Origin of the sequence: Streptomyces sp. NPDC048257 (assembly GCF_043201855.1) — a bacterium.
Classification (GTDB): domain Bacteria; phylum Actinomycetota; class Actinomycetes; order Streptomycetales; family Streptomycetaceae; genus Streptomyces.
The window spans coordinates 387850-442710 of the sequence record NZ_JBICZI010000003.1 but is presented as its reverse complement, the minus strand read 5'-3'; the positions used below and the strand labels follow the sequence as shown (position 1 = coordinate 442710).

59 protein-coding genes and 1 pseudogene (2 of these 60 cut by a window edge) are annotated in these 54861 nt (G+C 72.4%); 44 read left to right on the top strand and 16 right to left on the bottom strand.

Going from position 1 to position 54861, the window contains the following annotated elements; all coding sequences use genetic code 11:
• Positions 1–1465, top strand: partial view of an amidohydrolase gene (locus ACGFZK_RS09700; RefSeq protein ID WP_393848308.1) — the 3' portion only. 104 nt of this gene lie to the left of the window's left edge; 1465 of the gene's 1569 nt are visible here — the last part of the coding sequence; its start codon lies off the left edge, out of view; it ends in the stop codon at positions 1463–1465.
• Here the strand turns inward: ACGFZK_RS09700 and ACGFZK_RS09695 are convergent.
• From ACGFZK_RS09695 to ACGFZK_RS09685, 3 genes are all read right to left on the bottom strand, one after another.
• Entirely contained in the window at positions 1462–1887 is a 426-nt protein-coding gene (locus tag ACGFZK_RS09695; protein ID WP_393848307.1) for a PASTA domain-containing protein, read from the bottom strand. The genes ACGFZK_RS09700 and ACGFZK_RS09695 overlap by 4 nt on opposite strands.
• Before the next feature lie 163 nt (positions 1888–2050).
• A complete protein-coding gene (locus ACGFZK_RS09690; protein ID WP_393848306.1) occupies positions 2051–2641 on the bottom strand; it encodes a hypothetical protein in 591 nt (196 codons plus the stop codon).
• A 31-nt stretch (positions 2642–2672) separates the two neighbouring features.
• Positions 2673–3083, bottom strand: a complete 411-nt coding sequence (locus ACGFZK_RS09685; RefSeq protein WP_393848305.1) for a VOC family protein — start codon at positions 3081–3083, stop codon at positions 2673–2675.
• A 112-nt stretch (positions 3084–3195) separates the two neighbouring features.
• Here ACGFZK_RS09685 and ACGFZK_RS09680 point away from each other — a divergent pair, with 112 nt between their 5' ends.
• Together ACGFZK_RS09680 and ACGFZK_RS09675 are read left to right on the top strand one after the other, a co-directional pair.
• Positions 3196–4245 carry an Lrp/AsnC family transcriptional regulator gene (locus ACGFZK_RS09680; RefSeq protein WP_393848304.1) on the top strand — a complete coding sequence of 350 codons (1050 nt, stop codon included), beginning with the start codon at positions 3196–3198 and terminating at the stop codon, positions 4243–4245.
• A 184-nt stretch (positions 4246–4429) separates the two neighbouring features.
• Positions 4430–5971, top strand: coding sequence for a hypothetical protein (locus tag ACGFZK_RS09675; RefSeq protein ID WP_393848303.1), 1542 nt, complete (start codon positions 4430–4432; stop codon positions 5969–5971).
• Between the two features lie 45 nt (positions 5972–6016).
• Here ACGFZK_RS09675 and ACGFZK_RS09670 read toward each other — a convergent pair whose 3' ends face one another.
• Positions 6017–6817 carry an arylamine N-acetyltransferase gene (locus ACGFZK_RS09670; protein WP_393848302.1) on the bottom strand — a complete coding sequence of 267 codons (801 nt, stop codon included), beginning with the start codon at positions 6815–6817 and terminating at the stop codon, positions 6017–6019.
• A 351-nt stretch (positions 6818–7168) separates the two neighbouring features.
• The gene (locus ACGFZK_RS09665) at positions 7169–8668 is read right to left on the bottom strand and encodes a serine/threonine-protein kinase (RefSeq protein WP_393848301.1); all 1500 of its coding nucleotides are present in this window, start codon (positions 8666–8668) and stop codon (positions 7169–7171) included.
• A gap of 181 nt (positions 8669–8849) precedes the next feature.
• Between ACGFZK_RS09665 and ACGFZK_RS09660 the strand changes: the two genes are divergently transcribed.
• Positions 8850–10814 (top strand): FHA domain-containing protein, encoded by a 1965-nt coding sequence (locus tag ACGFZK_RS09660; RefSeq protein WP_393848300.1) that lies wholly within the window; start codon positions 8850–8852, stop codon positions 10812–10814.
• A gap of 108 nt (positions 10815–10922) precedes the next feature.
• Here ACGFZK_RS09660 and ACGFZK_RS09655 read toward each other — a convergent pair whose 3' ends face one another.
• Positions 10923–12209, bottom strand: coding sequence for an AI-2E family transporter (locus tag ACGFZK_RS09655; protein WP_393848299.1), 1287 nt, complete (start codon positions 12207–12209; stop codon positions 10923–10925).
• 480 nt (positions 12210–12689) lie between these two features.
• On the opposite strand from ACGFZK_RS09655, the gene ACGFZK_RS09650 reads away from it, so the two are divergent.
• From ACGFZK_RS09650 to ACGFZK_RS09640, 3 genes are all read left to right on the top strand, one after another.
• Entirely contained in the window at positions 12690–14780 is a 2091-nt protein-coding gene (locus ACGFZK_RS09650; RefSeq protein WP_393848298.1) for an MMPL family transporter, read from the top strand.
• Positions 14781–14934: 154 nt separating this feature from the next.
• Complete coding sequence (locus ACGFZK_RS09645; protein ID WP_393848297.1) at positions 14935–15897, top strand: nucleoside hydrolase; 963 nt, start codon at positions 14935–14937, stop codon at positions 15895–15897.
• 74 nt (positions 15898–15971) lie between these two features.
• The gene (locus tag ACGFZK_RS09640; protein ID WP_393848296.1) at positions 15972–16154 is read left to right on the top strand and encodes a hypothetical protein; all 183 of its coding nucleotides are present in this window, start codon (positions 15972–15974) and stop codon (positions 16152–16154) included.
• 16 nt (positions 16155–16170) lie between these two features.
• Here the strand turns inward: ACGFZK_RS09640 and ACGFZK_RS09635 are convergent, their stop codons facing one another.
• The gene (locus ACGFZK_RS09635; protein ID WP_393848295.1) at positions 16171–16794 is read right to left on the bottom strand and encodes a TetR family transcriptional regulator; all 624 of its coding nucleotides are present in this window, start codon (positions 16792–16794) and stop codon (positions 16171–16173) included.
• Positions 16795–16893: 99 nt separating this feature from the next.
• On the opposite strand from ACGFZK_RS09635, the gene ACGFZK_RS09630 reads away from it, so the two are divergent.
• Positions 16894–17085, top strand: coding sequence for a hypothetical protein (locus ACGFZK_RS09630; protein WP_393848294.1), 192 nt, complete (start codon positions 16894–16896; stop codon positions 17083–17085).
• Positions 17082–17459, top strand: coding sequence for a DUF4190 domain-containing protein (locus tag ACGFZK_RS09625; RefSeq protein WP_393848293.1), 378 nt, complete (start codon positions 17082–17084; stop codon positions 17457–17459). The genes ACGFZK_RS09630 and ACGFZK_RS09625 overlap by 4 nt, the downstream gene beginning before the upstream one ends.
• Before the next feature lie 23 nt (positions 17460–17482).
• On the opposite strand, the gene ACGFZK_RS09620 is transcribed toward ACGFZK_RS09625, so the two are convergent.
• Positions 17483–17695, bottom strand: coding sequence for a hypothetical protein (locus tag ACGFZK_RS09620; RefSeq protein ID WP_393848292.1), 213 nt, complete (start codon positions 17693–17695; stop codon positions 17483–17485).
• Positions 17696–17924: 229 nt separating this feature from the next.
• Positions 17925–18443, bottom strand: coding sequence for a GNAT family N-acetyltransferase (locus ACGFZK_RS09615; RefSeq protein WP_393848291.1), 519 nt, complete (start codon positions 18441–18443; stop codon positions 17925–17927).
• Between ACGFZK_RS09615 and ACGFZK_RS09610 the strand changes: the two genes are divergently transcribed.
• The 14 genes and pseudogenes from ACGFZK_RS09610 (at position 18442) to ACGFZK_RS09545 (ending at position 31564) form a co-directional block, all read left to right on the top strand.
• Entirely contained in the window at positions 18442–19035 is a 594-nt protein-coding gene (locus ACGFZK_RS09610; RefSeq protein WP_393848290.1) for a helix-turn-helix domain-containing protein, read from the top strand. The two genes, ACGFZK_RS09615 and ACGFZK_RS09610, sit on opposite strands and share 2 nt — an antisense overlap.
• Positions 19032–19256 carry a hypothetical protein gene (locus ACGFZK_RS09605; protein ID WP_393848289.1) on the top strand — a complete coding sequence of 75 codons (225 nt, stop codon included), beginning with the start codon at positions 19032–19034 and terminating at the stop codon, positions 19254–19256. The genes ACGFZK_RS09610 and ACGFZK_RS09605 overlap by 4 nt, the downstream gene beginning before the upstream one ends.
• A pseudogene (locus tag ACGFZK_RS09600) lies at positions 19196–19540 on the top strand (MFS transporter); the annotation flags it as partial. The gene ACGFZK_RS09605 and the pseudogene ACGFZK_RS09600, both read left to right, overlap by 61 nt.
• A 116-nt stretch (positions 19541–19656) precedes the next feature.
• Positions 19657–20412: an MFS transporter gene (locus tag ACGFZK_RS09595; RefSeq protein ID WP_393848288.1), complete on the top strand. Its 756-nt coding sequence runs from the start codon at positions 19657–19659 to the stop codon at positions 20410–20412.
• Positions 20387–20836, top strand: a complete 450-nt coding sequence (locus ACGFZK_RS09590; RefSeq protein WP_393848287.1) for a DUF2199 domain-containing protein — start codon at positions 20387–20389, stop codon at positions 20834–20836. Before ACGFZK_RS09595 ends, ACGFZK_RS09590 begins: the two co-directional genes overlap by 26 nt.
• A 179-nt stretch (positions 20837–21015) precedes the next feature.
• Positions 21016–21582: an HPP family protein gene (locus ACGFZK_RS09585; RefSeq protein ID WP_393848286.1), complete on the top strand. Its 567-nt coding sequence runs from the start codon at positions 21016–21018 to the stop codon at positions 21580–21582.
• A 152-nt stretch (positions 21583–21734) separates the two neighbouring features.
• Positions 21735–22343, top strand: a complete 609-nt coding sequence (locus ACGFZK_RS09580; protein ID WP_393848285.1) for an SMI1/KNR4 family protein — start codon at positions 21735–21737, stop codon at positions 22341–22343.
• Between the two features lie 123 nt (positions 22344–22466).
• Complete coding sequence (locus tag ACGFZK_RS09575) at positions 22467–22925, top strand: hypothetical protein (RefSeq protein ID WP_393848284.1); 459 nt, start codon at positions 22467–22469, stop codon at positions 22923–22925.
• A 164-nt stretch (positions 22926–23089) separates the two neighbouring features.
• The gene (locus ACGFZK_RS09570; RefSeq protein ID WP_393848283.1) at positions 23090–25846 is read left to right on the top strand and encodes an NACHT domain-containing protein; all 2757 of its coding nucleotides are present in this window, start codon (positions 23090–23092) and stop codon (positions 25844–25846) included.
• A gap of 176 nt (positions 25847–26022) precedes the next feature.
• Positions 26023–27003, top strand: a complete 981-nt coding sequence (locus tag ACGFZK_RS09565) for an alpha/beta fold hydrolase (RefSeq protein WP_393848282.1) — start codon at positions 26023–26025, stop codon at positions 27001–27003.
• 263 nt (positions 27004–27266) lie between these two features.
• Positions 27267–28874, top strand: coding sequence for a phospholipase (locus ACGFZK_RS09560; protein WP_393848281.1), 1608 nt, complete (start codon positions 27267–27269; stop codon positions 28872–28874).
• Positions 28875–29024: 150 nt separating this feature from the next.
• Positions 29025–30125: an LLM class flavin-dependent oxidoreductase gene (locus ACGFZK_RS09555; protein ID WP_393848280.1), complete on the top strand. Its 1101-nt coding sequence runs from the start codon at positions 29025–29027 to the stop codon at positions 30123–30125.
• Positions 30122–30775, top strand: coding sequence for a CE1759 family FMN reductase (locus ACGFZK_RS09550; RefSeq protein WP_393848279.1), 654 nt, complete (start codon positions 30122–30124; stop codon positions 30773–30775). The genes ACGFZK_RS09555 and ACGFZK_RS09550 overlap by 4 nt, the downstream gene beginning before the upstream one ends.
• A gap of 141 nt (positions 30776–30916) precedes the next feature.
• Positions 30917–31564, top strand: a complete 648-nt coding sequence (locus ACGFZK_RS09545; protein WP_393848278.1) for a class I SAM-dependent methyltransferase — start codon at positions 30917–30919, stop codon at positions 31562–31564.
• 539 nt (positions 31565–32103) lie between these two features.
• Here the strand turns inward: ACGFZK_RS09545 and ACGFZK_RS09540 are convergent.
• Complete coding sequence (locus tag ACGFZK_RS09540; RefSeq protein WP_393848277.1) at positions 32104–32580, bottom strand: MarR family winged helix-turn-helix transcriptional regulator; 477 nt, start codon at positions 32578–32580, stop codon at positions 32104–32106.
• A 128-nt stretch (positions 32581–32708) separates the two neighbouring features.
• Between ACGFZK_RS09540 and ACGFZK_RS09535 the strand changes: the two genes are divergently transcribed.
• Entirely contained in the window at positions 32709–33308 is a 600-nt protein-coding gene (locus ACGFZK_RS09535) for an SgcJ/EcaC family oxidoreductase (RefSeq protein ID WP_393848276.1), read from the top strand.
• Entirely contained in the window at positions 33305–34075 is a 771-nt protein-coding gene (locus ACGFZK_RS09530) for an SDR family NAD(P)-dependent oxidoreductase (RefSeq protein WP_393848275.1), read from the top strand. Before ACGFZK_RS09535 ends, ACGFZK_RS09530 begins: the two co-directional genes overlap by 4 nt.
• Positions 34076–34097: 22 nt before the next feature.
• On the opposite strand, the gene ACGFZK_RS09525 is transcribed toward ACGFZK_RS09530, so the two are convergent.
• The 3 genes from ACGFZK_RS09525 to ACGFZK_RS09515 form a co-directional block, all read right to left on the bottom strand.
• Positions 34098–34877 (bottom strand): restriction endonuclease, encoded by a 780-nt coding sequence (locus tag ACGFZK_RS09525; protein ID WP_393848274.1) that lies wholly within the window; start codon positions 34875–34877, stop codon positions 34098–34100.
• A 299-nt stretch (positions 34878–35176) separates the two neighbouring features.
• On the bottom strand, positions 35177–35560 hold the full coding sequence (locus ACGFZK_RS09520) for a hypothetical protein (RefSeq protein ID WP_393848273.1): 384 nt from the start codon (positions 35558–35560) through the stop codon (positions 35177–35179).
• Between the two features lie 121 nt (positions 35561–35681).
• Positions 35682–36221 carry a DoxX family membrane protein gene (locus ACGFZK_RS09515; protein WP_393848272.1) on the bottom strand — a complete coding sequence of 180 codons (540 nt, stop codon included), beginning with the start codon at positions 36219–36221 and terminating at the stop codon, positions 35682–35684.
• Between the two features lie 197 nt (positions 36222–36418).
• Between ACGFZK_RS09515 and ACGFZK_RS09510 the strand changes: the two genes are divergently transcribed.
• The 3 genes from ACGFZK_RS09510 to ACGFZK_RS09500 all read left to right on the top strand — a co-directional run bounded on the left by ACGFZK_RS09510 (position 36419) and on the right by ACGFZK_RS09500 (position 40086).
• Positions 36419–38215 carry a diacylglycerol kinase family protein gene (locus ACGFZK_RS09510; RefSeq protein ID WP_393848271.1) on the top strand — a complete coding sequence of 599 codons (1797 nt, stop codon included), beginning with the start codon at positions 36419–36421 and terminating at the stop codon, positions 38213–38215.
• Position 38216: 1 nt separating this feature from the next.
• Entirely contained in the window at positions 38217–39197 is a 981-nt protein-coding gene (locus tag ACGFZK_RS09505) for a YihY/virulence factor BrkB family protein (protein WP_393848270.1), read from the top strand.
• 70 nt (positions 39198–39267) lie between these two features.
• The gene (locus tag ACGFZK_RS09500) at positions 39268–40086 is read left to right on the top strand and encodes a phosphatase PAP2 family protein (protein ID WP_393848269.1); all 819 of its coding nucleotides are present in this window, start codon (positions 39268–39270) and stop codon (positions 40084–40086) included.
• A 7-nt stretch (positions 40087–40093) separates the two neighbouring features.
• On the opposite strand, the gene ACGFZK_RS09495 is transcribed toward ACGFZK_RS09500, so the two are convergent.
• Together ACGFZK_RS09495 and ACGFZK_RS09490 are read right to left on the bottom strand one after the other, a co-directional pair.
• Positions 40094–41299: a PP2C family protein-serine/threonine phosphatase gene (locus ACGFZK_RS09495; RefSeq protein ID WP_393848268.1), complete on the bottom strand. Its 1206-nt coding sequence runs from the start codon at positions 41297–41299 to the stop codon at positions 40094–40096.
• On the bottom strand, positions 41296–42909 hold the full coding sequence (locus ACGFZK_RS09490) for an ATP-binding protein (RefSeq protein ID WP_393848267.1): 1614 nt from the start codon (positions 42907–42909) through the stop codon (positions 41296–41298). Before ACGFZK_RS09490 ends, ACGFZK_RS09495 begins: the two co-directional genes overlap by 4 nt.
• 117 nt (positions 42910–43026) lie before the next feature.
• On the opposite strand from ACGFZK_RS09490, the gene ACGFZK_RS09485 reads away from it, so the two are divergent.
• The 16 genes from ACGFZK_RS09485 (at position 43027) to ACGFZK_RS09410 (ending at position 54594) form a co-directional block, all read left to right on the top strand.
• Positions 43027–43380, top strand: a complete 354-nt coding sequence (locus tag ACGFZK_RS09485; RefSeq protein ID WP_393848266.1) for a hypothetical protein — start codon at positions 43027–43029, stop codon at positions 43378–43380.
• Complete coding sequence (locus ACGFZK_RS09480; protein WP_393848265.1) at positions 43380–43808, top strand: response regulator; 429 nt, start codon at positions 43380–43382, stop codon at positions 43806–43808. Before ACGFZK_RS09485 ends, ACGFZK_RS09480 begins: the two co-directional genes overlap by 1 nt.
• Before the next feature lie 112 nt (positions 43809–43920).
• Entirely contained in the window at positions 43921–45429 is a 1509-nt protein-coding gene (locus ACGFZK_RS09475; protein ID WP_393848264.1) for an FMN-binding glutamate synthase family protein, read from the top strand.
• A 21-nt stretch (positions 45430–45450) separates the two neighbouring features.
• Positions 45451–47190: a thiamine pyrophosphate-dependent enzyme gene (locus ACGFZK_RS09470; RefSeq protein ID WP_393848263.1), complete on the top strand. Its 1740-nt coding sequence runs from the start codon at positions 45451–45453 to the stop codon at positions 47188–47190.
• 220 nt (positions 47191–47410) lie between these two features.
• Positions 47411–47722 carry a gas vesicle protein GvpO gene (gvpO, locus tag ACGFZK_RS09465; protein WP_393848262.1) on the top strand — a complete coding sequence of 104 codons (312 nt, stop codon included), beginning with the start codon at positions 47411–47413 and terminating at the stop codon, positions 47720–47722.
• A 49-nt stretch (positions 47723–47771) separates the two neighbouring features.
• The gene (locus ACGFZK_RS09460) at positions 47772–48218 is read left to right on the top strand and encodes a gas vesicle structural protein GvpA (RefSeq protein WP_393848261.1); all 447 of its coding nucleotides are present in this window, start codon (positions 47772–47774) and stop codon (positions 48216–48218) included.
• Positions 48215–48934 carry a GvpL/GvpF family gas vesicle protein gene (locus tag ACGFZK_RS09455; protein ID WP_393848260.1) on the top strand — a complete coding sequence of 240 codons (720 nt, stop codon included), beginning with the start codon at positions 48215–48217 and terminating at the stop codon, positions 48932–48934. Before ACGFZK_RS09460 ends, ACGFZK_RS09455 begins: the two co-directional genes overlap by 4 nt.
• 5 nt (positions 48935–48939) lie before the next feature.
• The gene (locus ACGFZK_RS09450) at positions 48940–49176 is read left to right on the top strand and encodes a gas vesicle protein GvpG (protein ID WP_393848259.1); all 237 of its coding nucleotides are present in this window, start codon (positions 48940–48942) and stop codon (positions 49174–49176) included.
• An 8-nt stretch (positions 49177–49184) separates the two neighbouring features.
• Complete coding sequence (locus ACGFZK_RS09445; protein ID WP_393848258.1) at positions 49185–49883, top strand: DNA primase; 699 nt, start codon at positions 49185–49187, stop codon at positions 49881–49883.
• The gene (locus ACGFZK_RS09440) at positions 49876–51024 is read left to right on the top strand and encodes an SRPBCC family protein (RefSeq protein ID WP_393848257.1); all 1149 of its coding nucleotides are present in this window, start codon (positions 49876–49878) and stop codon (positions 51022–51024) included. Before ACGFZK_RS09445 ends, ACGFZK_RS09440 begins: the two co-directional genes overlap by 8 nt.
• The gene (locus tag ACGFZK_RS09435; RefSeq protein ID WP_393848256.1) at positions 51021–51341 is read left to right on the top strand and encodes a gas vesicle protein; all 321 of its coding nucleotides are present in this window, start codon (positions 51021–51023) and stop codon (positions 51339–51341) included. Before ACGFZK_RS09440 ends, ACGFZK_RS09435 begins: the two co-directional genes overlap by 4 nt.
• Positions 51341–52195, top strand: coding sequence for a GvpL/GvpF family gas vesicle protein (locus tag ACGFZK_RS09430; protein ID WP_393848255.1), 855 nt, complete (start codon positions 51341–51343; stop codon positions 52193–52195). The genes ACGFZK_RS09435 and ACGFZK_RS09430 overlap by 1 nt, the downstream gene beginning before the upstream one ends.
• The gene (locus ACGFZK_RS09425) at positions 52192–52377 is read left to right on the top strand and encodes a gas vesicle protein (RefSeq protein ID WP_393848254.1); all 186 of its coding nucleotides are present in this window, start codon (positions 52192–52194) and stop codon (positions 52375–52377) included. Before ACGFZK_RS09430 ends, ACGFZK_RS09425 begins: the two co-directional genes overlap by 4 nt.
• Positions 52374–52646 (top strand): gas vesicle protein K, encoded by a 273-nt coding sequence (locus ACGFZK_RS09420; protein WP_393848253.1) that lies wholly within the window; start codon positions 52374–52376, stop codon positions 52644–52646. The genes ACGFZK_RS09425 and ACGFZK_RS09420 overlap by 4 nt, the downstream gene beginning before the upstream one ends.
• Positions 52647–52687: 41 nt before the next feature.
• Positions 52688–53065: a hypothetical protein gene (locus ACGFZK_RS09415; RefSeq protein ID WP_393848252.1), complete on the top strand. Its 378-nt coding sequence runs from the start codon at positions 52688–52690 to the stop codon at positions 53063–53065.
• 545 nt (positions 53066–53610) lie between these two features.
• Positions 53611–54594, top strand: coding sequence for a phosphotransferase family protein (locus tag ACGFZK_RS09410; protein WP_393848251.1), 984 nt, complete (start codon positions 53611–53613; stop codon positions 54592–54594).
• 182 nt (positions 54595–54776) lie between these two features.
• Here ACGFZK_RS09410 and ACGFZK_RS09405 read toward each other — a convergent pair whose 3' ends face one another.
• A protein-coding gene (locus tag ACGFZK_RS09405) for a flavodoxin family protein (protein ID WP_393848250.1) crosses the window boundary here: on the bottom strand, positions 54777–54861 show its 3' portion. It continues 650 nt past the right edge of the window; 85 of the gene's 735 nt are visible here — the last part of the coding sequence; the start codon falls outside the window, past its right edge — the gene reads right to left on this strand; its stop codon occupies positions 54777–54779.

The following is a 54861-nucleotide window of genomic DNA, read 5'->3' as shown; positions in this document are numbered from 1 at the left end:
CGAAGCCGTCACCGCACTGCCCGCCCGCGAGGTGGTCGACCTCCAGGGCGCCACCGTGCTCCCCGGATTCATCGACGCGCACGTGCACCTGGCCTGGACCGGCCTGAAGGCGTCCACCCCCAGCGTGGCCCCCTGCGAGCGCGCCGAGGACGTGCTCGCCGTCGTCGCCGAGGCGGTGGCCCGCAGACCGCGGGGCGCATGGGTGGACATCGCGGGCTACGACCAGCGGGCCCTCGGCCGGCACCTCACCGCCGCCGAACTGGACAAGGTCAGCGACGGCCGCAGGATCTTCATGCTGCACGACTCGGGACACGGCTGCGTGGTCAACAGCGCGGTCCTCGACCTGCTCCCCGGCGAACTCGCCCACGGCGAGGGCTTCCTGGCGGAGAGCGCGATGACCGCCGCGCGGCGGCTGCGCCTGCCCTACTCGCAGGAGGAGATCGCCGACGCCATCGAGCACGCCGGCCGCGCCTGCCTCGCCGAAGGCGTCACCGCCTGCGCCGAGGCGGGCATCGGCGGCGGCCTGCTCGGCCACAGCCCGGTCGAGCTCGGCGCGTACCAACTCCTGCGCGACCAGGGACGGCTGCCGCTGCGGGTCCAGCTCATGGCGGCCGCCGACACCCTGCGACCCGTGGCCGCGCACGCCTCCGACGGGATCCCGCGCGCCCTCGACCTCGGCCTGCGCACCGGCTTCGGCGACGACTGGCTCTCCCTCGGCGCGCTCAAGGTCTACACCGACGGCGGCATGATGGCCCGTACGGCCGCACTCACCCGCCCCTACGAAGGTGCGGACCACGCAGGCGAGTTCCAGGACTCCCCCGAGCGGATCACCGACACCATCGTCGACGGCCACCTCGCCGGCTGGCAGCTCGCCGTGCACGCCATCGGGGACCGCGCCGCCGACCTGGCCCTGGACGCCCTGGAACGGGCCCAGCGGCTACGACCCCGGCCGACCGCCCGGCACCGGATCGAACACGCCGGCCTGATCCGGCCCGACCAACTGGCGCGCTTCGCCCGCCTCGGCGTCAGCGCGGTGGTCCAGCCGAACTTCCTGCGCTCCTTCGGCGACGACTACGCAGCCGTCATGGGCCCGGACCGAGCCCCCTGGCTGTACCGGGGCCGTGGATTCCTCGACCACGGCGTCACCCTGGTCGGCAGCTCCGACCGCCCCGTCACCGACGGATCCCCCTTGAGGGCCATCCAGTTCATGGTGGAACGGGCTTCGGCATCCGGCCACCTCATCGGCCCGGACGAGAACATCACCGTGGAACAGGCCCTGCACGCCTACACGGTGGCGGGCGCCTTCGCCTGCCACTGGGACACCGACGCGGGCACCCTCACCCCGGGCCACCGCGCGGATCTGGCGGTACTGGCCGACGACCCCCGCACGGTCGACCCCTCACGGATCGGAGCGATCGAGGTCGTGACCACGTACGTGGACGGCAAGCCGACCCAGGCTCCTTAGGGGCATGACTCCTCGTTCTTCACGGTACCGAAGTCGATCTTCGTGTCGGTGCTGGTGGCCGCGCCGGGGGCCGGGGTCTGCGTGCAGACCTTCCAGTTCCGGTCGAGGACCTGATTGCGGTTCTTGCCGAGCGAGTCGTGCGAGGAGAGCACGTAGAACCCTGCCGCCTGCGCACCGTCCTGGGCGTCCTGGAGGACCCGACCGACGAAGTCGGGGACGGTGGCGACGGCGGCCGCCGGCTTTCCCGCCTTCGGCGGCAGGGGGGCGCCAGTGGCCGGGGCGAGCGTGGCAGCCGTGGTCGCGGAGGGGGAGCCGGGCACCGGGCTGGTGCTGGTGCCGCTGCCGGCGGCCTGGGGGTCGCACCCGGTGAGGCCGAGGCATCCGGCGGCGGCGAGCAGGGCGATGGCGTGGTGTGTGCGCATCCCGCCACTCTGGCGGGGCGCGGGCGGGTGTGTGGGGCTTTGACCAGTCTGTGACGCGCCGAACCGCAGCCGGTGCAGTCCCCGGCCCCGTACCGTTCGGCGGGACCTCGACCGGAACCCGGCACGCGCATGTACGCCGTGCGGCGTGCACGCGACGACTGCCTTACGGGCGGCCGGACGGAGGGTCGGAGTCACTGCGTTCCCTGGTTCTCGTTGGTGGAAGGGACGGTGCGTGTGCTCCAGAAAGGTCAGGAGCGTGACAAGTCGGTGCAAGGGGGCCCGTGTGCACCGGCCGGGCCCGCCCCGGGGCCGTCCCGCGGTCGCGGTGGCGGACTACGACGGTGACGGTGGCGGCGAGGAAGACGCATTGCACGGCCGTGCGGGGGCCGAGCCGGTCCCACCAGGACGCGGCGCCGTCGGCCGCGTACACGTTGGCGGGGAACATCACCACCAGCATCGCGCTGAGCGCGGCGGCCGAGCGCAGGGCGGTCCTCGACCACAGCAGCCCGACTGCGCAGGCGAGTTCGGCGATACCGGTCAGGGTGACGAGCAGCCCCGGCGCCGGCAGGGCCGACGGCACCATGGCGATGATCTCCTCGCGCATCCCGACGAAGTGCGCGGTCCCGGTGAGCGTGAACATGGCCGCCAGGCCGCCTCTCAGCGCAGCGGCCGGCCGGCGGGGCCGTGCTGCCCCGAGCGCCCTGGCGAGCAGCAGCAAGCCGGTGACGGCGATGAGGACGACGAACGGTTCCATGTGTGTCTCCCTTTTCCGGGCCTGCTGCCGATCAGGAGTCGCCGGCCGGGTCGCCGGCCTGGTCGCCGACCACGGCAGCGGCCGACCTGCGGATGACGTCCGGATCGATCTGCTGGATCTGTACGACGACCCCGTCCGGGTCGGTGACGCGGACACTGCGGCCGAAGTTCTCCTCGACGAGCTCGCACGGATAGCCGCTGCGTTCGAGCCGCTGCGCGACGTCCTCCAGCGGCTCGTCCGTGGTGAAACCGAGTTCGGTGGTGGCGGGCGGCCGGCCCTGCGAGACGGCGGCGGCGTGGACGCCGACGGCCCCGGCGGCAGCGGTCAGCCGGACCCAGACCGCCGCGCCCGGCTCCTGCTGGACGGCGAGTCCCAGCCCGGCGTAGAAGTCCCGGGACGCCTCGACGTCGGCCACGTACCTGATCGGAAGAACGGTCAACATGGTGTGTCTTTCTGGTCGTTGTCTCTGCTGCCCACCAGCGTCCGCGTCGGCGCCCTCCTGAGCGCTGTAGAGTCGCCGCAATCGTCGCGATCGGACGTTCGAAGGGGGTGCGGTGGCGCAATCGGCCACACTCGACACGCTGGATCGCCGTCTGATCCACGCCCTTCAGATCGACGGGCGCGCCTCGTTCAGCCGGATCGCCGGCGTCCTCGGGGCCCCGGAGCGCACCGTCACCCGTCGCTACCACCGCCTGCGTTCGGCCCTGGTGGTCCGCGTGGTCGGGCTCGTGGACAGCAGCCGGATCGGCAAACTCGACTGGCTCGTCCGCATCGACTGCACCCCTGACGCCGCCGACGCGGTGACGGCCGTGCTCGTGCGACGGGGAGACACCTCGTGGATCGCCCCGCTCGCCGGCGGTACGCGTCTGACCTGCATGGTCCGCACCCCGACAGCGGGATCGGACGGCGGACGCCCGCTGTTCGACCACTTGCTGCGAACGCCGGGGGTCCGGGACGTGGAAGCGAGCTGCCTGCTGCGCCCGGTCGCCGGGGTCGGCGGCTGGGCAGGCCGGACGAGAGCGCTGGAGGCGCCCGAGCAGACGGCCCTCCTCGACCCCGTACCCGAGCCACGGACGGACGACCCGGAGGCGGCCCGCGCCGAGGCCGACTGGGGTGAGGCGGAGGAACGGCTGGCCGGGGCGCTGGCTCTGGACGGCAGGGCGGACATCGCGCAACTCGCCACCGTCACCGGGTGGTCGGCCTCGACCGTGCGCCGCCGCATCGCCGCCCTCAGGGCCGCCGGAGTACTGCATTTCGAGGTGGACGTGGACCCGTCCCACTTCGGCTTCCCCCTGGAGGCGCTGCTGTGGCTGGAGGTGGCGCCGGCCGGGCTGGCCGAGGTGACGCAGGCGCTGTCCCGCCACACCGCGGTTGCCTTCGCCGCCGTCACCACGGGCCGGGCGTCGGTCTTCGCGATGGTCCAGTGCCGCGACACCGCCGCCCTGTACGACTACCTGGCCGGCGACCTGGCCGCGCTGCCCGGCATCGGGCGGGTGGAGAGCGCCCTCATCCACCGCCGCGCCAAACGTGCGGGCCCGCTCCTCCTCCCGGCGACGTCACCGCGGCCGGCCGAACGGGGCCCGGGCCGGCCCCTGAGGCGCTGACCCGGCGGATCGGCGGCCCTCCGCCACGGCCGACCCGCTCGAGGCTTTTCGTCACGGCCTCCTTGCCTCCGACGACGCTCGCGGTCGGGCCCGGCTCGGTCCGTCCGCGCAACCCCGGTGACACGGTCTGCTGCGGGGTGGAGAATCGGACGGGCCGGGGTGGGGCCGAGGGGCGGGGGCGCTGATGGGTCGGGCACTGCGCGTGGGGTTCGTGGTTCTGCTGGTGGGGTTCGCGCTCTGGTACGCCTCGTACTACACCACCATCGCGGTCTGGGAGTTGCGCAAGCTCTTCGCCTGGTTCGCCCTGCCCCTGCTGGCCGCGGCGGGTACGGCGGTGGCGTGGCTGGTGGTGGGACGGCTGCGGCGGCGTGCCGGGCGCGGCGCGGGTGCCGGGAACGCGGCCGTCGCCCTCGGGTGCCTGGGCGCCGTCGTCGGGCTGGGCCTCACCGTCGGCTGGCTGGTGTACGGCTCGTACCTCCAGGACCGGGCGTACATGGCGACCGCGCGGGTCGTGACCGAGCCCGTACCGGGTCTGGCGGCCCGGGTGCCGTACGTGGCCGGCCAGGCGCAGGCCGCTCCGCACCTCGGCGATGTCACCGGCGAGATCTCCGACATCACCTACCTGCCCGACTCGGACCGCTTCGCCACCTTGGTCGAGCGGCGCGGGTGGCTGTCCGGGTACGAGGTCGGCCTCGTGCAGGACGTCCCCCTCGGCGGCGAGAGCCGCAGCCAGGAACGCTGCCCGTTCGACGTGTCCGTGGCGGACGCGAGGATCAGCGGCTGGTTCACCCACAACCTCGGCAGGAAGATCTCGGCCGAGAAGCGGTGGGTCCGCTTCGAGGCCGGCGACGTCTACGTGACCTGCTCGGGCGGTACACCGGTGGTGGTCGTCCCGCTCAAGCGGCAGACCGGGCTCCTGGTGGTGACCGAGCGCCCCGCCGGTGTCGCGCTCTACGACGGGCGGACCGGAAAGCTCACCGTCACCAGCGACACCTCCGCCGTTCCCGGTCCGTCCTATCCGATCAGCCTCGCCGCCCGTCAGCGGGAGGGAACGGCGGCGGTGGGCGGCTTCAGCGACTGGTGGTTCGAGCGCAGCGGCTGGGACGCCTCCGAGGACGGCGCCAACGAGGGCAACGAGTCCGAGTTCACCTTGCGGTACCGCGACGAGGGCGGGCGCAGCGCGTACGTCACCCCGCTCACGCCGCAGGGCGAGGCGAGTTCGGTCGTGGCCGTTTCGACGGTGCCCACCCGCCACGAGGGCGGCGGGCTCGCGCCCATGACCGTCCACCGCCTCGCTCCGGCGTGGTCCTCGCCGAAGGCGCTCGTGGCCCTGATCAAGGCCGAGTACCGGGACGTCTGCTGCTACAACGACGACCAGGTCTTCGAGGTCGTACCCACCGGGGGCGGCACCTGGACGGCCACCGTGGGCAGCGAGCAGAACGTCCGCTACCGGGTGGAGGGGAAGGGCCAGGTGGGCGGCCGTGAGGCGACCTGCCTGAAGGCCGCCGACGGAGCGCTCATCCGGTGCGCGTACGCGGTGCCCGGCTCGCCCGAGGAACAGGAGCTCAAGCGCCGGGAGCAGCAGAAACAGCAACAGCAGGAGGGCGCGAAGAGTCCGGGGGATCCCGGCGACCTGAAGGGCTACACGAACGAGCAACTGGCCGAACTCCAGCGCCGTATGACCGAGGAGATCGGCCGCCGCCTGAAGGCGGGGCCGAACCCCTGACGTTCGCATGCGGCCGCCGATGCCGTCGGCCGGTGGAGCCGGTCGTTACGGGCGGGGGTGGAGGGGGATCGGGACGCGGGGCAGGTCGATGCCGAAGTGGGTCCGGTAGGCCGCGAGGACCTCGGCGTCGTCGGTCAGGGTCCGTCGGGTCCGTTCCCCGCCGTCCGTGACGGTTAGTTCGCGGTCGCTGAGGGTGATCCGGCCGGTCTCCGTCAGCAGGGAGCACACCGGCTTGCGGGTGAACCCCGACGCGGGGGAGGTGCTGTGCCACCACGCGCCGGCCACGAAGTCGGACAGGACCCGGGGGCGCGTCTCCAGCCGGTACTGGGGCACGCCGTTCTGCAGGACGTCGAGGTCCCCTTCCGGGCCGTCGGCCGGCACGAGCCGGAACACCCCGCCCGGGTCGTGCTGCTCGCCGCGTTCGCCGAAGGCCAGCGGGTAGTGGCTGTGGTCGCCGAAGCCCACGTCCACCAGCCACGGGCGGCCGTCCTCGCTCTCCACGCGCAGCGCCAGGTGGTCGTAGGGGACGCCCTGCGCGCCGCCGGCCGCGTACACCCGGGCCTGGAGCAGCTCCACCCGGTAGCCCAGGGACCGCAGCAGCAGCGCGAACGCACCGTTCAGCTCGTAACAGAACCCGCCGCGGCCGCCGAGCAGCAGCTTGTCGAGCAGTTCGTCCCCCTCGAGCACGATCTCCTGGCCCAGGTGGATGGACAGGCTCTCGAAGGGGACGGCCCGCAGGTGCCCCAGGTGCAGGTCACGCAGGGCTGCCGGGCTCGCCGACCCAGGACGCCCCGCCCCGATCCGCCGCAGGTACGCGTCAACCCGTGACGCGGGGAGATCTTCCATGCCGGTACTCTCGCAACCCGCCCCCGCCCCCGCCATACCCGGTTGGACCTAGGTCGTTCGGCCGACCGCCCGCGGTGCGCGTGACGCGGGTCACGGGACAGGAGTGACAACGGAGATGGGCACCCGGGCGCGGTCCGGGGATCCGGACGCCTAGGCGGAGCTGTTCGACAGCTACGCCCGCATCCTCCACAACCATGCCTTCCGGATCCCGGGGACTGGGCCACCGCGGAGGACGTCATGTCGGCGGCCTGCACGGAGGCCTGGCGGCTGCGCGGCACGGTCGACCCCGAGGGCGGCTCCCTCCGGCCCTGGCGCCTCACGATCCCTGCCGGACGGCCGGGATCAGCTGGTTCAGCCGGTGCAGGTGATCGAGAAGGGTACCGGGTTGGAGGTGGCGCGGGTGGGGCTCTGGAGTTCCACGGCCATCCCGGTGGTCAGGGTGCCGCCCTTCGCGTAGGCCGTCAGGCGCACGGTGTCCTGTCCCGTCGGGTTGCTCTTGTCCCCGATCGACAGGGTGCGCCAGTGCGGATCCACCACCGAGCCGTCGCCGGACACCCAGCGGTAGGAGATCAGAGTCGGCTCGGACGCGCTGAACGTCGCGGTGAACGCCGGGGCCCGGCCTTCGGGGATCGGGCATCTCCCGGTGTAGGTCGTGTTCGCCCCCGCCACCGAGATCCGTACGCCCGTACCGGGTGCCGAGTCCTCGTCGTTGCCGGTGAGTGCGTAGGCGAGCCCGCCGGCGATCAGTACGCAGACGGTCGTGCCGGCCGTGACGAAGGCCGCCCTACGGCGCTTGCGGGGCGGGGCGGCGTGTGCCGCGTGCGCGGGCTCCGCCGTGCGGGGTGACGCTCCCGCGGCCGTGCCGGGTCCCTCGGGAGCCGGCAGGAGGGTGGCGGCGGACGTCGTGGTGGCGCCCGGTTCGTGGGCGATGTCCCGCAGCGCTTCGGCGACTTCGGCGGCGGGCGTCCGCTCGGCGGGCTCCTTGCGGAGCAGCCCGGCGATGACCGGGGCGAGCGGACCGGCCCGGGTCGGCACCGGCGGTTCCTCGTCCACGACGGCGCGCAGGGTGCTCAGCGCGGTGTCCTGCCGGAACGGCGAGATCCCCTCCACAGCCGCGTACAGCAGCACGCCGAGGGACCACAGATCGGACTCGGGGCCCGAGGGGCGGCCCAGCGCCCGCTCCGGCGGCAGGTACTCGGGGGAGCCGACCAGCTCGCCCGGCATGGTCAGGGCGGTGCTGCCCTCGACCACCGCGATACCGAAGTCGCTGAGCACCACCCGCCCGTCGTCGGCGAGCAGCACGTTCGCCGGCTTCACGTCCCGGTGCTCCACCCCGACGCCGTGCGCGGCACGCAGCGCGCCGAGCACCTCCGCGCCGATGTGCGCGGCGTGCCGCGGGGTGAGCGGCCCCTCGGCCCGCAGCAGATCGGCCAGCGACTGCCCGCGGACCAGTTCCATCACGATCCACGGCCGGTCGTCCTCCATGACCACGTCGTGGACCGTCACCACATTGCGGTCGGGTATCCGGGCCGCCGCCCACGCCTCCCGCTCCAGCCGGCTGTACATCCGCGCGATGTCGCCGGCCCGCAGACCGGCCGGGGCCCGCACCTCCTTGACGGCGACCTCCCGGTACAGGGTCTCGTCGCGGGCCCGCCACACGGTGCCCATGCCGCCCTCGCCGAGCCGGGACAGCAACCGGTAGCGGCCCGCGATCAGCCGTTCCCCGCCCGCTGCACCCGGCGCGGCCGCGGCGGTGACCGCGTCCCCGGTGATGGCTGAGCCGGTGGCCGCGAGCGCGGTCTGCGCCATGGTCTCCGCCACGGTCTCGGTCTCGGTTTCCTCGTTGTGCATGGGGGCGGTTCTCCCTCGAATTGCCAGCCGACGCAAACATCACGTGGCGACCGGGGCCCCGGTTCAGCGGGGAGCGGGGAATTTCCCGGAAATAGTTGAACCGAACATGAACCGAACGCGTTCCCGATGGCGTGTTGCTGTCGTACGAGCAGTCGGCAGCGTCGTTTCCAAGGAGTGTTGAGTGGCATCGGTCATCGTGGGGCGCACGGGTCCCTTCACCGGGCAGAGCGCGGTTCTGGGCAGCGAGCCCCTCAGCTTCGGGCGCAAGAGCGACAACGGCGTCGTGATCGTCAGCGCCAGTGCCTCCCGGCTGCACGCCGAGATCCTCGCGGAGGACGCCGGGTTCGTCCTCTACGACCGGGAGAGCCGCAACGGCACGTTCGTCAACGACCAGCGCGTCACCCGCCATGTGCTGCGCCCGAACGACTGCATCCGGATCGGTGATGAAACGTTCCTCCACGAGGCGCAGGACGCCATGGAGACGGTCATGGACCTCTCCCTCCTGGACGTCCCCCGGGCGAGCGCCACGGACCCCGGCATGCTGCGGGTCACCATCACCGGGGGCGGCCCGGTGGGCCTCGCCTTCGCCCTGGCGCTCGACGAGATGCTGCCCGGCCGGACCGCCATCACCCTCTACGACGGGCGCTGGACCAGGAAGGGCTCCGCGATCGTCTGGAAGGACGAGACCCAGGGCAACTTCCGCCGCCAGCAGGTCGTGACCGTCCAGAGCCGGCAGTACCTCGCCCTGTCCGAGGAGGTGCTCTGCGCACTGTTCGACGACGCCGGCGCCTACTCCGAGATGTGGCCCGTCGGCCCGGATTCGGTCGACGGCCGACCGCCCCGCAACATCCGGATCGCCCACATCGAGGACCGGCTGCTGGACCTTGCGAACCAGCGGCCGGCGATCCGCCTCGTCCCCCGGCGCTTCGACGTGACGGAGCAGCAGAACCGGCTCACCCAGGAACACGTCCTCGTCGTCTGCGAGGGCGGCCGCTCCCGCACCCGCGAGCACTACGCCGACCGCTTCGGCGCGGCCGACGCCTCGATCTACTCGCTCGACGGCGAGCACCTCCAGGACATCGTGCTGGGGCTGCGCGTCAAGTCGAAGCTGCCGGACCCGATGAGCGTGCTGCTCACCGTGTCGCAGAACCGCTTCCTCCTCAACTCGCTGCGCGGCGAGGGCTTCCTGAACATGCGGCTCACCCGGGAGGAGGCCAGGAACGTCATCGGCATCGACCCGGTCCGCCACGTCTTCGAGGAGTGCATCGCCACCCGGCCGTGCCTGATGAGCCGGCAGGACGAGGACAGCGAGTTCCGCTGCCCCACCCACGGCACCCTCTTCCTGCCCGCCCTGCTGCGCAGCTCACCGCTGTGGAAGGAGATCCGGCAGGGCCTCAGCCTTTTCGGCGTGGACGAGGAGGACCTGTCCGCGATCACCTCGTTCCGCCTCGACATGGTGCAGCGCCCGCGGTTCACCGCACAGCTGCACCCTCCGACCGCGACCAGCCCCGGCACCTTCGGCTTCCTGCTGGGCGACGCGGCCAACGCCATCCATTTCTGGCCCGGCCGCGGCCTCAACAGCGGTCTGGCCTCCGCCACTTCACTGGCCCGCTCGCTCAGCCGTGCCTGGCAGGGCAAGCCGCTGCGGGATGCCGACTTCATCCGGCACGAGGCGGCGATGTCCATGCTCCAGTACCGGCACAAGAGCCGGGCCTGGAACGCCATGGTGACCACCGACGAACAGGGCGTCACGCGCGCCATCAAGGACATCATCGCGCGCAGCGCGGAGGCCGGCGACAGGGCGGCCGGCGCCGACACCGCGGCCGGGAGCGACCTGGACGCACTGATGGACCGGATGGCCGGCATCCGCGATCGGCTGGGGTTCCGGCTCCCCGGTCTGCCCACGGACGCCGAACTGCGCTCCCACCTCGCCCCGATCGCCCCCGCCACCCTTCGCACGCTGCTTGAGAGCGGCGCCTGGGACACCCTGATCGTCGGCGGTGAGGAGGCCGACATCGACCTCTTCTACCAGTCGGACTCCCCGGTCTACGTGCCCCGCCCGGCCGACCCCCGCAGCCTCCCGCAGCCCCCGGGCCTCCCGCAGCCCCCGGTCCGGCTGGGTACGGAGCTCGTCTCCGGCCGATGAGGCCGTGCTCGTGTCCCCGGCCGCGCCCCTGCCGCCGTACCTGGTGCGGCGGGTCGGGTCGGGGCGGGCCGGTGACGCGGGGCCGGCGGCGGTGAGCACACCGGGGTGTCAGGCAGGATGCCGGCCCGGCGCCGCCGGCGGCTCGACCCGATCCGCCTCGACCTCCGCGGGGGCCTGATCCGCCTCCGCCTCGTCGTCTCCGGCATGGGCGCGCAGGTGCCCGATCACGGTGTTGGCCACGGCGACCAGCGGGACGGCGACGACCGCCCCGCCGATGCCGGCGACCACCCCGCCGGTGGCGACGGCCAGGACCACGGCGAGGGGGTGGACCCGGACGGCCCTCCCGAGAATGAACGGCTGCAGCACGTGGCCCTCGATCTGCTGGACGACGAGCACCACCAGCAGGGTCATCAGGGCGGTGAACACCCCCTGGGTGACCAGGGCGACGACCACGGCGACCGCCCCGGACGCGACGGCGCCGACGAGGGGTACGAACGAGGCCAGGAAGATCACCACGGCGATGGGGACGGCGAGCGGCACGCCCAGGAAGTAGATGCCGAGGCCGATGAACAGGGCGTCGATGAAGGCGACGATCACGGTCCCGCGGACGTAGGCGGTCAGTGTCCGCCAGGCTGCCGGACCCGCGTCGGCCACGTCCGGCCGGGCGGCGGCGGGCACCAGCTTGAGCGTCCACTGCCAGATCTGCTTGCCGTCGTACAGCAGGAAGAGCGTCGAGAACATCGCCAGCAGCATTCCGGTGAGGATCTCCACCAGGACGGTCACGCCCTGGAGCCCGGTCGAGGTGATCTCGCTGGTACTCGTGCCGATGGCATCGCTCAGGCTGCCGGCCACGTCGTTGATCTGCTGCTCGGTCACGTGGAAGGGGCTGTCGAGGAGCCACCGTTTCAGTTCCTCGATGCCTTCCTGGAGCCGCCCGGACAGATTGCCGAGGTTGTCGAGCACCTGCCAGACGACGAACCAGCCGACCAGTCCCAGGACGACGAACCCGAAGAGCGCGGTGACGGCGGTGGCGAGCCCCCGGGCGAGCCCTGCGCGGTGCAGCCGGGCGACCGTCGGCTCCAGCAGGGCCGTGATCAGCAGCGCGGCGGCGAAGGCGAGTACGACGAGGCGGACGGATCCGATGACCCGCATGACGACCCACAGGGCGGCGGCGAGCACCAGGAACCGCCAGCCGGCCTCGGCCGCGACCCGTACGCCCCAGGGCACCGCCCGGGCGGGGTCCGGGTTGCGCGGACGCATCCGGCGCGCTTGCGCCACACGCTCCCGCTCGGCCAGCAGCTCGGCCTCGTTGCGCGCCTGCGCCTGCGCACGACGCTCACCGAGCGCGGCGGCGCCGCCCTTCACGCGACCGAGCCAGGTGCGGATTCCGGGCATCCGGTCCTCCTTCTTCGCCTCACCTCGCCGTCTGCCCCGTTTTCCGGCGATCAGGCAGGTGCGGCCCGATGCGTTCGGACTCCGTTCGAATGAAATCCGGGCGGGCGAGTCACGGCTCCGTCGCCTCCCCCCCCGAGGCGGCAGAGCGCGTGCGCGGCCCCCTGATGGCGGCACGACGGGTGATCTCCACGGACCGCCGCGACCTGACGTACGGGCGGAGCGCCGCACGCGCCGGCGCAGCGGAATGGCTCCGTTCGAGCGGTGAGAGCGCCCGGACCGCCCCGACCGGCCGGTGTGTGTCGCGCCCGGCCGAGGGGCGGAAGTGATGCAGAAACGCTGCAAGTTGCCCCCGGGGTGCCCTCGCGGGGGAGGGTGGGTCCCCTCACCCGGGGCGTGTCCGACTGCCTCCGGTCCCGTCCGTGGCCCACTCTTGACCATGGAGTCCGTGGGCCGTCCACCCGTATCTGTTCCAGGAGCGTCATGCGCACCTCGCCCCGACCGGCCCGGTGGCTGGTGCCCGTCCTCCTCCTCATGGTCTGGCTGGGCGTCGGAGGGAGCCTCGGTTCCTACTCGGGAAAGCTCGGCGAGGTCGCCACCAACGACCAGGCGGCCTTCCTGCCCCGCAGCGCCGAATCGACCCGGGTCGCCCAGGCCCAGGGTGCCTTCCGGCAGGAGGAGTCGCTGCCGGCCGTGGTGGTCTGGACGGCGGACGGCGCCGCGGGGGTGACCCCGGCCGAAACCGCCTCCGCGCAAGCCGCCCTGGCCGCACTGGAGGGCCGGCCCTGGATCGCGGGCTCGCCGTCCCCCGTCGTCGGGTCGCGCGACGGCAGGGCCATGCAGGCGGTGGTGCCCCTGGACCCCGCGCTGGGGGACGCACTGCCCGCCGCGGTCGCCGAGATCCGGGAGGCCGGCTCCCGGGTCGCGGCCACCACGTTCCACGTGACGGGGCCGGCGGCCACCCGGGCCGACCTGTCGGAGGCATTCGCCGGAATCGACGGGCTGCTGCTCGGGGTGGCACTCGCGGCCGTGCTCGTCATCCTGCTGCTCGTCTACCGCAGCGTCCTCCTGCCACTGTTGATCATCATCGGGGCGGTGTTCGCCCTCTCCCTGGCCTGCGCGATCGTCTACGCCCTGGCGAGTGCAGGGCTCGTCAGGGTCGACGGGCAGGTCCAGGGGATCCTCTCGATCCTCGTCATCGGTGCGGCCACCGACTACGCCCTGCTGCTGACGGCCCGCTTCCGTGAGGAACTGGGGCACACCGAGCAGCGGACCGAGGGGTGCGACCGGAACGAACGGTGCGACCGGTACGACCGGTACGCGGCCATGCGCGCGGCCCTGCGGCAGTCCTGCGGTCCGATCGTGGCCAGCGCCGGCACCGTGGCGCTGGGCCTGCTCGCCCTGTTCCTCAGCGATCTGACCAACAACCGGGCGCTGGGGCCCGTCGGCGCGATCGGGATCGTCTGTGCGGTGGCGAGCGCCCTCACCTTCCTGCCGGCGGCGCTGGTGCTGCTGGGACGCAAGGCCTACTGGCCGGCGCACGTGACCGCCGGGACGGGCGCGGCAGGGATCTGGAGCCGGATCGCCGGCCTGGTCAGCGGGGCTCCCCGCCGGGTGTGGGCCGTGGCTCTGGCGGGCCTGCTCGCCTGCGCCGCCTTCGCGCCCGCGCTGCACTCGGGCGGTGTTCCGCTGGACGAGATCTTCGTGAACGAGGCACCTTCGGTGACCGGGCAGAAGGAACTCGGCCGGCACTTCCCGGGAGGCGCCGGCAACCCGGCCGTCGTGATCGCCGCCGCCGACCGGCAGGCACAGGTACGCGATCGCGCCGCAGACACGCAGGGCGTGGACTCGGCCGCCGTGCGGGGCGAGAAGGACGGCCGGGTACGGATCGACGTGGTCCTGAAGGACCCCGCGGACAGTGCGGCGGCCAAGGAGACGGTGGTCAGGCTTCGGGAGGCGGTCCATCCGGTACCGGGCGCGGAGGCCCTCGTGGGCGGCTACACCGCACAGGCCCACGACACGCAGAAGACGGCCGAGCGGGACCGCGAGGTCATCGTCCCGGTGGTGCTGGCCATCATCCTGGTCATCCTGGTGGCCCTGCTGCGCTCGCTGGTGATGCCGCTGCTGCTCGTGGCGACCGTGGCCCTGAACTTCTTCGCCACCCTGGGCGTGTCCGCCCTCGTGTTCCGCCACGTGTTCGGGTTCAGCGGCACGGATTCGTCCGTTCCCTTGTACGGGTTCGTCTTCCTGGTGGCCCTGGGCGTGGACTACAACATCTTCCTCATGTCGCGGGTGCGTGAGGAGTCCCTGCGGCACGGCGTCCGCGAGGGGGTGATCCGGGGTCTGACGGCCACCGGCGGAGTGATCACGTCCGCCGGGGTGGTCCTCGCCGCCACCTTTGCCGCGCTGGCCGTCATCCCGCTGGCGTTCCTCGTGCAGATCGCCTTCATCGTGGCCTTCGGCGTCCTCATGGACACCCTGGTCGTGCGCTCGCTCCTGGTCCCCGCTCTGGTCCTCGACATCGGCCCCGCGGCCTGGTGGCCGGGCCGGCTGAGCCGCCGCCGCCCGAGCTGAGCGCTGCGGCGCGCCCGGCCGCGTGCGGGCCGGCAGGCGGAGCCGGCGTCCGCCGGCGCGGCGGCCTGCTCGACCTCCGGGGCGAGGCGTTGTGCTCAGGGCGCCGGCGTGGCGGCACACTGGAGCTCCACGCCCCGCAGCGTCAGGAGCGACGGTGCCCGTCCCGATCATCATCGACTGCGATCCCGGACACGACGACGCCCTCGCGATCATGCTGGCCGCCGGGGATCCGGCGGTGGACCTGCTGGCCGTCACCACGGTCGCGGGCAACCAGACCCTCGACAAGACCACGCTCAACGCCCGCCGGGTCTGCACGGTCGCCGGGATCACGGACGTACCCGTCGCGGCCGGTTGCGACCGTCCGCTCGTCGAGCCGCTCGGCGTGGCGGCCGATGTGCACGGGGTCTCCGGACTGGACGGACCGAGCTTCACGGCTCCCACCGTGGACGTGGTCCCGGAGCACGCCGTGGACCTCATCCACCGGCTGCTCGCCGAGCATCCCGAGCCCGTCACCCTCGTTCCGACCGCGCCGCTGACCAACATCGCCCTGCTGCTGACGCGTTACCCGCAGGACGCCTCCCGCATCCGCGAGATCGTCCTGATGGGCGGTTCGACGGAGCGGGGGAACCGGACCCCGGCCGCCGAGTTCAACGTGCTCACCGATCCGGAGGCCGCTGACATCGTCTTCCGCTCGGGGGTGCCGGTCACCATGTGCGGGCTCAACGTCACGCACCAGGCACTGGCCACACCCGAGGTGGTGGCCCGCTTCGTGGCGCTGGGCACGCCCCTCGGGCGGACCTGCGCGGACCTGCTGACCTTTTTCGGCTCCACGTACCGGGCGCTGTGGGGGTTCTCCAGCCCGCCGTTGCACGACCCCGTCGCCGTGGCCCGGGTCATCGATCCCGGGCTGGTGCACTGCGTGGACGCCCATGTCGCCGTGGAGCTGCACGGCCGGTACACGCGCGGCGCCACCGTGGTGGACCTGCACCGCTCCACGGGCCGGCCGGTCAACGCGCGCGTGGCCGTAACCCTGGAGGCCGGCCCGTTCTGGGACCGGATGGTCGCCGCCGTCGCGGCCCTCGGCGCCCGTGCCCCGGGCCGGCCGGCGGCTTCCTGACCGGCAGGCGCATGCGACCCGAAGCCCGGGGCACAGGGTGGTAAAGACGGTTCTTCGCTCAGGAGGTGGTGGCGGTGCGCGGTACGAAGGTGCTGGACTCCTTTCCCGCCGGTGACCCGTACGGGAGTTGGCCCGCAGAGGAGTACGCGGCCCGGTGCCGGGAGAGGGGCCAGCGGGCGACCGTCGTGATGGACCTGGACCGGGACGCCTTCCTCGTCGTGGCACCCGACGCGGACGCGGCGCGACAGGCCGCGTAGCGGCGCTCCGTCCCCGTCACCCGGGCCAGTTCACGCGCCCGAGATGGATCAGGCGGAGCTGGGCCCGGGCCGTGCCGGTGGCGGCCGACCAGTCCTCCCCCCGGAGCGAGGCGGCCAGGAACGCCGAGGCCGTCATGAACATGTGATCCACCTGCAGCCGGGAAAGCATCGTCACGTCGTCGGCGTCCCAGCCCGCGCTGACGGGGTCGGCCGCGAGCGCAACGCCTATCTCCTCGGCGAGGAGGTCGAGTTGACCGGCGATGGCCTCGCGCACCGCCGGTACCCCGCCGTGGCGCTCGCGAACCAGGAACCGGACGTGCGCGGGCCGGCTGCGCACCAGTTCGGCGACGAGCTCCACCGCCGCGTCACCGCGCCGGGCGGCATCTCCGGTGGCCGCGAGGATGCCCCGCACCGTCCCCTGCAGACTGGCCAGCGCCTCCTCGACCAGCGCGGTCCCCAACTCGTCCATGCTCCGGAAGTGCCGGTAGAAGGCGGTGGGGGCGACTCCGGCGGCCCGGGTCACCTCCCTGAGGCCCAGGCTGCCGAGGCTGCGCTCCTCCAACTCCGCCAAGGCCGCGTCGAGGAGGGCGCGTCGGGTACGGCGGCGCTGGGTCTCACGAAAGCCGGTGTGCGAAGTCATGGCGCAAAGTCAACCGCGTCACACTTGTACGCCGCCAGCATGAGGCAAACTGTACTGGGTAGTCAGTGAACAACTGTTACCTGAATGGAAGGACGTCTCATGCTCTTCCTCGTAGGTGCGTTGCTGGTGCTCGGCGTCGTCCTCGGCGCCGTGGCCCACGTCCCCGTACCCGTCAGCGTGGTCGCCGGTCTCGCCATCGCCCTCTGGCTCGCCCTCTTCGCCGCACGCGAGCGCTTCTCGGGCCACCGCCGGGCCGGACAACTCGACCACGACCGGGGAGGTCTGCGATGACCCAGCGGACCGATTCCCGTAACCCGGCCAACGCCCAAGCCAACGCCCAAGCCAACGCCCAAGCCAACACCCCAGCCCGTACCGGAGCCAGTGCCCGTACCGGAGCCAGTGCCAGTGCCGGGGCCCGGCCCCCGGCCCGTACCCGGGACGCCGACGCGATGGCCGTCACCGCGTTCGTCCTCGGCCTGGTGGGGCTGCTCGTGATGAACCTCTTCCTCGGTCCGATCGCCGTCGTCCTCGGCGCCCTCGCCCTGCGACGGCACACGACGAGGCCCGGCCGGGCCCGCTTGGGCATCGCCCTGGGCCTTGCCGACCTGGTGGTCCTCGCCTGCCTCGTCACCGCGGACGGGACATGGTCGTGGAGCCTGACCTGATGTGCCGACGCCCAGGGCCTGTTTCAGCGGTGCCGGCGGCTGTTGCGCTCTGCGGCGGCATGCCACCAGCCGGGCGGAGACGCACCGACCACCTTGGCGCTGGGCTGGTCGGGGTGAAGCCCGAGCGGCCGTAGCGCGTCGGCGTGGACGCGTATGGCGAACCAGCCGTGCCAGTGGCCGTCAGGCCCGATGCCGCAGGCCAGATCGATGTGGATCTCGTCCAGGTCGAAGGGCATCCAGTCGACGCCGCGGTCGCGCAGTCAAGCGCGGACGGCCGCCATCGGGGGGAGGCGGCCCGGCAGGTTCTCGTAGGCCGCGATGTCGATCCAGTCGGCGTGGGGTGTGTCCATGGCCTCCATGATGCCCGGCACGCGTGAGCAGCCAGTGCCTCGGACCTGCCCGCCCGGCCGGCGCGCCTGCGGGGTGCGGCCGGGCGGGCCGCGGACCTCGCAGCTTCCCCGCGGTTCAGGTCAGGGGCAGCTGCATGAGGGTCAGGTCGAGCCATCGGCCGAACTTGGTGCCGGCCTCCGGAACCGTGCCGACGTGGCGGAAGCCGAACCGTTCGTGCAGCCGGATGGACGCGGTGTTCTCGGCTTCGATGCCGGCGACCACGACGTGGTGGCCGGTGTCGCGCGCCGAGGCGATGAGGTCGGCCAGCAGTGCGGAGCCGATGCCGAGTCCGTGCATGCCCTCGCGGACGTAGACCGAGTCCTCCACCGTGTGGCGGTACCCGTCCTTCTCCCGCCATGGACCGTAGACCCCGAACCCGGCCGTGGCGCCCTCCACTTCCGCCACGAACGCCGAGCCCCGCTCCAGGTGGGCGGCGAGCCAGGCAGCCGCTTCGGCCGGGGCCTGCAGGGTCTGTGTCCACAGGGCCGTCGAGTGTTCGATCGCATGGTTGCGAATCGCCCGGACGGCCTCCGCGTCACCGGGGAGCGCCCGGCGTACGGTCACATGCCGATCTCTCTCATATATTGGATTCATGTCCAACATAGTAGATCCCCTGGTGGCCCGGATCGCGGCCCGCGTCCGCACCGAACGGGAACGCCGTCGGTGGACCCTGGCCCAGCTCGCGGAAGCCTCCGGCGTGTCCCAGGCCATGATCAGCCGGATCGAGCGCGGCGAGAGCAGCCCCACCGCCGTCGTCCTCGGCAAACTGTCCGCCGCCTTCCAGCTCGGCATCGCCTCCTTGCTCACCCTCGCCGAGGGAACTCAGGACGACGACACGACAGGAATCGCAGGAGTACTTCGCCGGGCCGACGCGGCCGAGTGGCGGGACCCGGCGACCGGTTACCGGCGTCGCCAGATCACCGGCCCGCAGTTTCCCGCGGAGATCGCCGAGATCCACCTGCCCCCAGGAGCCCGCGTGCCCTATCCGGCCGCAGCCTTCGCCTTCGTACGACAGGTCGTCTGGGTCCTCGGCGGCCACCTGACCTTCCACGACGGGGACACGGTCCACGAGCTCCACGAGGGCGACACCATCGAGCTCGGCGAGCCCACCGAGCGCGCCTTCGCCAACACCAGCGACACCGACTGCCGCTACGCCGTCATCCTCGCCCGCGGCACCCGGCCGTGACCCGCCCCCTTCCACGGGGCACCACGTTCCTCCTCGCCGCCATGGCCGGAACGGCGATCGCGAACAACTACGCCGTCCAACCCGCGCTCACCGCGGTCGCCGCAGACCTGGACGTCCCGCTCTCCGTGATCGGCCTCGTGCCGACCGCCGCGCTCACCGGCTGCGTCACCGGCTTCGCCTTCCTGCTCCCGCTCACCGACCGCCTCGCCCCCACCGCCTGATCGCCGGTCAACTCGCCGCCCTCGCCGCCGCCCTCACCCTCGCCGCCACCGCGCCCGGCCCGGCCGTGCTGCTGGCTGCCTACCTGCCCATCGGCGCTGCCGCCGGCGTCGCGGCCCAGGCCGGCAACATCGCGGGCCGTCACGCCCCACCCGGGCGACGGGGAACCGGCGTCGCCATCGTGGCCGCGGGCATGTCGGCCGGCATCCTGCTCAGCCGCCTGGTGGGAGGAGCACTCGCCGACCTCCTCGGCCGGCGGCGGATGCTGCTCGTCTTCGCCGCCCTCGCCCTGCTCGGCGCGATCGCCGCCGCCACGCTCCTGCCCCGGCAGCGGTTGTCCTCCCGCCCCAGCCACCTTCCACCCTCGCCTCGCTTCCGCCGCTCCTGCGCCACCACCCGCAGTTGCGCCGAGCCGTGGCCACCGGGGGGCTGTGGTACTTCGCCTTCAACCTCACCTGGGTCGCGCTCACCCTCACCCTGGCCGAGCCGCCACACTCCCTCGGCCCGACCACCATCGGCCCGTACGGCCTCGCCGGACTCCTCGGCTTCGCCGTACTCCCCGTCACCGGACGCCTCGCCGACCGGTACGGCCCGCGCACCTTGATCACCGGCGCTCTGCTGGCCGCCGCGGCCGGAGCCGCCCTGCTGGCCACCGGCCTGAACACCCCACCGGTCGTGGCGTTCGGGCTCGCCCTCTTCGACGCCGGCTGCTTCGCCGCCCAGGCCGCCAACCAGGGCCGCATCATCGCCCTCGACCCCGAGCGCTCGGGCAGCCTCAGCAGCGTCTACCTCGTGCTCTACTTCGCGACCGGCGCCATCGGCACCAGCCTCGCCCGCACCCCTGCTCGACAACCTCGGCTGGCAGGGCACCACCCTGACGGCCCTCGCTGCGCTCCTCCTCGCTGCCGCCCTCGGACACACCGGCGCCCGACGGACACGCCGAGCAGCGGAGTGCTGCGCTCTGCCGACGGCGCCGCGGACGGCCTCGTCCCCGTCGGAGTAGCGGCGGCGTACCGGCGGAGTGCGAGGATGCCTGAACTGCCGGCGGCCGAACAGCCCTTAGGCTCGCGCCATGTCTATCGATTCCGGTTTCACGTGCTCCTGCTGTGGCGAGCACCATGCAGAACTCCCCATGAGCTACTCGACCATGGCTCCTGATGTCTGGGAGCCCGCCTTCGAAACGGATCCGGACTGCATGCTGTCGTCCGACCAGTGCGTGATCAAGGGCCAGCACCTCTTCGTCAAGGGGCTGATCGAGATACCGGTGATCGGCAGCGAGGACGTCTTCTCCTGGGGTGTCTGGGTCTCTCTGAGCAGAGACAACTTCACGCGTGCCCTCGAGGTGTGGGACACGGAGGGCCGTGAGGCCGAGAAGCCCTACTTCGGCTGGCTCAGCACCGAGCTCGCGCTCTACTCCGAGAGCACCACCAACCTGAAGACCAACGCCCACACACGACCTGTCGGCAGGCGGCCCTTCATCGAGCTGGAGCCCACCGACCACCCGCTCGCCGTCGAACAGCGCACCGGGATCACCCTGGAACGCGTACGTGAGATCGCTGCGGCCGTGCTGCACCCGGCCTGAGTCGCCGCAGGTGAGGCCGCGGTCAGCGCGCGCGGCGGCGCCGGGCGTCGAAGCAGCCGCCCACGGCGGCGAGCCACTCGATGTAGGCCGGTGACAGACCAGCGGTGCAGGGTGGCGGACGGTGCGACCCCACCCGTCGTCCCGCCGCCCCGTATGCCGCCGTGCCAGGAGCCGCCATCGTGAACGCTGACTCCGCGCTGTCCCGCCGGCGCGTGCCCGGCCCCGAGGCGCTGCGCGACGACGCCCCTCTCCCGACGGGGCGAGGGCGTCGGCGCTCCGTCTGGCACGCCGCGGCCGCGGCCCTGCACGGCGTCAGCGCAGTCACCGCCGGCCTGCTCGTACTCGCGGCCATCGGGGCGATGATCAGCGAACCGGTTCTCATACCGTCCCTTGCCGCAAGTGCCGGAGTCCTCCACAGCACTCCCACCCTGCCCGTGGCCCAGCCCCGGAGCGTCGTCGTCGCGCACCTCCTGGGCGCCGGAGCCGGTTACGTGGTCCTCGTGCTGTCGCAGAGCAGCCCCTGGAGTGCGGCCCTGGCCGGGGGGCTGACGTTCGCCGCCACCACCCTCGCCCGGACCCCGCACTCACCCGCGTGCGCCACCGCCGTCGTCGTCGTGCTGCAGACCCCGGCACCTGCGCGGTTCGTCCCCCTGCTGCTCGGCTCCACCGTGGTCCTGGTCCTCGCAGGTTTTGCCGCGTCCCGCGTACGCCGGGGGGCAGCTCGGTATCCGGTCCGCTGGTGGTAGCGGCGGCGCTCCCGGACAGGCTCTCGCCGATTGCCGGTGTGGCGGCGAGACCGGCGCGGACGCCGGGAGCGGGGTCCGAGGCGGGCATATTTCTCCGATGTCAGCGCTGCCTGGCAGGGTTCGCCCCGTACGTCGTCGTGTGAGGTGGAGGTGTGGCTGTGACGGGTCTGGGCCGGCTCAAGGAGCTACTGGGCGAGCCGGAGGCCTGGGGGTGGGCGAGGCCGGGGTTGTGGGAGGCGTCAAAGACGCATCTGGGGCTGGTGCTGCCGTCGGACTACAAGGCGTTTCTCGACCTCTACGGGCCGGGAGCCATCGACGGGTACCTGTGGCTGGACCGGCCGACGGAGGGCACCGCAGAGGAAGCGGAGCGGCTCTGGCCGCCACAGGGGCCGGCGGAGAGGGATCCCGGACAGTTCCCCTGGCCCTTCCACCCCGAGGAGGGCGGTCTTGTCTGGTGGGGGTCCGACGAGCAGGGCAATGCCTACTACTTTCTGCCGCTGGAACCGGATCCCGACGACTGGCGCATCGTCGTCCAGGACGAATGCGGCGGCTGGTTCGAAACCGCCGGCCCCTTCACCGACTTCGTCCTGCGCTGCTTCGACCGCGTCGACCGCCCACCGTTCATCGACCGTCACTGGCCGGGGCCCCGCCCGAGGTACCACCTGGCGGAGCCGGGGCCAACGCCAACCGGACCTCGGCACGTTGCGGCTCCTGCAGCCGAGGGCCGGTGGGCGCTGGATGATCGGGGGACACCCGGGTGAGGAAAGGGCCCCTTGCCGCACGGACTCTTGGCGAAAGCGCTGCGGAGCGTAGCGTCGAGTACTACGGTTTCGTGCATCGGACACGAAAGGGACGGGGGCGGTCGGGTGTTGGCGGAGGGGTTGGTGGCACTCGCCGCGGCCGGAGGCGCCGCAGTGGTTCAGGCGGCCGGGACCAGTGCGTGGCACGGGCTCCAGGAAGCCGTCGCCGGGTGGTTCGGGCGGGGCGACGAGGCGCGGGAGCGCGTCGAGCTGGAGCGGCTGGACCGCTGCGCGGCAGCACTCGAGGGCGCCCGGGACGAGGACGAGGCCGAGCGGCTGGCCATCGGTCAGCAAGGTGCCTGGCAGGCCCGCTTCGAGCAGGCCCTGGAGGATCTCGGCGATGCCGATCGCGAGGAGGCGGCACGTACCCTGCGCGCCCTGCTCGACGCACACGCACCGGCGCACGGGGTGTCCGCGACGGGCGACGGCCAGGCGGTCGGGGGGAGCGTGGACATCCGGGCCGACCACGGTTCCGCGGCGGCGCTGCGGATGCGGGACGTCACCGTCGGAACCCCTCCGAAGCCGGCTCCGCAGCAGGGCTGAGCGGATCCGGCGGCACTCAGGCCCCCCACATCACGGCAGGAACCGCCATCACCGCCTCCGGCGGCGGCATCGCTGTCGGGCACGCCGGCAGCTTCACGTACTACGCCTCAGGACCTGGGCCGCAGGACGCGGCCCGCGGTGAACGGGGCGCCGTTTCGGCCGCCTTGTTCGACGCGTATCTGCGGGCCGTCCGGAACTCGGCGGACCAGCACGCGTATCCCGGGCTCGCGGGCGAACTCGCCGCGCCGCCGATCGCCGACGTGTACATCCACCGGCAGGTCAAGCCGGCTTCGGGTCGCTCCCCGGAACCCGCCGAGCGTGTCTTCGCCGGAGAGAGCCGCGTCCGCGTCCTCCTGGCCGGGCCGGGGGACGGCAAGTCGACTCTGCTCCGCCGTCACCTGGTCGAGGGGTCCGAACACCTGGAACGTCACGGGAGCGACGGGACCCCCACCTTCGCCCCGGTCCTGGTCCGCGCCACCGAACTGGTCGCCTCGCCCCTCCTCGCCCAGGCACTGGCCACGGCGGTGACCCGTGCGCTCGGCCCCTTCGGGCTGCGCGAGGCGCTGCCCGAGGAGTTCTTCCGCCGCCGTCCGGTTCCGGACGCACCCTGGCTGGTGATGGTCGACGGCCTCGACGAGGTCCCGGACCGCACCGCCAGGCTGTCGCTGCTGGACAGGCTGTCCCGGGAAGCCGGGCAGAAGGACTCGCCGTACCGGTTCCTCGTCGCGACCCGCCCCTTGCCCGGTGGCGAACTCGACCGACTGGGCCGGGACGCCGACCGCTTCACGCTGCAACCGTTCACCGACGACGACGTGCGCGCCTACGTACAGAAACGCTTCAGCGCACTGTCCGACCCCGCACACCACGTCAGGGCGTTCACGAACGGCATCATCCGAACCCGGCTGGAAGGCCTGGCCCGCACGCCCCTGATGGCCGCCATGCTCTGCCGGCTCTACATGGCCGACCCCGACCAGCCGCTCCCCGACGGCCGTACCGGCGTCTTCCGCTCCTTCACCGAACTGCTCTACGAACAGAACGCCCACAAAGGCGTCGCCGCCCTCCAGGACCAGGCCATCCGCGCACTGGCCGGCCGGTACCAGATCCCCGGTGACCGCCGGGCGGTCGAGCTGGCCGCGGAACACGCCCGCGAACACCTGCCCCGGCTCATCGACCACCTCGCCCACGAACGACTCGGCGGAAGCACCGCCCCCGCCGCCGAGATCCTCGCCGCGCACCCCCTCGCCCGGCGCCCCGAGAAGGTCAGGCCACCGCTCTGGCATGCGCTCCTGAACGATCTGCTGCGGGCCACCGGGCTGCTGGAAGACCAGGCGGACGACGTCGACTTCGTCCACCGCACCCTCCTTGAGTACCTCGCCGCGCGCCACGCCACCCGCGACGAGCAGGCTCGCGACCGTCTGCTCCGCAGGCTCGCCCCCGCCCGACGGCTCCGCGACCGGCTTCCCTGGCCGGCCCGTCGCGCCCCCGACGACGACCGGCTGAACCCCCTCGACCTGGACCCTTCCCACCTCGGCTTCCTCCTCGACGGACTGCTGCTCCCCGGCGACCGGATCGCGGCCGCCACCGTACGAGCCCTGGAGGATCTCGTCGCCCCCGCCGGAATCGCCGGCTACTACCTGGTCAAGGCACAGGTGCAGCTCGGCAGCGCTCTCCCGTCGAGGACCACCGCGCGCTGGCTGACGGCCTTCGCCGGAAGTCCCCTCCTGATCCATCGCAATCGGGTGGAAGCCGCCTGGGACCTGGCCGAGCTGGACGGGCACCGGGAGGAGGGCGCCGAGCTGTTGGCCCGCCTCGCCCGCGGTCGTGATCTGGAGCCGTTCGAGCGCAGTTGGGCCGCCACCGCACTGTCCGGCCTCGACGGGCACCGGGACGAGGGGGCCGCTCTCCTGGTGTCGTTCGCCATGGACCCCGCTCTGGACGACCTGACCCGTGTCACGTCCGCCCGGGATCTGGCGCGGCTGGAGGGGTACGAGGACCAGGCCGCCCGGCTGCTCGAAGCGTTCTTCCTGAGTCCCGAAGCGGATGACATCCTCCGGGTGGACGCCGCGGAGTCCCTGGCCGAGCTGGAAGGCTACCGGGACCTCGGCGCGCGGCTGTTGCTCGAGCTCGCCCGGTACGGCGACGCGTGGGCGGCCCGGTCGCTCACCCGGTTGGGGGGACGCCACGCGGAGGATGGCGCGGGTCTGCTCGCCGCCTTCGCGGCCGACCCCGGCACGAGCCCGTACGATCGCGTGAGTGCCGCCCGGTACCTGGCCGAGGTGGACGGCTGCCGGCAGCAGGCCGTCAGCCTCTTGACGGCCTTCGCCCTGGAGAGCGTACCGAGCTCCGAGACCCGCCTGAACGCGGCAGAGGCCCTGGCCGTCTTCGACGAGGACAAGGCAGTCGAGGTGGTCGCGCACGACCTCGCCTTCTACGGCATGCACAGCTCCAACCGCGTGCGTGCGCTGACGGTCATGGCACGCTCCACCGAGCTCCAGGGCCTGGCCGCCGAGCGGCTCGCCGCGTTCGCCTCGGACGCCACCCAGGACGCGACCCATCGCGTGAACGCCGCTCAGGCGCTGGCCTCGCTGGACGAGTACCGTGACGAAGGCGTCGCCCTTCTCGCCGGCATCGCCGAGGAGGCGGGCGTGGAGGACTGGGACCGGATGCTGGCGGCCGCGGCCCTGGCCGAGCTCGGAGAGGAACGCTCCGCGCCCCTCCTCAGCGCCTTCATGGCGGACGCCGCACTCCAGTCGGACGCGCGGGTCTGGGCGGCCCGTGCGCTGGCGGAGCTGGACGGACACCGGGCGCAAGGCATCGCGTTCCTCGCCGCGTTCGCCGACGACACGACCCGCGACAGGGATCTCCGGGCGAACGCCTCGGCCTCGCTGACCACCCTCGGCCGCAACCGGATCCGGCGCTGACCGCGGCCCGACCCCCGACCGACAGCGGACCGGTGCGGCCGCCCGGTCGGTTCACCGGCCCGTCCGCCCGGAACCGGTTTGCCAAACCGGCAACAAGGTTCGCCACGCCTGCGCCGTCACTCGCACGATGGGGTACCGATCTTGGCGCATGGCCGGTCGGGAATCCTGGAGGACGCATGTCGCAGCAGGCCACGGAAGTCACCCATCGGCTCGTCTCCTCGCCCGCGGGCCGGATCCACGTGGTGGAGCAGGGCACCGGGCCCTTGGTGTTGCTCGTGCACGGCTTTCCGGAATCCTGGTACTCCTGGCGCCACCAGCTGCCGGCCCTGGCCGCAGCCGGGTACCGCGCGGCCGCGATCGACGTCCGCGGTTACGGCCGCTCCTCCAAGCCCGGTGCCCGCGACGCGTACCGGATGCTGGAGCTGGTGGAGGACAACGTCGCCGTGGTGCACGCCCTGGGCGAGGAGTCCGCGGTGGTCATCGGCCACGACTGGGGGTCGGCCATCGCCGCCGACTCCGCTCTGGTCGAGCCGGACGTCTTCCGTGCGGTGGGGATGCTCAGTGTTCCCTACGCCCCGCACGGCGGGCCGCAGCCCGGCAAGGTCTTCGCGCAGTTGGGTGGGGACGAGGAGTTCTACGTCTCCTACTTCCAGCAGCCCGGCCGGGCCGAGGCCGAGATCGAGCCCGACGTGCGCGGCTGGCTCGCAGGCTTCTACGCCGCCCTGTCCGCCGACACCATGCCCGCCCCCGACGCCCCCGGCCCGCACTTCGTCAGCCGGGGCGGGAGCCTGCGCGACCGCTTCCCCACCGGCCGGCTGCCCGGCTGGCTCAGCGAGAAGGACCTGGACGTCTACACCGGGGAGTTCGAGCGGACCGGCATGAGCGGGGCCCTCAACCGTTACCGGAACATGGACCGGGACTGGGAAGATCTCGCCGACTTCGACGGCGCGCCCCTCACCCAGCCCTCCCTGTTCATCGGTGGCGGCCTGGACGCCTCCACCACGTGGATGGCCGATGCGATCAGGGCATTCCCGGCCACCCTGCCCGGCCTGGTCTCCTCCCGGATCCTCGACGGCTGCGGCCACTGGATTCAGCAAGAGCGCCCCGCCGAGGTCAACCGGCTCCTGACCGACTGGCTCGCCTCCCTGCCCGCCTGAAGCCTCTCCCGAGTCCCCGCTGATGTGTACCGGGCCCGTCACCCGCGAGGCGGGTGACGGGGGAGTGGTGCCACGGCTCGTGGTTCCGTACGGAATCGGCAGTTCTGACCCGCGCTGTGGGCGGTCCGCCTCCGGGTGGCCAAAACTGACCCGAGACGGGTGAACAGAAAGCTACGTGCTGGTAACTTGCGCGGGTTGATCAAGGTCGGAGGTGTGGCCGACCACGCCCCCGGCCGGAGCCACCCCCCAGTCAAGGAACCACATTGGCACGCACCGTCCGTACGACGGCCCTCGTCTCCACCACGGCCCTCGCCCTCGGCCTCGCCCTCCTCGGCGCCGCCGCCCCCGCGTCCGCCGCGGACGCACCCACACCACACCTGGACTCGGTCGAGCAGACCCTGCGTCAGGTCTCGCCGGGCCTGGAGGGCTCGGTCTGGGAACGTACCGCCGGCAACCGGCTCGGCTCCTCCACCCCCGGAGGCGCCGACTGGCTGCTCCAGACACCCGGTTGCTGGGGCGACGCCACCTGCGCCGACCGGCCCGGATCGCGCCGTCTCCTGGACAAGATGCGCCAGGACATCGCCGATGCCCGGGAAACGGTGGACATATCGACGCTGGCGCCCTTCCCCAACGGCGGCTACCAGGAGGCGATCGTCGCGGGCCTGCGGGAGTCCGCCGGGAAGGGCAACCGGCTGAAGGTGCGCATCATGGTGGGCGCCGCGCCCATCTACCACTCCACGGTGATCCCGTCGTCCTACCGGGACGAGCTGCTCGCGAAGCTGGGCCCGGCGGCCGCCGGCAACATCACCCTCAACGTGGCCTCGATGACCACCTCGAAGACCGCGTTCTCCTGGAACCACTCCAAGCTGATCGTCGTGGACGGCAGTTCGGTCATCACCGGCGGCATCAACAGCTGGAAGGACGACTACCTGGAGACCTCGCACCCGGTGAGCGACGTCGACCTCGCGCTGACCGGGCCCGCCGCGGGCTCCGCGGGCCGTTACCTGGACTCGCTGTGGGACTGGACCTGCCGCAACAGGAGCAGCTGGAGCTCGGTCTGGTTCGCCTCCTCGCCCGGCGCGGACTGCATGCCCTCCCTGCCCCGGCCGGCCGCCCCGGCGGGCGGCGGGGACGTGCCCGCGCTCGCCGTCGGCGGCCTCGGCGTGGGCATCCGCAAGAACGACCCCACCTCCTCCTTCCGGCCGGTCCTGCCCACCGCAGGCGACACCAAGTGCGGGATCGGGGTGCACGACTACACCAACGCCGACCGGGACTACGACACCGTCAACCCGGAGGAGAGCGCCCTGCGCGCCCTGGTATCCAGCGCGACCTCGCACATCGAGATCTCCCAGCAGGACGTGCACGCCACCTGCCCGCCGCTGCCCCGCTACGACGTGCGCCTCTACGACGCCCTCGCCGCGAAGCTCGTGTCCGGTGTGAAGGTGCGCATCGTGGTGAGCGACCCGGCGAACCGCGGCACGATCGGCAGTGGCGGCTACTCGCAGATCAAGTCGCTCTCCGAGGTCAGCGACGCCCTGCGCGGCCGGGTGGCGGCCCTGACCGGTGACGGCGGCCGGGCGCGCACGGCCCTGTGCGAGAACCTCCAGCTGGCCACCTTCCGCGCGTCCGACCGGCCGGCCTGGGCGGACGGGAAGCCGTACGCCCAGCACCACAAGCTGGTCTCGGTCGACGGGTCGGCCTTCTACATCGGCTCCAAGAACCTGTACCCGTCCTGGCTCCAGGACTTCGGCTACGTCGTCGAGAGCCCGGCCGCGGCCGGACAGCTGAAGAGCGACCTGCTGGACCCGCAGTGGCGGTACTCCCAGGCCACCGCGACGTACGACTACGCCCGCGGCCTCTGCCAGGGCTGACACCCCCGTACCCGGCCCCGCACCTGCCCCCCGCTCCGCCCGGCCCGTACGGCCGGGCGGGGCGGGCGGCCCCGCACCCCCTCCGGAATATCCCGGGCGCACCCCGCGTTCAGCTATCGTTGAACATTAAACAATCTTGGAAGGGGAGCCATGCAGTTCGGGATCTTCACCGTCGGTGACGTCACGGCCGATCCGACGACCGGACGCGTACCCGGCGAGCACGAGCGCATCAAGGCGATGCTGGCCATCGGGCAGAAGGCCGAGGAGGTCGGCCTCGACGTCTTCGCTGTCGGCGAGCACCACAACCCGCCGTTCGTCCCTTCCTCGCCGACGACGATGCTCGGCTACATCGCCGCACGGACCGAGAACCTGATCCTGTCCACCTCGACGACGCTGATCACCACCAACGACCCGGTGAAGATCGCCGAGGACTTCGCGATGCTCCAGCACGTCGCGGACGGCCGTGTCGACGTGATGATGGGCCGTGGCAACACCGGACCGGTCTACCCCTGGTTCGGCAAGGACATCCGCGACGGCATCGACCTCGCCATCGAGAACTACGCGCTGCTGCGCCGCCTGTGGGACGAGGACGCCGTCACCTGGAAGGGCAAGTTCCGCACACCGCTGCAGTCTTTCGTCTCCACCCCGCGCCCACTGGACGGCGTCGCGCCCTTCGTGTGGCACGGATCCATCCGCTCGCCGGAGATCGCCGAGCAGGCCGCGTACTACGGCGACGGCTTCTTCCACAACAACATCTTCTGGCCGGCCTCCCACACCAGGCAGATGGTGAACCTGTACCGGGAGCGCTACGCGCACTACGGGCACGGCACCCCGGAGCAGGCCATCGTCGGACTCGGCGGCCAGGTGTTCATGCGCAAGAACTCCCAGGCCGCGGTGCGCGAGTTCCGCCCCTACTTCGACAACGCGCCGGTGTACGGCCACGGCCCGTCCCTGGAGGAGTTCACCTCCCAGACGCCGCTGACCGTCGGCTCGCCACAGGAGGTCATCGAGCGAACCCTGTCGTTCCGGGACTACGCCGGCGACTACCAGCGCCAGCTGTTCCTGGTGGACCACGCGGGCCTGCCCCTGAAGACCGTCCTGGAGCAGCTCGACCTGCTCGGCGAGGAAGTCGTGCCGGTGCTGCGCAAGGAGTTCGCGAACCTGCGCCCGGCCGGCGTGCCGGACGCGCCGACCCACCCGGACCGCGTGGCAGCGGCCCGGCAGGCCTCGAAGGAGGGGACGCAGGCATGAAGCTCGTCGTCGTATCGGCAGGGCTGAGTACGCCCTCCTCCACGCGGCTGCTCGCCGACCGGCTGGCGGCCGCGACGCTGGACCGCGTGGACGCCGAACCCGAAGTGATAGAGCTGAGGGAACTGGCTACGGAGATCGCCCAGCACTTCGTCACCGGGTTCCCGCCCGCCCGACTGGCCGCCGCGCTCGACGCGGTGGCGGCCGCGGACGGCCTGATCGCCGTGACGCCGGTGTTCGCGGCCTCGTACAGCGGCCTGTTCAAGTCGTTCTTCGACCTCATCGACAAGGACGCCCTCACCGGCAAGCCGGTCCTTCTCGGCGCGACCGGCGGCACGGCCCGGCACAGCCTGGTCACCGAGCACGCCCTGCGCCCGTTGTTCACCTACCTGCGCGCACTGGTCCTGCCGACCGCCGTGTACGCGGCCGCGGAGGACTGGGGCGAGCAGGGGCTGGCGCAGCGGATCGCCCGAGCGGGCGCCGAACTGGCCCGGTTCATGAGCCCCGGCACCCGGGACGCCGCCCCCGGCGTCGACACCGCCGCCGCGATCGCACCCCGTTCGCTGACCGGGGCGATCACGTCGACCGATCCGGCGAACGGCTTCAAGGTGGTGCCGTTCGCGCAACGGCTGGCCGCGCTGCAGGCCGAGTAGCCGCAGCGCGCCTCGCGCTGCGAAGCAGCCGGCGGCCCGGACTCCCGGGCCTCGGGCTGTCCTCGTCCTCCCCGGGGTGGCTGCCGGACGGGCGGGAGGGGCTCTCGACTCGCCCCGTGCGGGCAAGTACTGTCGGCGATCGTGGTCGAACGCGATGCCCTCAGCGCCACCCGTGAGGCCTACGACGCTGCTGCCTCCACCTATGCGCAGCTGTTCCGTGACACGCTGCGTGACAGCCCTCTGGACCGCGCGATCCTGGGTGTCTTCGCCGAGGTCGTCCGTGCGAGTGGGAACGGTCAGGTCGCGGACCTGGGGTGTGGGCCTGGCCATATCACCGCTCATCTGGATGAGCTGGGGCTGGCGGCGTTCGGTGTGGACGCCTCTCCGGCGATGATCGACTTGGCTCGACGGGCTTATCCGGGTCTGCGGTTCGACATGGGCTCGATGGCCGCGTTGGACATCCCTGACGGCGTGCTGGGCGGCGTACTCTCGCGCTGGTCCGTCATCCACACGCCGCCGCGGGAACTTCCCGTCATCCTGGCGGAGTTCCAGCGCGTGCTGGCCTCCGGAGGCCACCTTCTGGTCGGCTTCTCGGCGAGCGATGGTCCGTCGCACCCGACGCAGGTCTTCGATCATGCCGTCGCGCCCGCCTATCGGTGGTCGCCTGATCACCTCGCCGCGTTGCTGCGCACGTCCGGGTTGGCGGAGGTGGCCCGGATGGTGCGCGAGCCCCAGCCCACCGACCGACGGCAGTTCCAGGAGATTCACCTGCTCGCACGCAAAACCTAGGGCCCGTCTTGCCGATCAGGCCGGGCCCGGCTTGCCCGGCACGGCACCTCGCCGCGTTGTCGAACGCGCGAGTGCGGCCAAGTACGAGCTGCGTCTCTCCGCCTTGCGATGCACCGCCCCGGACAACCCGGGCCCACCGGCCTGATCGACAAGACGGGCCCCAGGGTGTCGTGCCGATCAGGCCGGGCTCGCGTCGCCTGGCACGCACGCTCGCCCCGGGCGAGGCCCCTGCGGGCCGCGCCGCCTGCGAGCGGTGGCACCACCTGGCTGCGCGGGCGCCGGGGCTCCTGGTCTCATCGCCCTGGCGCGGGCGCCGTAGTGGACGACGCGGACCCCACCGCACGGGTGGAGAACACCGCCGCCCCGTCACCCGTAACTCGCCGCAGGCCCCCGGCCCCCGGCCGACCACCCCGTGACCGTCCACATCGAGCTGCCGACGGAGCCGCCCCTGGCCCGCGTCCGTGCGCGTGGCCACCGGTCCGGTGCCCGCGCGCACCTTCGCGAGCCCGCCGGCGGCTCGCAGCCCGCGGGCCCCGCCCCTACCGGCCCCCCTTGCGCTCCTGCGTCGACGCGCGGATCTCCTCCGTCGCCTCGCGGAACGCGGGGGCCGCGCGGGAGAAGTAGTCGAAGAGCAGGTCCAGTTGGTCCGGCGTGTAGCCGGCCAGCACTTCGCCGATCCGCTTGCGGGCCGGGCCCACGGCCGCCTCGACGCCCGCCAGCGCGTCCGGCACCGCCTCGACCACGACCTTGCGCCGGTCGGCCGGGTCCGCGGTGCGGCGTACGTACCCCGCGCGCTCCAGCCGGTCGATCAGCCGTGTCGTCGCCCCGGTGGTGAGTCCCGTCCCGGCCGCGAGTTCGCCGGAGGTGAGCCCGCCCGCCAGGGTGATGCGGCTGAGCGCGTACCACTCGGACGCCTGGAGGCCCGCGGCCTCCGCACCCGCCATGCCGTGCAGCCCCACGGCATCGACGTACTCCCGGAAGACCGCCCGCCGGTCGGCCTGCTCCTGCTCCGTCATCGCGACACCCTTCCCCTTGCCATTTATCTGCACTCATGCAGATAATGCATGTGTGCAGTTGTTGCGCCAGTGTAGTCAACGCGGCGGCTGCCGTCATCCGACCGTTCCGTAGACCGAGAGGCATTCCCGTGAACAAGAAGACCGTCAAGCGCGCCGCCCTCGCCACCGCCGCCGTCCTCGTATGCGGCGCCGCCGCCGCGTACCTCTACCTCGACACCACCTCCGGCATACGGCGCACCGGCAAGGAGAACTGCGCCGACGTCATTCCGGCGGGTGCGAACACCGCCGACGGCGAGGCCATCTGCGTTACCCTCGACGCCCTCGTCGACGCCTGGGCCCGTGGCGACGCGGAGGCGTACGGCCGCCAGTTCACCGAGGACGGCACCTACACCACCTATGTCGGCAGCCACTACGAGGGCCGCGCCGACATCACCGAAGGGCACCGCGCCCTCTTCCAGGACTTCGTCAAGGGCAGCAAGCTCGCCGCGAGCTACCTCGACCTGCGCTTCCTCGGGAAGGACGCGGCCGTCCTGACCGGCCGCGGCGACGACTACACGGGTGGCAAGCCCGGCCTCGCCGAGCTGTCCAAGGTCCAGACGTACACCCTGGTCCGCGACACCGACGGCGCCTGGCGCATCGCCGCCTTCCACAACACGCAGCGCCAGAACGTGATGGAGCGCTTCTCCTTCCTCTACTCGCCCGCCACGGCGCCCAAGGCGGAGAAGTGACCGCCCTGATCACCGGCGCCACCGAAGGCATCGGCCGCGCCTTCGCCCTCGCACTGGCCGCCGAGGGCCACACCGTGACCGCCGTTGCCCGCACCGAGCGGCACCTGCGGGCCCTCATGACCGAACTCGGCCCCGGTGGGTCCGACGGCGAACACGACTACCTCGTGGCCGATCTGGCCGCCCCCGAAGGGGTGCGCGCCGTGGCGGACGCGTTGACGACCACCCCGTACGACCTGCTGATCAACAACGCCGGCCTCGCCCGGCCCGGCCGCTTCGCCGATACGCCCCTCGAACAGGCCCTGCCCGCACTCCGCCTGAACTGCGAGGCGGTCGTCGCCCTCGCGCACGCCTTCCTCGCCACCGCCCGCCACGGCGCCGCCCTGGTCAACGTCGCCTCCACCCTGGCCTTCGCCCCGCAGCCCGGCCAAGCCGTCTACAGTGCGACCAAGGCCTTCGTCGGCTCCTTCTCCGAAGCGCTCTGGTACGAGCAAAGGCCGCGCGGGGTCTACGTGATGGCGCTCTGCCCCGGACCGACCGCGACCCGCCCCGGCCTGCACGCCGACGTCCCGGCCGCCCTGGTCCAGTCTCCCGAGGCGGTCGTCGCCGCCGCTCTCACGGCCCTGCGCCGGCGCCGCCGCCCCACCGTCGTCCCCGGCCGGGCCAACGCCCTCCTCGCCACAGCGATCCGGTACCTCCCGCGCACCACCGCCCTCTCCCTCCTCGCCGACGGGCCCGGGACCCCTGATGCGCCAAAACTCCGCGGCTGACGGTTCCGTGCAGGCCGGGTGTTCAGGTGCCGGCGTCGGTCATCCCTCCGGTACGCGCCTCGGCGGCGGCGCCCCAGGGCGGCGGCGTCCGCAACTCCGTCCAGGCGGCCAGGGCGTCGCCGTCGACGCAGACGATGTCGCAGGCGGCGGCGTACTCCATGGCCGGAGCGGTGAACTCGCTGGTGGTCACGACGACGGCCACATCGGCTTCGTGGACGGCGAAACAGGTGCCGCCGAAACGCTGGAGGTCCTGGGAGCCGACCCGGTTGCCCTCGCCGTAGTGCTTGCACTGGATGACCACGCGCAGTCCGTCCGCCGTCGTGGCGATCACATCGGCTCCCAAGTCCCCTGCACCGCCGACCACTTCCACCTGGGGGCAGCCATCCCGAGCGCACAGTGCGGCGACCGTGTGCTCGAAGCCGTCGGCGTCCACCGCCGTGTGGTCGAGGGCGTCGGCGTCGACCTCGGGCAGGATGGCGGTGGTCTCCACATCGGCCGCCGAGCAGGCGCAGGGTGCCGGCGCACCCGGCTCCATCGGGCCGTGCGGACGCGGCCGGCACGTGGTGGAGCGGCGCAGGCCGGGAGCGATGCCCCACCGTGCCAGCGCCACTCCGGCGGCCAGGAGGAGCACGATGACGATCGGCACCACCGGTATGCCGCCGCCGGTTTCCGCGGCTGTTTTGACGAAGACGGCCGCCCCGCCCAGGCAGGCCCCCACCAGCCCGACCGCCAGCACGACGTCACGCCCCATCGACGCCACGCGCACGCCCCCCTCGCGCCGACGCCCTCCCGATGCCTTCATACGGCCCCCTCCTCATTCGTCACGAGCTTCGCCCCCTCCGCACGGCCCGGCACGGTCGGAGACCTGCCGGGGGATGGCGGACCCGGTACATCCCCCCTCGTCTGATCGGGATTGCCGGATCCAAACGGACCCGCCCCTGGTCAGGGCCGAGCCGGGACCGGGCGAAGGGCGGCGGGGGAAGGGGGAAGGGGGAAGGGACGGGAAGGCCCGACCGGCGGGTGCTGCCCGGCCCGGGGCCACCGGCCCCGCCGTGCACCGCTTCACCGGTCGCGGCCCCAGTTCACTCGCGCGCGCTGGCCTCAGCCGTCCTCGGGGCGGGCCTTCTTCCCGTCCGGCCCGGTCTGCAGGTCGAGCATGGCGAGCAGCGAGGCCAGGTCGCGGGGGCTGGTGGTCCGGGACGCGACCGCCTCGTGGGCCCGCTCGCGACGGCCGGCGGCGCCCGCGGAGGAGTCCCGGCACCGCGGCTCGCCCGTGACACCCGACCCGGCCCCGGCCTCCCCGCCGGAGAACGACCGGTACTCGGCTGCGTTTTCACAGGTGGCGGCGCTGCTCACGCGATGGTGGCGCCGGGCGCTCCGGGCGACGACGGCCAGGGTCTGCGTCAGGAGGCGCGGGCCGAGCGCGCCCGGCCGGAGCAGCGAGCCGACGGATATCCGCAGGGCGGTGCGACGGGCGTCTGCCATGTCGTGCTCCTCGTCGTTCGGTCAGGGCCCCGGACCGGCGGTGGCGGTCAGGACCGGAGGTCGTGCGATGGGTACGGCTGCCAACCCGGGGGACCGGAGCTCGGCAGCGGTTCGGCCCGCCTCAGCGGGAGCCGGTGAGGGAGCCCGCGACCGCCTTGGCGCGGTGGACCGTACGCGCCGCGGCCGCCTCGACGGGGCGGCGGACGGCATGCACCGGGTGCCGGCGGTCGAGTGCGTGCCGGGAGCGGTACGCGAACGAGGGCCTGCCGTGGGTGTCTGCAGCGGCGATGAGGAGCGCTCCCAGCTCGGAGAGGTCGGTCAGGAAGTGAGCGCGCTGCCGCGCCCGCTCCTGCGGGTCCTCCACCGTCCAGAAGGCATGGGCGGTGAGGGAGGTCGGCACGAGCGTGGCGGCGAGCGTGAGCGCGGTCAGGCGCGGGGCGCGCCCCGTCGCGAACAGCAGACCCGCCGCGGCCTGGACCGCGCCGGTGACGCGCACCAGCTGCAGCGGATCCCGGGCAAGAGCGGGGACACGCTTCCCGACCGCCCGGACCACGGGTTGGGCGACTTCCGCAACGGCCTCGGGGCGGCGCAGGGTGCGTAGTCCGCCGGTGACGAACGGAGCGGCGAGCAGGGGGCGGGCGAGCTTTCGTATGACGGCCATGGCCCGCTGCTGCCCAAACCCGGCCGGTCCATCCGGGCCGAGCGGTTTCCGAGGCGAAGGGAGGGTGACTCCGGTCACGTGTCGTCGGCTGAAGGAATCCAGGAACTCAACGCCGACACCTGTGGCCGCCCCCGCCCCCCCGACGGCGCACCGCTGCCCGGATGCATGACCGGGCCGGGCCGGGTAACACGCCGTCAATGAGCAACGCACACACCGCAGGCAAGAGATCCGGCCTCCTCCTCCTGCTGCTGCCCCTGCAGGCGGCCTCGGTCGCCGGCCTGGGACTGCTGGTGACCGGGCCACTGGCCGACCGGTGGCCGCTCTCGGTGGAGGACGGCGTCAACCGGGCCCTGGCGGACCGGCGCGAGACGCTGGCCACCGCGCTCTCGGACGGGATGTCCTTGCTGGCCGGCACCGAGAGCATCATCACGCTGACCCTCGTCGCCGTGCTGGCCCTGCTGCTGGTACCCAGGGTCCGCCAGTGGCGGCAAGCCGCGTTCCTGGCCGGAGCCGTGGCAGCTCAGTCCGCCGTCTTCCTGCTCGTCACCCTCGTGGTGGGCCGTGCCCGACCCGACGTGCCGCACCTGGACGCGGCGCCGCCGACCTCCAGCTTCCCCTCCGGGCACGTCGGGGCTGCCACGGCGCTCTTCGGCGGGCTGGCCGTGCTCGCGGCCGGACGGCTGCGCGGTGTCCGGCGCGGCCTGGTGGTGGGCGTGCTCCTGCTGGTCCCGCTGGCCGTGGCGGCCTCGAGGGTCTACCGGGGCATGCACCACCCCTCGGACGTCGTCGTGGGGCTGATGAACGGCGCCTGCACCCTGCTGGTGATGACGTACGCCCTGCTCCTGTCCGCCCCCGGCGGGAGCACCCCGGCGGGCCTCCCCGCGCCCCGGACCCGCTCGGCCGGTGCCACCCCGGACACCGCGCCCCTCGACGCTCCCGCCGCCCTCGACGCTCCCGGCGGGCCGCGCCGGGCCGTGGTGGTCCGCCACCCGCACGCCTGCGGTGACGGCACGACCGCCCGGGTACGGGCCCTGCTGCACGGCCACGGCTACACGGACCAGGCGTGGACCGAGACCACCGCCGAGGAGCCCGCGGGCGCACTCGCCGCCCGCGCGGCCGAGGCGGACACCGCCCTGGTGGTGGTCTGCGGAGGCGACGGCACGGTACGGGCCTGCGCCGACGTGCTGTCCGGCGGCGGGATCCCGCTGGCGATCGTCCCCTGCGGCACCGGCAATCTCCTCGCCCGCAACCTGCGGCTGCCCTCCGACCCGGACACCGCCCTGCGGGAGGCCCTGGCCGGGACGGCCGCCGGGCTCGACGTGGGCCGCATCCACGGTGACGGCCTCGCGCCGACCCGGTTCACGGTCATGGCCGGGGCCGGGTTCGACGCCGCCATGGTCCGGGACGCCTCCGCCCGGCTCAAGCAGCACCTGGGCTGGGCCGCGTACGTCCTGTCGGCCCTGCGCCACCTCGGCGATCCCCGGATGCGCCTCTCGGTCCGGCTCGACGGGGGCGCCCCGCTGGAGCGGCGGGCCCGCATGGTCGTCATCGGCAACGTCGGCTCCCTGCAGGGCGGACTGCCCCTCCTGCCGGACGCCCGCCCCGACAGCGGCCGGCTGGAGGTGGTGCTCCTCGATCCGCGCGGCGTCGCGGGATGGCTCGCGGCAGCCCGGCACCTCCTGGCCCGTTCGGCGGCGCGGGCGCCCGGGCCGCGGCCCTCCCCCTCCGCCGGCCAGGACCGGAGGGCGGCGCGCGGGGCGCTGGAGTACTTCAGCGCCGAGCGGATCGACTTGCGCTTCGCCCGCCCCCAGCCGCGCGAGCTGGACGGTGACGCCTTCGCCGCCGGAACCCGGCTGACCGCCGAGGTCGAGCCGGGCGCGCTGCGCGTCTGCCTGCCCGGACCCGGGCCGGCCGGGGCAGCCGCGGAGCCCGACGGGGCACGACTCGCGGCCCGCGCACCCGCGCCGGGCACCCGGCCGGAAGGGGTGCACTGACATGGGCACCGCCACACGCGTACCGCAGCGCAGCGAGCTGGAGGCGGTGGAGGCCGAACTGCGGATACAGGGCGAGGAGCTCTCCGCCGAGGAGGCGTGGGCCGCGCTGCGCCGCTACGGCGGCTGGAACCTCGTACGGGACTCCTTCATACGGTTCCGGTACGCCGACGGGTTCAGCCACTCCCGGGCCCTCGCCCTCCAGACGGTCCTCGCGATCCTGCCGCTCGCCATCGCGCTCATAGGCCTGTCCGGAGTGCTGCACACCGAGGACATCGGGCGGATCGCCGAGCTGACGATCCGCCGGCTCGTCAGCGGCCCCAGCCAGGACGTCGTGGACGACGCCCTGCGCGAGAGCCACCGCCAGGCCGGGGACGGCGGCGAGGTGGCCCTCTGGCTGGGCCTGCTGTTCTCGATCGTCAACGTCACCACCGGCATGTGCCAGGTCGAGCGCGGCGCGAACCGGATCTACGGCGTGGAGCGCGACCGCCCCTTCCTGTACAAGTACACCCGGGGCCTGGTGATGGCGCTCCTGGCGGGACTGCCCCTGGGACTCGCGTTCTCGGTCACCGTGCTCGGCTCCGACCTGAGTCTCGCCATGATCGAGGTCTACCACCTCGGACCGACCACCCACCGCGCCTGGGACGTGCTGCGCTGGCCGGTGGGCATCCTGCTGGCCGTGGTGGCCACCAGCGCCGTCTTCCGCCGCTCCCCGCGACGCACCCAGCCGGGCTACACCTGGCTCGCCTTCGGCGCCGCCGTCTACCTGGTGCTGTGGCTCGGCGCGACGTGGGCGCTGAGCCTGTACGTCGGGGCCAACAGCTCCTTCACCACCGTGTACGGGCCGCTCAGCGCGTTCATGGCACTGATGCTGTGGTCCTACCTCACCTCACTCGCCCTCTTCCTGGGCCTGTCCTTCGCCGCCCAGCTGGAAGCCGTACGGGCGGGCGTGGCCGAGCCGGTCACGGAGGACCCGGGGATCTGAGGTACCGGCCCCGGCCCCACGGGCCCGCCGGACCCTGCCCCACCGCACGACGAAAGGAACCCCACCGACCATGACGGAGCGATCCAACCGGCCCCGGCCCCGGCGGCTGCTCGCGCGACTGGTGTCCGGGCGGGCCGGTCCCGACGCCCGGTTCGGCATGCGGCTGGTGGCGACCTCGGCCGCGACCGCGCTGGCGGCCGTGCCCTTCTCCCTCGCGCTGGTCCTGGTGGAGTCGCAGTGGCCGCCGCTGCGCCGCCTCGACCAGGGCGCCGCCGAGTGGCTGCACCGCACCGCACTCGACCACCCCGCCTGGGTCCGGGTGCTCGAATTCCTGACGCACGTCGCCTGGGGGCCGCTGACCATGCGGCTGCTGGTGGCCGCGGTGGTGGTGTGGCTGCTGTGGCACCGGGCGCTGCGGCTGGCCGCCTGGGCGGCCGTGACCGCCGTCGCGGGGGGCCTGGTGGGCCTGCTGGCGAAGAACGTGGTCGAGCGCGCCCGGCCACATCTGCCCGACCCGGTCTCCCAGGCGCCCGGGTTCTCCTTCCCCTCCGGGCACGCCATGACGGCCACCACCTCCTGCGCCGTGCTGCTGCTGGTCCTGCTTCCCCTGGTGCCGCGCGCGTGGCGCCCGCTGGCGTGGGTGCTCGCCGTGGCCGCGGTGCTCGGCGTCGGCGGCACGCGGGTGGCGCTCGGCGTGCACTGGGTGAGCGACGTGGTCGGTGGCTGGCTGCTCGGCCTCGCCGTGGTCACCGCCACCACCCTCGCCTTCGAGGCGTGGCGCAGCGACATCGGCCGCCCCCGCACCACGCCCGCCCAGGGCCTGGAGCCGGAGCTGGTGACGGCGCACCCGGAACCCCCGGCAGGCGGCGGGGGCGCCGGCCGCCCCTGAGAGCGGATCAGCTCGGTGGCGGGGGAGTGTGCCAGTCCAGGCGCAGGACGGCCAGGTCGTCGGTGTGCCGGCCGGCGTTGCGGGCGCGGGTTTCCTTGATGAGGAGATCGATGTGGGCGGCGGGGTCCGACGGCGGCAGCTGTTCGATCAGGGCGAGCAGCCCCTCGGTTCCGAGACGTCCTCCCGTCGACGTGCCGTCGTGGCCTTCGGTGAGACCGTCGGTGTAGAGGGTCAGGGCGCCTGTCCGGGGGAGGGGGATCGAAGTGGCGGGCCAGGAGTGCGGGGGTGGTGCGATGCCGAGCGCCATGCCGTAGGCCGCCTCCGTCTCCCGTGTCCCGTCCACGGTGCTGAGCAGGGGTACGTCGTGGCCGGCCAGGTGGACGGTCGCGGTCGCGGCCGTCAGGTCGAGGGTGAGCAGGGCGCAGGTGGCGAACAGCGGCTGTTCGCCGCGTTCGGCGATCAGAAGGCGTTCCAGGAGGCGCAGGAGGTCGGCGCCGCGGTGTCCGCCGAGGATCAGGGAGCGCCAGGCGATGCGCAGGCAGACCCCGAGAGCTGCGGCATCGGGTCCGTGGCCGCTGACGTCGCCGATGACGGCGTGGAGCAGTCCCTCGTCGCCTTCGACGACGTCGAGGAAGTCCCCGCCGAGGAGTGCCTGCTCGCGCCCGGGGAGGTAGCGGGTCGTGACGGTGACCGTGCTGGTGTCGAGCATCGGCTGGGGCAACAGCCCACGCTCCAGGCGTGCGTTCTCCGCCGCTCGCAGGCGTGCGGCCTGCGCCAGGGCGTCCGCACGTTCGGTCTGGCTGCGGTAGACCGCGTAGGCGACCGTGCGCCGGAGCAGGTCCGCGTCCACCTTGCCCTTGACGAGGTAGTCCTGGGCGCCGGCGGCCATGGCGTCGGCGCCGGCCTGCTTCTCCGACAGCCCGGTCAGGACGATCACCGCGGTGTGCGGGGCCGATTCGCGGACGGCGGTGACACCGGCCATGCCCGAGACGTCGGGCAGGTGCAGGTCCAGCAGGACGCAGTCGGCCTGAAGACGGGCGAGTTCGACGCGGGCGTCGGCCAAGGTCGTGGTCACGGCCAGGGTGAACTGCAGACCGGTGTCGTGGAGCAGCTCCTCCACGAGGAGGGCGTCGGCCTCGTCGTCCTCGATCAGCAGGACGCGGTACGTCGGTTCGGCCGCCGGTGGTGGTGGCGTCGGCTCGGTCGCAATCATGGCGTCTGCTCCGCTCGACCGTGCTTCGTTCCCTCGTGCTTCGTCCCCTCGTGTCCCGTGCCCTCGGGCGGCGCGCTGGCGAGGGTGAACACGATGCGGGTGCCGTCGGTGTACGCGGGGTCGATGCCGATGGTCCCGCCGTGGAACTCGACGATCTTCTTGCACATGGCCAAGCCGATGCCGCTGCCGTTGTAGGCGTCCTTGGTGTGCAGGCGCTGGAAGATGACGAACACCTTCTCGGCGTACTCGGGAGCGATGCCGATGCCGTTGTCGGTCACCGCGAACCGCCACAGCTCACCGTCCCGCTCGGCCTCGACGTGGATCCTCGGGGGCTCGCCGGGGCGGCGGAACTTGACCGCGTTGCTGAGCAGGTTCTGCCAGAGCATTCCCATTTGCGTGGGGTCCGCGACCAGCGTGGGCAGGGGGCCCTGAGTGATCACGGCCTCGGACTCCTCGATGGCGTCGCTGAGTACCGAGAGCGTCCGCTTCAGCACTGCGTCGAGGTCGACGTCCTGGTGCGTGGAGTGGACCCGGCCCACCCGTGAGAAGTCCAGGAGGTCGTTGATGAGGGTCTGCATGCGGTTCGCGCCGTCGACGGCGTAGTCGATGTACTGGTCCGCCTTGGCGTCGATCTGGCCGCCGTAGCGGCGTTTGAGGAGCTGGGTGAAGCTGGAGACCTTCCGCAGCGGCTCCTGAAGGTCGTGGGAGGCCACGTACGCGAACTGTTCCAGCTCGGCGTTGGACCGCTTGAGGTCGGCGGCCTGCGCGTCCAGGCGCGAGCGGGCCTCCTCGGTGAACGCGAGTTCCCGTACGAGCCGCACGCGCATGGAGTCGATCTCGGCACCCAGCAGACGCAGGTCCGCCGGGCCGGTGGCGGTGATGGGGTGCTCGAAGTTGCCGCCGGTGACCGTGCGGGCATCCGCGACGAGCTGGTCCAGCGGTGTGGTGATGCCGCGGCGCAGACCCTCGAAGACCAGGGCGGCGAGAGCGATGATGACCAGCGCGATCGCGGTGAAGATCCAGTTCCGCGTGGCCATGGTCGCCAGCAGTTCTTCCCGGCCGTTCGCGCGGTCGAGGCGCAGTGCCTCCTGCTGCCCGGTCATCGCCGCGCGCACGGCGTCGAAGGAGTCCTTGCCCTCCGCCGCGCGCTCGGTGGACAGGGGGGAGGGCGTCCCGGGCGGGGAGGCGGCGATCGGCCGGGCGATCCGCTGCTGCCACGTCTCTGCCGCGTCCTCGACGGTTTTCAGGTCCCTCAGGGCGTCGGCGTCGCCACTGAGCAGTTCCGCGAGCCTGGCGGTGTGCGTCTTCTCGTCGGCGAGCCCCTGCTGGTAGGGGGTCAGGAAGTCGGCGGTGCCGGTGGCGCCGTAGCCGCGGATTCCGGTCTCCTGGTTGAGCAGGGCCGATTCCAGGCGGATCGAGGTCGTCAGTGCGGAAGACTGCACGTCCACCAGTTCCTCGCTGATCGAGGCTGTCCGTGACAGGACCCAGGCTCCCGTCAACCCGAGCAGGGCCAGCACCACCAGGGACACCGCCACGCCCACGCGAAGCCAACGCCGGGTCGTCCACGCGGACAGACCTCGTGGACGCGGCAGCCCTTCTTCGCCGGTCATCTCGTACGCCCCTCCACCGTTGCAGCCGCTTCCCGGACGGAGTGCGGCCCGCATACTGTAGTGCGGCCGCGACAACCCTTGTTGTCGAGGTTCCCGCAAAGCCCTAGAGTGCCTGGCATGCCGGGCCGGAACGTCGTAGCGCTGACATCACTCCAGGAAACCTCCGCCGTGGGCGCGGCGGTCGCGGACCTCGCCCGGCTCCTCACGCTCCAGCGCATGGACGCAATGACGCCGGCCCGGGCAAACGACCCCTCTCAGGCCCGAACCCAGGCTCTGGCCCTGCTGCTCGTGCTGGACCAGGTCCGGCTCGCCGCGGAACGTCTCCAGCACGACGCGGCCGCGGACGCGGCTCGCGCGGGAGCCGGATACCCGCAGCTCGGCGACACATGCGGAATCACCCGCCAAGGAGCCCGCAGACGCTGGCCCGGCCTTTCCACCCCACCCACGACAACCTCACGGAGCATCCTGTGATGACCGCCCCCACCCGCGCCTACGATGTCCTGCTCGTCGAGGACGACATGGCCGACGCCATGCTCATCGAAGAGGCGCTCTCCGAACGGGGGGCCCGCAACCTGGTTCAGGTCACCGACGGACTCGCAGCACTGGAACACCTGCGTGCCCCCGGCAGCATCCGCCCGGACCTCATCGTCCTGGACCTCAACATGCCCCGGATGAACGGCCGCGACCTGCTCCAGGTCCTGAAGACCGACGAAGCCCTGCAGACCATTCCCGTCGTCGTCCTCACCACCTCGTCAGCGCCCGAGGACATCGTCGGCGCCTACAGCAGTCACGCCAACGCCTACGTCACCAAGCCCGTCAACCTCGACGAATTCGAGAAGGCCGTCCAGAGCATCGACGCCTTCTACCTCGACATCGCCGCTCGCCCGCCCCGTACCTGAACCCGCCCCGTACCCGAACCCACCCCGTACCCGAACCCACCCGTCCATCGACACGCAGCCGACGCACTGAGGTGACGCGGTTGACGGGTGGGCTTCGGGACACACGCGCGGTGTGCTGAAAATACTTCTCTTCGTCCTGCTCGGATCGCTCGTGGTGCTGGCCGTCCACGACCTCGTGCAGCGCCGGCATTCCCTCCTGCGGAACTACCCGCTGCTGGGGCACCTGCGGTTCGCCCTGGAGGCGCTGCGTCCGGAGATCCAGCAGTACTTCATCGAGCGGAACTTCGACGGCCGCCCCTTCGACCGGGACACTCGCAGCATCGTCTACGAGCGGGCCAAGGGCACCGACGACGAGGAGCCCTTCGGTACCGAACGCGACATCTACCAGGTCGGCAGCGAGTACCTGACCCCGTCCATGGCCCCACGACCGGTGCGCGCCGACCCGCCCCGGGTCCGGATCGGCGGCCCCGACTGCACCCGGCCCTACGACATGGCCCTCCTGAACGTCTCGGCGATGAGTTTCGGCTCGCTGTCCGCCAACGCCGTCCTGGCCCTCAACACCGGTGCCCAGCTGGGCGGCTTCGCCCAGGACACCGGGGAGGGCGGTCTTTCCGAGTACCACCTGAGACCCGGCGGGGACCTCGTGTGGGAGATCGGCACCGGCTACTTCGGCTGCCGTACCGACGACGGGGACTTCGACGCGCGTCAGTTCGCCGAGAAGGCGGCACACGATCAGGTCAAGTGCGTATCGCTGAAGATCAGCCAAGGCGCCAAGCCCGGCATCGGGGGAGTGCTGCCGGGCGCCAAGGTGAACGCGGAGATCGCGGAGGTCCGCGGCGTCCCCCAAGGACGGACCGTGGTCTCTCCGCCCTTCCACCGCGTCTACTCCACCCCCCGCGAACTGGTCCGCTTCCTGGCACGGATGCGCGAGCTGGCCGGCGGCAAGCCCGTCGGGTTCAAGCTGTGCGTCGGCTCCCGCCGCGAATTCCTCGCCGTCTGCAAAGCCATGCTGGAGGAGGACACCACGCCCGACTTCATCGTCGTCGACGGCGCGGAGGGCGGTACGGGCGCTGCGCCGCTGGAGTTCGCGGACAACGTCGGCCTACCGCTCGGTGAGGGGCTGATGGCCGTGCACAACGCCCTGGTGGGCGTCGGTCTGCGCGACCGCGTACGGATCGGGGCCTCCGGCAAGGTCGCCACCGGAAGCGACCTCGTCAAACGCCTGCTCCAGGGCGCCGACTACACCAACGCCGCCCGCGCCATGATGTTCGCGATCGGCTGCATCCAGGCACAGCGCTGCCACACCAACACCTGCCCCGTGGGGGTCGCCACCCAGGACCCGCGGAGGGCCCGCGCCGTCGACGTCGGCGACAAATCGCGACGCGTCGAGCGCTACCAGAAGGCCACGGTCCGCAGCGCCCTTCAGATCATGGCGGCGATGGGTGTCGACGGTCCGTCCGGGCTGCGCCCCCACCAACTGCTGCAGCGGGTGGACCCGCACACCGTGCGCTCGTACGCGGAACTCCACGACTGGCTCACCCCCGGCCAGCTGCTCGCATCAGCGCCCGACAGCTGGGCATCCGACTGGCGGGCGGCCGATCCGGACCGCTTCACCCACTGAGACCGAGGGAAGGGCACTGCTGTGGCACGAACCGTGGCCCACGTGATCGTCGACGCACTCAAGGACCTGGGCGTCCGGCACGTCTTCGGCGTCGTCGGAGACGCCCTGAACCCCTTGACCGACGCGATCCGCACCACCGACGACCTGACCTGGGTCGGCTGCCGGCACGAAGAGGCAGCAGCCTTCGCGGCGGGGGCGCAGTCACAGCTCTCCGGCACCCTCGGCGTGTGCATGGGCACGGTCGGACCCGGCTCCGTACACCTCCTCAACGGGCTCTACGACGCCGCCAAGAGCCGTACCCCGGTCCTTGCGATCTGCGGACAGGTGCCGCTCGCCGAGATCGGCAGCGACTACTTCCAGGAAGTGGACAACGACCTGCTCTTCCGCGACGTCGCCGTCTACCGGGCCACGGTCACCTCCCCGGAGCAGATGCCGCGGATGCTGGAGTCCGCCGTACGAGCCGCCGTGACCCGGGGCGGCGTTGCCGTCCTGACCGTGCCCGGCGACCTGGGGGACCAGGAGCTCGGCGACGACCGTCCGGCGCGCTTCACCCTCGAGCGCGCCGTCACCCGGCCCGACGAACCGGCCATCGCCGAGGCCGCCGAACTCCTGAACGCCGCATCCCGCGTCACCCTGCTCGTCGGCCGGGGAGCCCGCGATGCCCGCACCGAAGTCCTCCGGACCGCCGAGCTGCTCGCCGCCCCCATGGTGCTCACCCTGAAGGCGAAGGAGGGCTTCGAGGGCGACAACCCCTTCCAGGTCGGCCAGACCGGCCTGATCGGCAACCCCGCCGCCTCCCACGCCCTCGACCACGGCGACGTGCTCCTCATGCTGGGCACCGACTTCCCCTACCGGGACTGGTACCCGAAGGACTGCAAGGTGGTCCAGATCGACACCCGTGAGGAGCACCTGGGGCGCCGCGTCCCCGTGGACGTGGGCCTCGCCGGCGACGTGGGTGCCACGCTGCGCGCCCTGCTCCCGCTGCTGAAGGAGGTTCCCCCCGAGGGACCGGGCCGCGCGCACCTGGACGACGCACGGGACCGGTTCGCGCAGTGGGAGGAAGGCCAGCGCCGCCTGGCCGACCCCGCCCACGAGCGCCGCTGGACCGGCAAGTTGCGCGCGGCGCTGGACAACCGTGACCACGAGATCCGGCCGGAGGCGCTGGCTGCCGCGGTCGACGCGTACGCGGCCGACGACGCCGTCTTCACCTCCGACACCGGGATGGCCACCGTCTGGCTCTCCCGCTTCGTCGCCATGCGTGGAACCAGGCGCCTGATCGGCTCGTACAACCTCGGCTCGATGGCCAATGCCATGCCCCAGGCCCTCGGCGCCCAGCTCTGGGCTCCCGACCGCCAGATCGTCGCCTTCTGCGGTGACGGCGGGCTCGGCATGCTGCTCGGCGACCTGATGACCCTCGCCACGTACCGGCTTCCGGTGAAGCTGGTCGTCTTCGACAACCGCAGGCTGGGCATGGTCAAGCTCGAACAGGAGCAGGCGGGCCTGCCGGAATTCGGCACGGAACTCGACAATCCCGACTTCGCCGCCGTCGCCACGGCGCTCGGCCTCACCGGGATCCGCGTCACCGATCCGGCCGAGCTCCACGACAGCGTGCGCCGGGCACTCGAGACCCCGGGCCCGGTCCTGCTGGACGTGCTGACCAACCCGGAGGAAGTGGCCGTACCGGGCAAGCCGACCGTGGCGCAGGGCTGGGGCTTCGCCATCGCCAAGGTCAAGGAGATCCTCCCGAGCCGCGAGGACTGAGGCGGCGGAGCGGGAGGAGGCGCCGGCCCGTCGAGGTCCTGGAGGCACAGGAGGGGCTCGGAGGCACAGGAGGGGCTCGGAGGCGCCGTCCGTGCGCGTCCACGCGCTGAGGGACGGCGCGGCAGCACAGCGAAACCGGACAAAAGTGACGCACCGTCTCGTGCTCGATTCCGCACAGTTTGAGGTCCGGCCAGGCGGCCATACGCGACAGGAGGAAGTCATGGCCAACACATCTGACAACGGCACACAGAAGAAGGCGGACGAGGGGAAGCCCCCGCGTCCGGCAGCGGTGATCCTTTCGGCGATGCAGCAGCTCTCCCAGCTGCTCGGCCTGCCGGCGGAAGCGGTGAGCTCGTGCGAGCGCGCCGACGACGGCACCTGGAAGCTCGCGGTCGAAATCATCGAACTGCCCCGCGTCCCGGACACGATGACGCTGCTCGCCTCGTACGACGTCGAAGTCGACGCCGACGGCGAGCTCATCGGCTACCGGCGCGTCCGCCGTTACGAAAGGGGTCGCGCAGACCGCCGCTGAACGCGGCAACTCCCGGCCCTGCCCCCCGAGAAGAAAGGGAACCGGAACAATGACTGTCGTTCCTGCCCAGCCCGCGCCCGCCGCCTCCGGTGGCGGCTCCAGCGGCCTGTACGACGTACTCGAACTCGTCCTGGACCGCGGTCTGGTCATCGACGCGTTCGTACGGGTCTCCCTCGTCGGCATCGAGATCCTCAAGATCGACATACGCGTCGTCGTGGCCAGCGTCGACACCTATCTGCGGTTCGCCGAGGCCTGTAACCGCCTCGACCTGGAAGCCGGCCCGCGCAAGAGCCCCGGCCTGCCCGACCTCGTCGGCGAGATGACCGAGTCCGGGGCGCGCGGCAAGACCAAGGGCGCCCTCAGCGGCGCCGCGCAGACCATCTCCGACGCCTTCAGCCAGGCGCGCGACGAGAGCTCGGAGGACAAGAGCTCGGAAGAGAAGAGCGCGAGCCGGCCGCGTCGGCGCACCACCACCCGTCGGGAGGAGAAGGAATGAGCACCTACGTCTACGGAATCGCCCGCGCCTCGCAGAAGCTTCCCGGAGCCATCGACGGGATAGGCGAACCACCGCTGCCGGTCCGCACCGTACAGGCCGGTGAGCTGGTGGCCCTGGTCAGCGACGCACCCACCGAGCTGAAGGCGAAGCGGCGCGACCTGCTGGCCCACCAGAGGGTGGTGATCCAGGCCCAGTCGGGCGGACCCGTCCTGCCGATGCGCTTCGGCGGCGTGTCCCCCGACGACGACGCGGTGGGCGCGGTCCTCAGCGAGCACCACGACCGGTACCTGGAGCGTCTGGACGTCCTGGCGGGCCGGGACGAGTACAACGTCAAGGCCAACCACCACGAGGAGGCGGTTCTCTACGCCGTCCTCGCGGCCGACCCCCAGCTCCGCGCCCGGCACCAGGCCAACCGTGCGGCGGGCGGCGGCACCCACGAGGACAAGCTGGTGTTCGGCGAGCTGGTCGCCCGCGCCGTCTCCGAGCGCGAGCGCGCCGACGCCGTACTGATCGAGCAGACCCTCGCGCCCCTCGCCGAGGGGGTGCACCGGGGCCCCGACAGCACCGGCTGGCTGGCCAACCTCTCGTTCCTCGTCGACCGGGAGCGGCGCAAGGACTTCCTCGCTGCCGTCCGCGCCCTGCACGAGCAGCACGAACACCTCCAGGTGCAGGCGACCGGACCGCTGCCGCCGTACAGCTTCGCCGACGCGGGCTGAGCGCCATGGGCCTGCTGAAGGAGGTACTGCTGCTGCCGGCCGCGCCGTTGCGCGGCACGGCGTGGGTGCTGCGTCAGGTCGTCTCGGAGGCGGAGCGGCAGTACTACGACCCTGCCGTCGTCCAGCGCGAGCTCGCACAGCTGGTCGCCGCCTTCGAGGCAGGAGAGATGGACGAGTCCGAGTTCGACCGCCGGGAGGACGAGCTCCTGGCCCGACTGGAAAACGGGATGCGACCGCAATGAACAACCGGATGGCAATGGGACTGGCCGTCAGCGCCGGTTACGTACTGGGGCGGACGAAGAAGGCCAAGCTGGCCTTCGGTCTGACCACCCTGGTACTCGGCCGCAAGCTCGCTCCCAACGGAGCCTCGATCGTGTCCTTCGTGGGCAACCGGCTGGGCGACAACCCACAGTTCAAGGAGCTCCGGGAGCAGTTGCGTACGGATCTGCGCGGAGTGGGGTCGGCGGCCACGCGCGCCCTGGTCGACCGTCGGCTGGAGGCGGTCGCCGACCGGCTGCACGACCGTACGCTGGATGTGCAGGACCGCCTCGCGGGCATCACCGGCGGCGACGACGGGGCCGGGGACGGCGGCGAGCGCTACGCGAACGACGCGAGCGACGAGGAGGACGAGGACGATGAGGGCGGCGGCGCCGAACGGCCCGCCCGCAAGCGTCCGGCGACCCGCAAGCAGGCGGCCGCCCGAACGGGCAGCCGTCGTGCCGCCACCTCCTCGTCCACGGCCGGAAGCGCGGCCAAGGGCACGGCCAAGGGCACGGCCACGGGCACGGCCAAGGGCACGGCCAAGAGCGGGACCAGGAGCGCGACCAAGAGCGCGGCCAAGAGTCCCGAGAGGACGAGGGCGAGCGGCAGGAGCACCGGCAAGCGGCCTGCCCGGGGCGCCGCGAATCGGTCCGCCGGCAGCGGCCGGGGAGGTGACGGCGATGCCTGAGTCCACCCTGGCACGGCTCAAGGACAGCCCCGCCGCCGACCGGGCGAAGGAGGAGCTGGAGCACTACCTCATCGCCCAGGCCGAACGCCTCCTGGTGGGCGCCGGCCGGGCGATGGGCCGCTCCACCGCCCACCTGAACGCCCTCGCCGACGGCAGCAGCCCCGGGCTGAAGGCACTGGCCCTCGACAGCGCCCGCAAGATCGGCAAGGGCCGCGGGCCCTTGCGGGCGGTCGTCGAAGCCGGTGCGAAGCAGGCCAAGGACAAGGCTGCGAACGCCCTGCGCGAGCGGCTGGGCAGGCGAGGCGGCAAGCCCGGCCGCGGCCGGCCCACCGTCATCCTGGAGTCGGTGGACGTCGGGGTACCCGTCGAGGACGCCTACAACCAGTGGACGCGTTACCGGGACTTCCCCGAGTTCGCGAACGCGGTCACCAGCGCCGAGGCCGTCGACGAGACCACCAGCAACTGGAACGCCAAGATCTTCTGGTCCCGGCGCAGCTGGACGGCCCACATCACCGAGCAGATCCCCGACGAGCGCATCGCCTGGACCTCCGAAGGCCACAAGGGCACCACCCGCGGCGTGGTCACCTTCCACGAACTCGCGGTCGACCTCACCCGCGTCCTGCTGGTCATCGAGTACCACCCGCAGGGCTTCATGGAGAAGACCGCGAACCTCTGGCGCGCCCAGGGCCGGCGGGTGCGCCTGGACCTGAAGAACTACGCCCGCTTCCTCACCGTCAAGGGCGAGCGGCCCGACGGCTGGCGTGGCGAGATCCGCGAAGGCGAACTCGTCGACGCGCACGAGGACGAGCAGGAACAGCCCGAGGACCTCTACGAGGAAGAACCCGAGGCCGGGGCCGACGACGCCCCGCGCGGTGCGGACGACGCAGATGACGTCGATGACGCCGACGACGGGGAGTACGAAGAGGCCTACGAGGACGAAGGCGAGGGCGCGGAAGAGGACGAGCCCGAAGACCTCGACCTCGACGCCGAAGACGAGCGGCCGGAGCCGTACGAGGACGAGGACGAGGACGAGGACGAGGACGAGGACGAGCTAGCGGAAGAGCAAGCGGAAGAGACCCCCCAGGACGAGCCGGAAGCCGCGCAGACCCGCGGGCGCCGTGGAAGCCGACGGCGCGCATGACGATGCCCTCCGGCCTGCCCCGGGCCTACGACGACAACTCCAGCGCCAACCTCGCCGACATCCTCGAACGGGTCCTCGACAAGGGCGTGGTCATCGCCGGCGACATCCGCATCAACCTGCTCGACATCGAACTGCTCACCATCAAGCTCCGCCTGGTGGTCGCATCGGTCGACCGGGCCAAGGAGATGGGCATCGACTGGTGGGAACAGGACCCCGCGCTCTCCTCCAAGGCCCGGCACCGCGAGCTGGGGCGGGAGAACGAGGAACTACGCCGACGTGTCGCGGAGTTGGAAGCCCGCCATGAGGAGCACCCGTGATGCCCGTGCCCGTGATGCCCGAGACCCCCGTGGGCGACGAACTGCTCTACGTCTACACCGTGCTGCACACCGCGTCCCCGCCGGCCCCGCCCCTGGAGCTCGACGTCCACGCCCGTCTGGGTACGGGCCTGGAGTTCGTCGAGCACCAGGGGCTCACGGCGGTCGTCGAGCCCGTGGATGCGGCGGACTTCGACGAGCAGCCGCTGCGCTCCCACCTGGAAGACCTCGACTGGCTCGCCGGCGTGGCCAGGGCACACCACGAGGTGGTCGCCCGCGTCGGCCGCGGGAACACCACCGTGCCCCTCCGGCTCGCGACCATCTGCCGGGGCCGGCAAGGAGTCCGGCGGATGCTGGCCGAGGCCCACCAGCCCATCAGCGAGGCCCTGCGACGGGTCACGGACGCGGAGGAGTGGGGCGTCAAGCTCTACGCCCACACGCCCGACGACGCGCAGCCCGAGCCCGCCGAACCGGGTGCCACGGCCGAGCCGGGCCCCGCTGCCACCGCCGGCGCCCCCTCGGGCCGCGACTACCTGCGCCGCCGCCTCAGCGACCGCCGCGCCCAGGCCGACCGCACCGGCCAGGCCCAGCGCGCCGCCGAAGCCCTCCACCAGGAGCTTTCACACAAGGCGTCCGGTGCCGTGCTCCACCCACCCCAGCAGCGGCAACTCACCCAGGAGCCGGGGCAGAACGTCCTCAACGCCGCCTACCTCGTTCCCACCGCGCACCGCCAGGCCTTCCTCGACGGCATCCCGTCGGCCGACGACCTGCCGAGCGGCGTCAGGGTGGAGGTCACCGGACCCTGGGTGCCCTACTCCTTCACCCACACCAGCGCCGCGCCGGCCGAACCCTCATGATCGGAGACCAGGACGTCGCCCTCGTCGACCTCCTCGACCGCCTGCTGGCGGGCGGGGTGGTCCTCGCGGGCGACATCACCCTGCGGATCGCCGACATCGACCTCGTACGCATCGACCTCAAAGCCCTGATCAGCTCGGTGAACGACGCCGTTCCCTCACCCTGGACGGAGGGAGCCCCATGAGCCGCCCCCAACGGATGGACCTCGACCCCGACACCGTCGAACGCGACCTCGCCTGCCTCGTCCTCACCGTCATCGAACTCCTGCGTCAGCTGATGGAGCGCCAAGCCCTGCGCCGGGTCGAGACCGGCGGACTGACGGAGGACCAGGAGGAGCGACTCGGGCTGACCCTGATGCTCCTGGAGGACCGTATGGAGCTCCTCCGCACCCGCTTCGGGCTGGAGCCGGAGGATCTCAACATCGACCTCGGCCCGCTGGGGAAGCTGCTGTGAACCCGAGGTTTACCGAACGGAGTTCCGGTCACACGCGAGACATGACTGAATCTGAGAAGTCCACCAACAGCCGTACGACGTCCCGGAGCTCAGCCAACGGGACCAAGACCCGGACCCAGGCCGCGAGCGCGGCCCGCGACGGAGCGAAGGCGGCTTCCGACACGGCGGGCGGGGCCCTGGGCTCCCTCACCGCCCTCCCCGCGCCGCTGGCGGAGAAGACCGCCGCCGCCGCGAAGGCCGTGCGTGGCACTGTCGGCCGAGCCGGCTGGATCTGGACCGCGGTCCGGGCCCGCAAGGCCATCGCCGCCGGAGCCGCCACCGGCACCGCCGTCGTCGTGACCACCGCCTACACCCTGGGCCGCCGGGCGGGCCTGCGCCGGCGCGGCCCGCTCTCCAGGCTCACCGGCGGCCGCATCTGATCCACAGGGCGGCGAGGGCTCGACGGCAGTCCGGCCTGGAAAGCGTACGGCCGCGAGTGGCCGTACGCTTTCCAGGTTGCCGGGGCCCTGGAGCGCTGGGGCCCATGCAGATGCTCGCTGCTTCACACCCGCCTCGATGAGCCGCTGCTGCCGGGTGGCCGTCCTGCGGCCGGTGCCGATGTCGTGCGGATCGACAGAGCGGTGGCTTTCGTCCGGCTCAACTGCGTTCGTCGGTCGATGCGATGTCACGGGTCGTGCGCACGTTCGGCAACCGGCCTCGCCGGAGCTCTCGCTCGCTTGGGGCATGTCTGTGGCCGGCGGCCAAGTACCACGGCATCGACCTGAAGCCCTGGAGTTCCTGGAGCCCGAGGACCTGGAGGAACTGGTCGCTGCCGGCGAGATCGGGCCGTTCAGCCGAGCTTCGAACCGTTCTGGACGGCGCTGGGCACTCGAGTTGGCGACGGCGACGGAGACGGCCGGCACTCCTTTCACAGGGAAAGACCGGTTCAGGGATGCGTTCGCCGGGCGGCGGATATTCTGGCTCCATGGTTTCGGGCGAGGGGGCCGACGGCCGCGGCGCGGCGTGTGACGCTCAGGGCTGGGGTGCGACGCGGGCCTGGGTGGAGAAAGGGTTGTCCGGGGCGGAGCGCATCGAGAAGGTGGTGCGGCTGCGCGGCGGCTGGACCTCGGAGATGCGGCGCCTGGACCTCTGCGGTCCGGACGGGCGGCGATCGGTCGTCCTGCGGTCCTTCGTCAAGCCCTTCTACGTTCGGCACGCCGAGGGCCTGCTGACCCGTGAAGCGACCATCCTGCGGCTGCTCGGTGACACGGACGTGCCTGCGGCCACGCTCGCAGCGGTGGATGCGACGGCGCAGCACTGCGATCACCCCTCCTTGCTGATGTCCCTGCTGCCGGGGACCGTGCGTCTCGGCGACGAGGGTGCCGACGACCGCGCCGAACTGCTGGCCCGGCAGCTGGTGGATGTCCATCAGCTGCGGTTGTCCAGGCAACAACGGCCCCGCCCCTATCAGGCCTGGGCCTCTCCCGACCGGGTGAGCCCGCCCGCAGCCACCGACCGGGGCGAGCTCTGGCAGCGAGCGGTCGACGTCATCCGCCGGGAGCCGCCGGCCTATCAGGGGTGCTTTCTGCACCGGGACTTCCATCCCGGCAACGTCCTCTTCACCGGCGCGGGCGATGATCTTCGGATCAGTGGAGTCGTCGACTGGGTGGAGACCTCGTGGGGGCCGGCCGACTTGGACGTGGCCCACTGCTCGACGGCCCTTGCCCTGCTGCACGGGGTCCCCGCAGGCATGCGCTTCGCCGATCGCTACGTCGCTGCGGGAGGAACCCTGGCCGAAGACGGCGGTGCCCATCTCTACTGGCGGCTGCTGGACGCGCTGGGCTTCGCCCCGGACGCGGAGAAGGTCGCCGTCCCCTGGCGTGAACTGGGCCGCGTCGACCTGACATCCAGGGTCCTGGCACAAAGGCTGGAGGAATACATCGAGGCCCTCTTCAAGCGGTATGGCTGATACATCCACCAAGGCCTGCGGCAGCGACATCGGCACAGCCTCTCCGGCCGCCGCCGCCGTGCGTGCTGAGGCCGCACGTACGGCGGCGTCCGTGCCGGGACCCGCCCCCGGCCGGCGTCGATGTTCCTGTCCAGTACGCCGACGCCGGTGCGGGGTGGTCTGTCAGGTCAGGTCAGATCAGGTCAGGCGCTGGTCAGTGCCGCCGGTGCGGCGTCCGTCTCCCGGAGGGCGGCCGACAGGGCGCGGGCCTCGTGTTCGGTCATCCGG

Coding starts and splice junctions, on each gene's coding strand:
- ACGFZK_RS09695 (WP_393848307.1), bottom strand. CDS start 1,887: ATGCGCACACACCACGCCATCGCCCTGCTCGCCGCCGCCGGATGCCTC.
- ACGFZK_RS09690 (WP_393848306.1), bottom strand. CDS start 2,641: ATGGAACCGTTCGTCGTCCTCATCGCCGTCACCGGCTTGCTGCTGCTC.
- ACGFZK_RS09685 (WP_393848305.1), bottom strand. CDS start 3,083: ATGTTGACCGTTCTTCCGATCAGGTACGTGGCCGACGTCGAGGCGTCC.
- ACGFZK_RS09675 (WP_393848303.1), top strand. CDS start 4,430: ATGGGTCGGGCACTGCGCGTGGGGTTCGTGGTTCTGCTGGTGGGGTTC.
- ACGFZK_RS09670 (WP_393848302.1), bottom strand. CDS start 6,817: ATGGAAGATCTCCCCGCGTCACGGGTTGACGCGTACCTGCGGCGGATC.
- ACGFZK_RS09665 (WP_393848301.1), bottom strand. CDS start 8,668: ATGCACAACGAGGAAACCGAGACCGAGACCGTGGCGGAGACCATGGCG.
- ACGFZK_RS09655 (WP_393848299.1), bottom strand. CDS start 12,209: ATGCCCGGAATCCGCACCTGGCTCGGTCGCGTGAAGGGCGGCGCCGCC.
- ACGFZK_RS09650 (WP_393848298.1), top strand. CDS start 12,690: ATGCGCACCTCGCCCCGACCGGCCCGGTGGCTGGTGCCCGTCCTCCTC.
- ACGFZK_RS09635 (WP_393848295.1), bottom strand. CDS start 16,794: ATGACTTCGCACACCGGCTTTCGTGAGACCCAGCGCCGCCGTACCCGA.
- ACGFZK_RS09630 (WP_393848294.1), top strand. CDS start 16,894: ATGCTCTTCCTCGTAGGTGCGTTGCTGGTGCTCGGCGTCGTCCTCGGC.
- ACGFZK_RS09625 (WP_393848293.1), top strand. CDS start 17,082: ATGACCCAGCGGACCGATTCCCGTAACCCGGCCAACGCCCAAGCCAAC.
- ACGFZK_RS09620 (WP_393848292.1), bottom strand. CDS start 17,695: ATGCCCTTCGACCTGGACGAGATCCACATCGATCTGGCCTGCGGCATC.
- ACGFZK_RS09610 (WP_393848290.1), top strand. CDS start 18,442: ATGTCCAACATAGTAGATCCCCTGGTGGCCCGGATCGCGGCCCGCGTC.
- ACGFZK_RS09615 (WP_393848291.1), bottom strand. CDS start 18,443: ATGAATCCAATATATGAGAGAGATCGGCATGTGACCGTACGCCGGGCG.
- ACGFZK_RS09590 (WP_393848287.1), top strand. CDS start 20,387: ATGAGCTACTCGACCATGGCTCCTGATGTCTGGGAGCCCGCCTTCGAA.
- ACGFZK_RS09565 (WP_393848282.1), top strand. CDS start 26,023: ATGTCGCAGCAGGCCACGGAAGTCACCCATCGGCTCGTCTCCTCGCCC.
- ACGFZK_RS09555 (WP_393848280.1), top strand. CDS start 29,025: ATGCAGTTCGGGATCTTCACCGTCGGTGACGTCACGGCCGATCCGACG.
- ACGFZK_RS09550 (WP_393848279.1), top strand. CDS start 30,122: ATGAAGCTCGTCGTCGTATCGGCAGGGCTGAGTACGCCCTCCTCCACG.
- ACGFZK_RS09540 (WP_393848277.1), bottom strand. CDS start 32,580: ATGACGGAGCAGGAGCAGGCCGACCGGCGGGCGGTCTTCCGGGAGTAC.
- ACGFZK_RS09525 (WP_393848274.1), bottom strand. CDS start 34,877: ATGAAGGCATCGGGAGGGCGTCGGCGCGAGGGGGGCGTGCGCGTGGCG.
- ACGFZK_RS09520 (WP_393848273.1), bottom strand. CDS start 35,560: ATGGCAGACGCCCGTCGCACCGCCCTGCGGATATCCGTCGGCTCGCTG.
- ACGFZK_RS09515 (WP_393848272.1), bottom strand. CDS start 36,221: ATGGCCGTCATACGAAAGCTCGCCCGCCCCCTGCTCGCCGCTCCGTTC.
- ACGFZK_RS09510 (WP_393848271.1), top strand. CDS start 36,419: ATGAGCAACGCACACACCGCAGGCAAGAGATCCGGCCTCCTCCTCCTG.
- ACGFZK_RS09505 (WP_393848270.1), top strand. CDS start 38,217: ATGGGCACCGCCACACGCGTACCGCAGCGCAGCGAGCTGGAGGCGGTG.
- ACGFZK_RS09500 (WP_393848269.1), top strand. CDS start 39,268: ATGACGGAGCGATCCAACCGGCCCCGGCCCCGGCGGCTGCTCGCGCGA.
- ACGFZK_RS09495 (WP_393848268.1), bottom strand. CDS start 41,299: ATGATTGCGACCGAGCCGACGCCACCACCACCGGCGGCCGAACCGACG.
- ACGFZK_RS09490 (WP_393848267.1), bottom strand. CDS start 42,909: ATGACCGGCGAAGAAGGGCTGCCGCGTCCACGAGGTCTGTCCGCGTGG.
- ACGFZK_RS09485 (WP_393848266.1), top strand. CDS start 43,027: ATGCCGGGCCGGAACGTCGTAGCGCTGACATCACTCCAGGAAACCTCC.
- ACGFZK_RS09480 (WP_393848265.1), top strand. CDS start 43,380: ATGACCGCCCCCACCCGCGCCTACGATGTCCTGCTCGTCGAGGACGAC.
- gvpO (WP_393848262.1), top strand. CDS start 47,411: ATGGCCAACACATCTGACAACGGCACACAGAAGAAGGCGGACGAGGGG.
- ACGFZK_RS09460 (WP_393848261.1), top strand. CDS start 47,772: ATGACTGTCGTTCCTGCCCAGCCCGCGCCCGCCGCCTCCGGTGGCGGC.
- ACGFZK_RS09455 (WP_393848260.1), top strand. CDS start 48,215: ATGAGCACCTACGTCTACGGAATCGCCCGCGCCTCGCAGAAGCTTCCC.
- ACGFZK_RS09450 (WP_393848259.1), top strand. CDS start 48,940: ATGGGCCTGCTGAAGGAGGTACTGCTGCTGCCGGCCGCGCCGTTGCGC.
- ACGFZK_RS09445 (WP_393848258.1), top strand. CDS start 49,185: ATGGCAATGGGACTGGCCGTCAGCGCCGGTTACGTACTGGGGCGGACG.
- ACGFZK_RS09440 (WP_393848257.1), top strand. CDS start 49,876: ATGCCTGAGTCCACCCTGGCACGGCTCAAGGACAGCCCCGCCGCCGAC.
- ACGFZK_RS09435 (WP_393848256.1), top strand. CDS start 51,021: ATGACGATGCCCTCCGGCCTGCCCCGGGCCTACGACGACAACTCCAGC.
- ACGFZK_RS09430 (WP_393848255.1), top strand. CDS start 51,341: ATGCCCGTGCCCGTGATGCCCGAGACCCCCGTGGGCGACGAACTGCTC.
- ACGFZK_RS09425 (WP_393848254.1), top strand. CDS start 52,192: ATGATCGGAGACCAGGACGTCGCCCTCGTCGACCTCCTCGACCGCCTG.
- ACGFZK_RS09420 (WP_393848253.1), top strand. CDS start 52,374: ATGAGCCGCCCCCAACGGATGGACCTCGACCCCGACACCGTCGAACGC.
- ACGFZK_RS09415 (WP_393848252.1), top strand. CDS start 52,688: ATGACTGAATCTGAGAAGTCCACCAACAGCCGTACGACGTCCCGGAGC.
- ACGFZK_RS09410 (WP_393848251.1), top strand. CDS start 53,611: ATGGTTTCGGGCGAGGGGGCCGACGGCCGCGGCGCGGCGTGTGACGCT.